Here is a 57671-nt window from a genome sequence, read left to right on the forward strand (position 1 = left end):
TCAGAAAAGTTCGCTGTTTTCATCCAGCATGGAGTCAATTTCCTTGTCGACCTTGACCAGAATCTCATGCTTGATCTTGACGTTGAGATTGATGGTGATCGGCTCGGACGGCGCGGCCACTTGCACGGTAGGGGTGCAGCCGGCTGCGACAAGCAGACCAAGCGCGCAGAGCGTGGCGGGCAGCAGTTGTCGGCTGAGCATAATAGGTTCCTTTTCTTGCTGGGCTGTATGCGGTCTGACACAGAATCGCATCAATGGTTTCCATTGAGCAGCAGCTTAGCTGAAAGCAGCCTTAACGGAAACGGGCTAGCGGCGGAAACGACGGTCGATGGAGTCGGTGACACGGCCTGTGAGCTGAAGCGTGCGTAACAGGTCAAGCAGGTTCTCCTCTATATTCAGGTTAAGATCGACCGGTCGGCCCTGCTGCCAGCCAGGATTGTGTCCCTTAAGCCGGGCTCTCATATCGGCATCACCGTTGGGCTGGTAGTCCAGCTTAAGGTCCAACAGTTCAAAGCGCAGGTCTGTCAGGGCACCCAGTGCCAGTTGAATGCCGGGGTTCTGTTGTCCCATCAGCGCGACTTCAGGGGAGGGTTGATAGCGGATTACGCCACCTTCTGCGCCGCTGAGCAGATGGCCGTTTTGGATGCTGACCTTATTGCCGTTGATACGGATGGGCAGCTCTCCACCCAGCACACCGCTGCCATAAAGGCCCTCCTGGGGGTACAGCTCCAGAATCCGGCTCAGGTCAAAGGCCGAGACGGCCAGGCGAGTGTCCAGATCAGGCTTGAGCGGATCAAACCCCAGCGCCGGTACTGCGATGATGCCATCCAAGGCTGACAGGCTGAAAGGGGTCAACTGCAGCCAGTATTGGCTGTTGCCATAGCCGGTCAGGATGTAGTCGAGGTCAGGGCCATGGACCCTAAGGCCCGTATCGGTATGGTCGATACTGAAGTTGCCGCGTGCGCTGAAACGTCCACTTGGCGCAAGCTCGATCTGGCTATCCAGATTCAGGCTGTGGATATGAGTGTTGTCCAGGCTGAGATTGACTCTGGTCAGTGCTGGCCGCAGCTCCAGTTGCCAATCACCTTTACTCAAACGGAGTTCACCCCCGGCCTGAAGTTGCCCCTGGTGAATATCAGGCCAGGTTGTCTGCTGAGGCAGTAAACGTTGTAATGCCGGTAACAGTGCAGCAAGTTGAACGGGTTGCAGGTTCAGGCTGGCTTGGCCATTGAGGTTGGCATCCAGTGTCAGTTCGGTGTCCAGCTGCAACGGAGGTTCCTGTGTGCGCAGGCCGACCACACCATTTATTTGCATAAGGTGAGGCTGCAGTTGCAGGTCGGCACTCAAATTGATCGGCGGCAATTCTGGAATATCCGGCTGCTGGAGTACCAGCCGGGTTGAGGGTTTCAATTGCAGGCGAATTGAGCCATCAAGAAATTGCAGGTCGGCTTGCAGATTCAGATCGCTGCCGGGCAGGGAGTTCTGGCCTGGCAGTTTGAGCCTGGCGGCAATGTCGTGCCGACTGTCGAGATGCAGCATTGTTTGCGCGTCAGGTGTCAGCTGGACCGGCAATTCCAGCTGACTGTTAAGCTTCAGCACGCCACTGAGTCGGCGCACCTCTTGTGGCAGTGAAATCTGCAATGACTCAAGGGCAGGGAGCAGGTGCTGGATATGAACCGTAGTATCGGCTTCAAAACGCCAGTTTTGTGCGTCAGGGGACAGCTGTAGTTGGCTCTGCAGTAATGGTTGCTGGGTGTTGCTCACACTCAGCTGCAGCTTATAGTCGGGATCAAAGTTGAGATCAAGATAACCAAGCGGTTGCTGATCCAGTTGGATCTGCATTCGGCTCTGCAGCAGCTGTGGCTCCAGATCCACATTGCCAAGCAGGGTCAGGGGTGGTTGCTCCGGCGCCGTGTAGTTCAGCTCTAGTTGGGCAATCACCAGTCGTCTCGAAGGGGCGTAACTGAACAGCTGTTGCGGATGGAAACGGGTCAAATCGATCGGGTCGGGTTGTAGTTGAAGCTGTTCAGCACGGCCTTTGAGCGAATGATCCGCAACGATATCGAGACGAGCCTGTTGCACGCGCAGCTCTGCCAGCTGTCCCTGCAACAGGTTGATCGGGTCGAAATGCAGCTCAACATGATCGGCGCTGAGTGTTACACGCCGGCCATCGCCGGTTTGACTGACACTTAGGTGATCAATATGAAGCTTTTCCCATGAGGGGTGGCGCATATTGAATGCGGGTGCAACGAAGCCCTGTTCAGTCAGCCAGCGCTCGATCAGATACTGGGCGCTCCAGGGCAGGGACAGCCACACCAGGCCTGCCAGCAACAGTGGTAACAGAAACAGCAGGCCCAGCCACTTCTTCATGGCAGCTTGCGGACTACGTTAAGGCCGTCGCGCACGGTCAAAAACACGTTTTCCACCTCGGGATCGGCGGCGATGAAGCGGTTGGTTTCAACCAGAATGTCGTCAATCTCGGATTCGGGCTGTACCACCTTGCCTGACCAAAGCACGTTGTCGAGGATAATCAGCCCACCGGGACGGGTCATCTGTTTAACGCGCTGATAGTAGTTGAGGTAGTTACGCTTGTCGGCATCGATGAAGGTGAAATCCAGCTCCAGATCCAGTGTTTCCAGCGTATCCAGCGCACGGCCGAAAATTACCTCGATCTTTTGACCGTGCTCGCTGCGATCGAAAAAGCCCTTGGCAAATTCGATGGCACGAGGGTTGGTTTCACAGCAGATCAGCTTGCCATCGGCTGGCATGCCTTCTGCGATTGATAGCGCGGAGTAGCCGGTGAACATGCCGATCTCCAGTGCCTGCTTTGGCTGTGCCAGGGCACTGAGCATTTTCAACGTGCGGCCTACCAGGCGGCCCGACAGTTTTTGCGGCCAGCCCATGTTGAGGTTGGTCTGGTCGATCAGCTCCTGCAGCAGTGGCGGCTCTGAGCGAGTGTTAACAAAGGCATAGTCTTCAATGGTTTCATCAACCAGAAAGTCGGGCATGGTGGTGTACCTGAATCACAAACGGCAAAGTGCAATTCTAGCATTACCCCGCAGCACTTTTCCCGGTCAGGGATATTGATACCGAAATGCGGCCTGATCTTTTACAATCTGCGCTGATTTGAAGGAGAGTTCTGATGTACGAAGCTTTGTATCTGTTTCTGGCGACGGGCCTGGTGTCCATGTCGGCGGCACTGAGTGCCGGAGCACTGAACAAGTTGCCGGAGGAGAAGCGCCCGGCGTTCATGCAGACCCGCAACGGTGCGGTGACCGTAGTGATGGCCGGCAACCTGGGAGCGCTGACACTGATCGGAGCGCTGGCTTATGGTATTCGGCACCTTGATTGGTGGATTCCCGTCAGTTGCCTGTTCATCACCTTTCCGGTGGTGCATCTGGTGCTGGTTCAACGCCTGCTGGGTGACCTCAAGGCGTTGTTGCTGATGCTGCCGCTGGTGTTGGCGTCCATTGTGGCCCTTTGGTACTTCTGGTAAGACCATGATTTCCGTTGTGGGGTATGGCTCGCTGCTGTCGGAGCAGTCCGCGCGCGAAACTGTTCCGAATCTAAGCAATTACCGTTTGGTGCGAGTGCCAGGCTATCGCCGCGTGTTTGATAAGGTAGGCATCGTGTTCATCAGTCGGCATGGCATGTCACCGGACAGTTTGGAGCTGGCCTCATGCTCCACCGAAGCGGCAGACGGTGTCGACATCATTGCCGCTCAGTTCGAGTGCAGCGAGTCTGACTTTTTGGAACTGTACGAACGCGAGCATCGTTATCGCTGGATCGAGGTGGAAACGTGTCATCTGGACACTGGTGAGCCTTCTCGAGGACGCATGTGCACAGGCTATTCGGATACGGATTACCGCCTCAACAAGTGTGTCACTGAGGCGGAATATCAGCGCCGGGTCGGGCAGTATTACGCGGGTCCGCTCTGGCGACGCGATATTCTGCCCAACCCGCGCTATCTGGCTTTCTGCCTGCAGTCTGCGGCCACTCAGGGCGAGTCGGTGCTGCAGAATTTTCTTGATACCAGTTTTACTGCTGACGGACGCTCTGTGCGTCAATATCTGGCGGATAACCCCGGCCTGATTCCGGCCGAGGTGGTTGAGTACAGCTACCGCTGATCAGCGCAGCAGCGGTTCCAGCCAGCGTGCGATGCGCAGCAGGTTGTCATCGCTGTGCGGTTGCCCAATCAGTTGAATCCCCAGCGGCAGGTTGTCGGCATCCGTCAGCCCCGGCAGTGTTACCACCGGCAAACCCATCGCTTGCCATGGACGGCTCATGTGGGGTGCGCCGGTGCGTTCGTGTCCTTCGGGCGCCACGCCCGGTGCGGCCGGTGCGAGCATGGCATCTACATCCGGGTAGCGTTGAGCCAGCGTGTCACGGATATCTGCCACTGCTTGCAGGGATGCCAGATAATCGGCGCGCGGGGTCGCCAGGCCCGTTGAAATCAGATCCTGCAGCGCCGGACTCAGAAGGTCAGGCTGGCTTGATTCAAGTGCCAGGTTGCGAGCTGCCTCATACGCCATGATCAGGCTATGATGCTGTACCAGCTCACCCAGCCAGTCACTGTTGTCGGGCTCTATTACGTCAACCCCTTGAGTGCGCAGAGTGGTAGCGGCCCGCTCGATGGCGTCTGCCATGTCCGGCTCGACCTCACCGGCGGCATCGCCCCGACACAGAAGGATGCGTTTGGGCTGCAGGGCGTCGGCTGTGGTCATCGGCTCCGGCTGGCGCAGCAGAATGGCGCGCAGCAGTTCGATATCTTCAACTTGGCGGCTGAACAGGCCGAGCGAGTCCAGTGATTGTCCCAGTGGCTGGATGCCACGCAGCGAAAACTCCCCGCGAGTACCCACATAACCCACCGTACCGCAGTAGGCGGCGGGCCTGATGACGGATGCAGCAGTCTGTGAGCCCAGTGCCGCTGGCACCATTCCATCGGCGACAGCCGCCGCCGAACCACTGGAAGAGCCGCCTGGCGTTCGTTTCAGATCGCGTGGGTTAGCGGTCTTGCCGGGTTTGAAATAGGCGAATTCGGTTGTGACCGTCTTGCCAATAATAATGCCGCCGGCCTGGCGCAGAAGTGCAACACAGCTGGCATCGTCAACCGGCTGGCGACCCTTGTGGATGGGGGACCCCATCTCGGTCGGCATATTGGCGGTGTCGATGATGTCCTTGATACCGATGGGTAGTCCTTTCAGCAGGCTGGTTTCATAAAACGACTGGTTATTGCGGTAATGTTCCAGGCAGGTTTTGGCGTCAAGGCGGTGCTGCCAGGCACCGACCTCAGGCTCGCGGGCCTCGATTTGGGCAAGGCAGGCCTCCAGCAGTTCCAGTGCGGTACAGTGACCTTCCTCGATAAGGGTAAGGGCCTTTCGCAGGCTAATGGGGGTTGCCAACTTGTTACTGTTCATCTGCGCCACTCCACGGGGTCAATACGGCGGGGAAAGAGTCGGGGCATCAGTTTGGCGCCATACGGGGCAGGGGTAAAGCACCATTAATCAATCCGTTACAAATTGTTACAGGTTTTTACACCACATGTATCACGCATGGTTGCCTGTAAAGGTAATCAGCATTACTCTTTTCGTCTGCTGCATGCGACTCCGACCAAAGTAGCAACATAACAATAATGAGTGTGCCCCGATGAGTCTCTACCAGAGTATTGAAAAAACTTTCTTCCACAGCCTGACCCGCAAAATCTGCGGCAATGTGCTTTTCCTTGTGTTCCCCAGCCTGATTCTGATCGGCCTTGGCTACTGGCTGCATTTATCCCTGCGGGATCTGCAGGTGGTGTTGGCCGATACACCCGCGGCAGGAGAACAGGTGGCGCAGCTGGCGCACACCACCGGTATGATCTCGGGTGCCATGTTGGTGTTCACCCTGGTGATAGCCGCTTTCGCGCTGTTTTTCATGCGTCATCTTTTTCTGCGACCGATTCACAGCATGACGCGGGTCCTGAGGGCGGTGAAAGACAAGGATGGTGATATCTCGGCAACTTTGCCGGTACAGACTCAGGATGAGATCGCACGCATGGCGGAAAGCTACAATGATTTCTCGGCCAGCCTGAAGCAGATGATTGCCGATACCCGTCAGCGCAGTGTGCGAGTGTCGCTCAGTGCCAGTCAGCTGCAAAAGGTGGTGCTGGCGGCAAAGGGGTCGGCCGAAGAGCAGGTGTCGAAGGCGCAGGCCGTGTTTCAGGCCAGTCAGGAGTCCACCACGGCGATCGAGGGAATCGCTGCACATACTCAAAGCATTTCGGAGCGCAACAGCCATAACCTGGCTGAGGTGAAGGATTCCAGTGCAGAGCTCATGCGGGTCAGTGAGCAGGTAGCAACCATCGAAACTCAGGTAAAGGAGTTTCAACAGGTGGTGGGGCAGCTGGCGGAAAATTCCGCCAGTATCATCAGTATCCTTTCTCTGGTGCAAGGGTTCTCTGAGCAGACCAACCTGCTGGCACTGAATGCGTCCATTGAAGCGGCGCGTGCCGGTGAAGCTGGGCGGGGGTTTGCCGTGGTCGCGGATGAAGTGCGTACGCTGTCCCAGAAAGTGAACACCGCCACCGGCGAAATCGACAGCAAGATCAACGCAATGGTGTCGCTGGTGGAAAGTACCCGCAGCGGGGCTGAAGTGATTATGCAGAACGTCTCGGATACAGATGGCTTCATCTCTCAGACCAGTCGTCGCTTCAGCACCATGGTGAGTGATTTTGAAGCGCTGAACAGCCAGTTGGGCGAGATCAGTGCCGCCATTGAAGAACTCTCCTACACCAACCGACACAGTCATGAACAGGTGTCCGATATAACCCGGTTGGCTGACAGCATTCGGCAGGAAATGGAAGTATCGAGCCAGCACTCGCAGGAACTGGATGGTGCAACCGAAGAGATGCAGGAGCTGCTGTCGCGCTTCACGATCGGTTATGGCGGTTTTGAGCAGATCATCACCACAACCCGGGAATGGGCGCGTATGGTGGAGGCCGAGCTGGAAAACCTGGCGGCTCAGGGGCTGGACCTGTTCGATACCAATTATGTTCGTACCAACAAGGACCAGTTGCCGGAGAAGTATGATACTCGCTACACGGATGCCTACGAAGCCAGGCTACGGCCACTGTTTGACCGCTGTATTACCGAAAACGACGCCTTCCTGGTGGCTGCTGGGTTTGATTTGAATGGTTACTGCCCGGCGAACAATACGCGCGTATCCAAGCCGCTTACGGGTGATTTTGAAGTGGATAACGCTCAAAGCCGTCACCGCCGCATTTTTGCCGGAACGCGCGCCGAAATCCGCCGTGCTTCCCACGACTCCCCGTTCCTGCTTCAGACCTTCATCCGTGATACCGGCGAAATTCTTAACTCCTTGTCGGTTCCCCTGTTCGTAAATGGGCGTCGCTGGGGCAGCTTCTGCGTTGCCTTCACACCTGATCACCTGCTTAACGCGACCCGCGACTGACGTTCACAGGGTCATCTGAAGGCGGCATACCGACATCGGGTTGCCGCTTTTTTTTCGTCAAAATCCCAAAACTTAAGGCTATAAAAATCAAAATCAAATATTGATTATTTCGCGTTTCGTCAAAATAAAGTTTTGAATAATCATATGTTATTCAAAATTAAATATTGATGATGGTATCATGAAAATAAATTGATTTTATTTTAACCAGCGGCAACTCCATTCACCCTTGGGCAAAGCAGGTTGCTGAAAAATAACGAAAAAACGCTAAACAACGGCAAAAACTTGCCGATATAAAATAACGTGCTGGTTGTTGATTTTTTGACCATGTACCGGCGATACTTACTCGCAGCTTAATTCGGTAGCTGTTTGAAGAACTGGCCCGGATTTTGCGTGTAATATGGCAACAGAGATGAAATCAGGGTTATTCCCTTCCGCCTGTCCAGCTGGGTTCAGAGCACACAATATGGTGACTGCACATAACATGATCGTTGCACTCGATATCGGCACCTCAAAGGTGGTGTGTCTGGTGGGCGAGTTGACCCCTCAGGGCACCATCGAAATTATCGGTGTTGGTGCTCAGCCTTCGCGAGGGTTGAAACGCGGTGTCGTGGTCAACATCGAATCGACGGTCAGTTCGATCCAGCGCGCGGTTGAAGAAGCAGAACTGATGGCTGGCTGTAAGGTTCACGGCGTGACCGTGGGCATTGCCGGCAGCCATATTAATAGCCTGAACTCTCATGGCATCGTTGCCGTGCGTGATCGAGAAGTATCCGACTACGATCTTGAGCGAGTGATTGATGCGGCGCGTGCCGTGGCCATTCCGGCAGACCAGAAAATCATCCATATTCTGCCGCAAGAATACCTGATTGATAACCAGGAAGGGATCAAGGAGCCGCTGGGAATGTCTGGCGTCCGACTTGAGGCCAAGGTTCATCTGATTACCGGCGCAATTAACGCGATTCAGAACGTCGAAAAATGTGTCCGCCGCTGTGGTCTTGAAGTGGATGCGGTGGTGCTGCAGCAGCTGGCATCCAGTTACTCCGTACTGACGGATGACGAAAAGGATCTGGGTGTCTGTATTGTTGATATTGGCGGTGGCACCACTGACATTGCCGTATTTACCGGCGGGGCTATTCGTCATACAGCCGTCATCCCAATCGCCGGCGATCAGGTCACCAGCGATATTGCCATGGCGCTGCGCACCCCGACTCAGCATGCCGAGCAGATCAAGATAAAATACGCCTGTGCACTGGCTCAGCTGGCCAGATCAGATGAGATGATCAAGGTGCCCAGTGTCGGCGACCGCGCACCACGCGACCTGTCACGTCAGGCACTGGCTGAGGTGGTTGAGCCGCGTTATGAAGAGTTGTTCACCCTGGTGCAGTCGGAGTTGCGCCGCAGCGGGTTTGAGGATTTGGTGGCAGCCGGGATCGTGCTGACCGGTGGAACCGCCAAGATGGAAGGCGCCGTAGAGTTGGCGGAAGAGATTTTCCATATGCCGGTACGGCTGGCTAAACCGCAGGGTATCCGCGGTTTGGAAGCTCAATTGAGCAACCCCATTTATGCCACTGTTATCGGCTTGCTGCACTACGCACGCCAGGATCACGGACCGGTCAGCCCGGTGCCGGAAATTGAAGAATATGAAGACAGCCTGCGGCCACAGCGCAGGGCTGAAGGCAGCCTGATCTCGCGTATGAAGAACTGGCTGCAGGGCAATTTTTAAGTTTGGGCAAACAGCGGTACCCGGCGACAGAGCGGGGCCGTATCTGGAGGGGATAAATATGTTTGAGCTGGTGGATAGTGTACCTCAGAGTGCTGTAATCAAGGTGGTCGGTGTTGGTGGCGGCGGTGGTAATGCCGTCAACCACATGGTGACCACCGAGCTGGAAGGTGTGGATTTCATCTGTGCCAATACCGATGCGCAGGCACTGAACAGCATGGCGGCCAAAACGGCACTGCATATCGGTGGCGAACTGACCAAGGGGCTGGGCGCCGGTGCCAACCCTGAGGTGGGCCGTCAGGCTGCACTGGAAGACCGTGAGCGTATCGCGGCAACCCTGTCCGGTGCTGATATGGTCTTCATTACGGCTGGCATGGGTGGCGGTACCGGTACCGGTGCCGCTCCGATTGTGGCAGAAGTGGCTCGTGAAATGGGCATTCTGACCGTGGCGGTCGTGACCAAGCCATTTCCGTTTGAAGGTCGTCGTCGCAAGAAGATAGCCGAAGAGGGGATCCGTGAACTGCAGGAACATGTTGATTCACTGATCATCATCCCGAACGAAAAACTGCTGCCGGTACTGGGCAAGAACTGTACTCTGGTCAGTGCCTTCGGTACGGCCAATGATGTGCTCAAGGGCGCAGTGCAGGGGATCGCGGATCTGATCATCCGCCCTGGCATGATCAACGTGGACTTTGCCGACGTGCGTACCGTTATGTCTGAAATGGGCATGGCGATGATGGGTACCGGTGTCGCCCGCGGTGAAAATCGTGCTCGTGAAGCGGCCGAAGCGGCAATTAACAGCCCGCTGCTGGAAGATATCGACCTGAAAGGCGCCAGCGGTATTCTGGTTAACATTACCGCTGGCCTGGATCTTAGCCTGGGCGAATTCTCCGAGGTCGGTGATCTGGTCGAAGAGTATGCCTCTGAAAATGCCACTATTGTGGTTGGTACCGTCATCGATCCTGAGCTGTCTGACGAGCTCAAGGTGACTGTTGTCGCCACGGGTCTGGAACGTGCTCAGGCTGCTGAGTCTCGTGTCGTGAACGGCGATACCAGCGCTCCGCGTGCTCAGTCTTCCCGTACGGTAAAGACGGCTGACTTTAACCAGCTGGAGCTGCCGACAGTATTGCGCAACCGCCAGAGTGAAGAGAAAGCACGTCCGGTGCAGAATGAGCTGGCTGAAACGCAGATGGATTCAGTGCCGATGAAAAAGACCGGCACTGACGATATGGATTTCCTGGATATCCCGGCGTTTCTGCGCCGTCAGGCTGATTGATTAAGTGATCACCCCCGGGCAGTGCTCGGGTTCCCTCCTGAATTCCCGCCCGGCCTCAAGGCCCGGCGGGTTTTTTGTTAGCTGTCTGGCAGGGATAAAGCTCAGTGCTCTCGCGCAAGACTGCGCCTGAACAGCCCCAGTGTCAGCAGGAAAAACACCAGCCCTATACCGGCGGTAGCCAGGAAAGAGGGCCAGACCACGGCAAGGCCGGCGCCTCGGTAGAGAATCGCCTGGGCAAAGCTGACAAAGTGCGTGGTGGGTGCCAGCAGCATCAACTGCTGGACCGTTTCGGGCATGCTTTCGCGGGGGGTAATGCCGCCACTGAGCAGCTGCAGGGGCAGAATGGTCAGAATCAGCAGCAGGCCGAACTGAGGCATTGAGCGAGCCAAAGTACCAAGGAAAATTCCAATACTGCCAGCGGCAAATAGATGGATGGCGGCTCCGGCCAGGAACAGGGGGATCGAGCCGCTGACCGGGACGCCCAGCGCCCATTGCACCACCAGATACAGCGACAGGCTGGCGGCCAGGAGGACGACGCAGGCGTTAGCGGTCAACTTGGCCAGCATGATCTCGGCGGGGGTAAGCGGCATCACCATCAGGTGCTCGAGGGTGCCGTGTTCACGTTCACGAATCAGAGCTGCTCCGGTCAGGATGATCGACAGCAGCGTAATGTTGTTGATGATCTCCATGACGCTGCCGAACCAGCTGCTTTCAAGATTGGGGTTGAACCAGACACGGGTTTCCAGGCGAATCGGCAGTTCGCTGTTGTCCGGGCGGTCGTTGAGTGTCTGCAGCAGTTCCTGCTGAACGATCTGCTGTATGTAACGGCTGCCGAGAAAAGCCTGGGTCATTCGGGTGGCATCTATGATCAGCTGCAGCTCGGGCTGCTGGCCTGCCCGCAGGTCCGCTTCAAAACGATGGGGAATAAACAGTACGAAGGTGTAGTTGCCCCGGTCCAGCGCGAGATCCACCTGCTGCTCTTCAAGCAGGTCTGGCGCCTTGAACCAGGGAGGGGTAAACAGTGTCTGGAGTCGTGTCGACAGTGGCGATCGATCCTGGTCGACGATGGCAATGGGGGCGTTATGGACCGCCACCGAACTGCTTTTGGCCATCGCGTAAATGCCGCCACTGAAGGCCCAGATAATCAGCAACAGTAACACCCGGTCATGCCAGAGGCTGCGCAGTTCCTTGATGCCCAGCTGGGCGATATTGGATACCTTCATGTCAGCGCTCCTGCTGCCTGAGCAGGATCAGACTCAACAGCGTCAATACCGGGATGAAGGCGGCCAGTATCAGCAGGTGTGGCCAGAGTTCGGCCAGCCCCAGTGATTTGGTGAAAATACCGCGGCTGATGGTCAGGAACCAGGTAGTTGGATAACCGTTGCCGACCAGGGCAGCGACCCCTTCCAATGATGTGACGGGCTGGGTCAGTCCGGAGAAGTTGATCGCCGGCAGCAGCGTTATGATAGCGGTGCCGGCCAGTGCTGCTACCTGTGTTTTGGTGAAGGCTGAAATGCACAGTCCCAGTCCCGTGGTTGCTGTCACATAGAGCAGAGTCGCCAGTGTTAGCAGCAGAAAGCTGCCTTTTAGCGGTACCTGGAACAGGATGACCGAAATCAGTACAAGACCGATAAAACTGATCATGCTAAGCAGGATATAGGGCAATTGCTTGCCAAGCAGGAACTCCAGCCGTGTTACCGGAGAGGCGTAGAGGTTAGTGATCGAGCCCAGCTCTTTCTCGCGCACGATGCCCAGTGCCATCAGGATCGATGGGATGAAGATCAGCAGAATCGGAATCATCGCCGGAACCATGGCGTTGAGGCTGCGAAAGTCCTGGTTGTAGCGGTAGCGGGTTTGGAATCCGGCTGGTTGCAACGCCGAAATGTCCATCCGCATCTGGGAAGCCATTTGTAGCAAGTATTGCAGGTGCATCCCCTGCAGATAGCCGTGAATGGTCTCGCCACGAAAGGGCATGGCGCCGTCGATCCATACACCGGCCTCTGGAGATTGTCCCAGCTTCAGCGCACGGCCATATCCGGCCGGAAGAATCAGTGCGACGGCGAGTTTGCCGCTGCGCATGCGTTGTTCCAGTTCGGCTTCCGAAACGGCATCCGCTTGCCGGTTGAAGTAGCGTGAGCCGGCAATGTTGTCGATGTAGGCCCGGCTTTCCGGGGTACGGTCATGATCCAGCACGGCAAATGTCAGGTCTTCCACATCGAACGATAGCCCGTAGCCGAGCACCAGCATCAGAATTACCGAACCTAGCAGTGCGAAAGCCGTGCGTATGGGGTCGCGAAGGATCTCCAGCGTTTCGCGGCGAGAGTAGGCCAGCAGGCGGCGTGGGCTGAACAGACGGTTGGGTTCTGTGGTTGCCGGTTCGGGCCGGGTATCGGCTTCCGGCTTTGTCTCCGGTGGTGTGTCAGCATGCTGTGTCTCAGCCTGAAGGTAATCGATGAACGCTTCTTCCAGCGTCTCCCGACCCTGTCGTCGGATCAGTGCGTCGGGTGTGTCGCAGGCGAGGACCTGACCGGCATGCATCAACGAGATGCGGTCACAGCGGGCGCCCTCGTTCATAAAGTGGGTTGAGATAAAGATGGTGACCCCTTGCTCGCGAGACAGGCGAACCAGTTCGCGCCAGAAGTCGTCACGCGCCCGTGGATCAACGCCGGAGGTGGGTTCGTCCAGTATCAGGATGTCGGGTTCGTGAATGATCGCCACTGCCAGCGAAAGGCGCTGACGGATACCAAGTGGCAGAGCGGTGGCCAGCTGGTCGCGATACTCGGTCAGGCTGAACTGATCCAGCAGCTGGGCGACGCGGGATTCCCTGTGCGCCGGCGGCAGCTGAAACAGGCGCGCATGCAGCAGCAGGTTCTGGATCACGCTCAGCTCTTCATACAGGGAGAATGCCTGCGACATGAAGCCGACGCGGGCGCGGGTCGCCAGATCGCGAGCATTCAAGGGCTGCCCAAACAGTAGCGCCTCGCCTTCACTGGGTTCGAGCAGGCCGGTCAGCATCTTCATGGTCGTGGTTTTGCCGCAGCCGTTGGAGCCGAGGAAGCCGAAGATCTCGCCGCGCCGGATTTTGAAGCTGACATTGTCGACGGCTGTGAAGCGGCCGAAACGGCGAGTCAGCCCCTTGGCTTCGATGGCGATGCTCTGGTCATCCAGTTCAAGGGGCGGAATCTGCAAGGGCTGGTGGGTCTTCCCTTCGGACTCGGGGAGCAGGCGGACAAAGGCGGTATCCAGTTCCAGAGCGCCCGTGCGGGCAAGCAGCTGCTGCGGGCTGCCGGTCGCCAGCACTTGGCCGGCGTTCATCGCTACCAGCCAGTCGAACCCCATGGCCTCGTCCATATAGGCGGTGGCGACCAGTACACTCATGCCGGGCCGCTGACGGCGGATGCGCTCGATCAGTTGCCAGAACTGGCGGCGGGACAGCGGGTCCACCCCGGTGGTCGGTTCATCCAGAATCAGCAGGTCGGGGTCATGGATCAGTGCACAGCAGAGCCCCAGTTTCTGCTTCATGCCGCCGGACAGCTTGCCTGCCGGTCGATCGCGAAAGGGAGCCAGGCCGGTGCTGTGTAGCAGGTCGTCAATGCGTGCCGCGCGAACGCGCCGGTCCTGATCAAACAGACGGGCAAAAAAGTCGATGTTCTCCGCCACAGTCAGGGTCATGTACAGGTTGCGCCCCAGCCCCTGGGGCATGTAGGCGATACGCGGGCACACCTGGCGGCGAAAGCTCGGCTGCTTAAGGTCGCCCTCGAACAGGCGGATAGTGCCCGTCTGGATCTTGCGCACACCGGCCAGCAGGCTGAGCAGGGTGGACTTGCCGACGCCGTCCGGCCCGATCAGGCCGATCATGCAGCCGGCAGGCAGTGCCAGGGTGGTGGGTTCCAGCGCGGTCACGTCGCCATAGCGGTGGCCGACACTAACCAGGTGGGCCACAGTGTCCGACATGGTCATCTCCTCAAAGTGCGTCGGCAGTGGTCAGGCCAGCAGGCGGTGTCAGCCATTCCGGCCAGTGGACCTGAGGATCCAGGCGCAGATAGCTGATGCCAGGCAGGCCTGTCTTGACCTTGTCGCGGTGCTGTTCCAGTACGGCAGGATCGATACTGACCTTGACGCGAAACATCAGCTTGTCGCGCTCGCTGCGGGTTTCCACCTCTTTAGGGGTGAATTGGGATTGCGGCGAGATGAAGGTGATGCGGGCCGGGATGGCAACCTCCGGCAGGGCATCAACCAGAATACGCGCCTCGTCACCCAGGTTCAGGCGACCGATTTCGGCGGTCGGCAGATAGACCGGCATATAAACCTGACCGATATCAAGCAGGGTTATCACCTTGCCCCCGGCGGCCAGTACTTCGCCCGGTTCATTCAGTCGGTAGAGTACCCGTCCTGCGACCGGCGCGGTTAGCAGGGTGTCATCCAGCAGGCTGCGAATCTGCTCCGCGTTCGCCTCGGCGGCCGTGATTTGGTCCAGTGCCAACTGAGCTTGGCGCTGCGCCGCGAGCAGTGCAGCCGCTGCGCTTTGGCTGGCGTTGAGTGCTTGGTCCATTTTGTCCTGGGAAGCCAGTTTCTTATCGACCATGCTACGCACTCGGGCCAGCTCCTTTTGAACGAGTGTATGACCACTCTCGCGTTGCTGAACAACAGCAAGGGTGTACAGGTGCTGCTGCTCGGCTTGGCGTACTGCGGATTCGGCGGCCGCCAACTGGGCCTCCAGCTGACGGCTATCCAGTCGCGCCAGGGGTTGTCCCTGTTTGACCAGGTCCCCTTCATGCACCATAACTTCAACGATCCGGCCGGCTACCTTGGTTGCAATATCGATCTCCGCTGCTTCGATACGACCGTTGGCGGCGGTTAGTCCCGGCGGCAATGCGTGTTCGTCACTCAGTGGGTTGAACAGGTAGATGCCGGCAGTGGCCAGCAGGGCGAGTATGACAACAGAAGGAAGCAGGTGGCGCACGTTTAACTCCTTGTAGCCGGGTACCTGTTGTGTCCAGTGTACTGCTCTGGTCCGCACGGGGCCAGAGCAGTGGGTCTGATCACATCTCGTGACGCCACTTGAGGTTGTACAGATCGCGCCTGCGATCTTTCAGGTTGGTGACCGAACCTTCGTTGCGGATCACTCGGATCTGGTCCAGATCCAGATCTGAGAACATGATCATCTCGGTGTTGGGGGTGGTTTCGGCCATCACGGCATCATGCGGGAAGGCAAAGTCAGAAGGCGAGAAGACGGATGACTGCGCATATTGCACGTCCAGACTTTCAACCGAAGGCAAGTTGCCCACACTGCCGCAGATGACGGTATAGCACTCGTTCTCGATGGCCCGTGCCTGAGCGCAGTTGCGCACCCTCAGGTAGCCGTTCTTGGTGTCGGTCCAGAAAGGCACAAACAGAATATCCATATCCTGATCCGCCAGCAGGCGGCCCAGTTCGGGAAACTCCACGTCGTAGCAGATCAAGATGCCTACACGCCCGGCATCGGTCTCGAATACACGCAGCTGGTCACCGCCACGAATGACCCAGTCACGTCGCTCATGCGGGGTAATGTGGAGCTTGCGCTGCTCTTCCACCGTACCGTCACGGCGGCAGAGGTAGCTGACGTTGTAGAGGTGGTCACCTTCCAGCAGTGGCATCGAGCCGGTGATGATATTGATGTTGTAGCTGACCGCAAAGTGGGACATCTCATTACGGAACCGCTCGGTGAACCCTGCCAAGAAGCGAATGGCGCTGGTCTGGCTGGTTTGATCGGTCAGGCCCATCAGCGGTGCGTTGAAAAACTCCGGGAACAGCGCAAAGTCACTCTGATATTCAGACAGTGTGTCGACGAAATACTCGACCTGTTTGAGCAGCTCTTCCACCGACTCCACTTCACGCATCTGCCACTGGATGGCGCCGATTCGGACCTGGGTTGGACGGCTGCTGATCACGTTGTCTTCGGGCTCGAACAGAATATTGTTCCATTCCAGCAAGGTGGCATAGCCCTGAGACTTGGTGTCTTCCGGCAGGTAACTGCCCAGCAGGCGTTTGACCTGAAAATTGTTCGACAGCTGGAAGGTCAGGATCGGGTCGTATAGTTCGCGTTGTCGCACCTTGCCAATGTACTCACTGGCGGTCATCTCGCTGGCGTGTTTGTAGTAATTGGGAATGCGTCCCCCTGCCAGGATCGAGCGCAGGTTGTACTGACGACACAGCTCCTTGCGTGCCTCATACAGGCGGCGACCCAGGCGAAAGCCGCGGTACTCCGGGTGGATCAGCACATCCAGACCGTACAGGGCATCACCGTCGGGGTCATTGAGGATGGTCATCCGCTTGCCGATCAGGTCTTCATAGGAGTGAGGGTTGCTGAAGCGGTCATAACGCACTTGTGCTGACAGCGCGATGCCGGCCAGTTCATCACCGTCAAATACACAGATCTGGCCTTCAGGAAATTCCTCGATCAGCTTGTTAATGGTGTGTTCGGGCCAGGACCCGCCAATATCATCATAGACACGGTCCATCAGCACTTTCAGGCGGGGGTAGTCCTCATGTTCCAGGTTGCGGATGACAAGGTGCATGTCTTCGATGCGCATGATCGGTCCTCTTTAGCGGAATTCGCTTGCAGTGTGCGGCAGGGTGGGAATGGGCGCAAGTCAGCCTGACCGGCGAGCGGCGAGCAGGAACTCGCGATTGCCATCACCACCGGTAATCGGGCTTTCGCTCCACCAACAGGGTAAAAGGTTATTGTCGCGGCAGCAGGCTTCAATTTTCTGACGTATCCGTTCATAGATGGCGGAGTCACGTACCAGACCACCCTTGCCGATATGTTCAGGGCCGGCTTCAAACTGTGGCTTGACCAGCGTAATCAGCAGACCCTCGGGTCGCAGTAGAGGGGCGAGTGATGGCAGGATCAGGGTTTGTGAAATGAATGAAACGTCCATGACTGCCAGCTCGAACCCGAGTGCTTCGGGAGTGTGCTCACACAGTGACCGCTCAAGCGCGCGGGCGTTGTAGCCTTCAAGACAAATAACCCGCGGGTCCTGACGCAGGCGCGGGTGCAACTGATCGTGACCAACCTCAATGCCAACAACCCTGGCAGCACCGTGCTGCAGCAGACAGTCGGTAAAACCGCCGGTGGACTGGCCTACATCCAGTGCGGTGATGCCTTCGACACCAGGGTTGAGTGATGCCAGTGCATGCAGCAGCTTGAGAGAGCCGCGTGAAACAAACCGGTCTTCGTCACTACTTTCCACGCGCACGGGAGTGTCAACCGGCAGCTTGAAAGAGGGTTTGTCCAATCGCTGCCACTGCCCCAGCTCAGCCTCGACGCGACCCTCTTTGATCAGGCGCTGGGCACGGGTGCGTGTCTCGGCAATGCCGCGTTCCACCAATAGCAGATCCAGTCGTTGCATGGCGATGATCCTGAGTTAAATTGGGTGATTATACCGAAACCATTTAAATGCGAAGGCCTGTTGTTGCTTTAGTTTTGCAAACGGCCGGCAAAGGATTAACATGATGCCGTTCTAATCATTGATCTGGATAGAGAATTTCGGTGTCAAGCCAAGACCTGTGTACCAGTCGTAAAGCCGCTGAATTGCTGGGAGTAACCCCTCGGACCATACAGCTGTGGGCAGACGCCGGCATTTTGCATGGCTGGAAGACACCAGGCGGACATCGACGCTTCAGTCTCGGTGCGATTGAGCGTTTGGCCGAAAAGATTCGCAGTGGTGAGGCTGTCACAGCCGCAGCGGATGCGGTGCGCCCCGAGCCAACCCGTCCGGTGAGGCTGCAGGTGATTGAGGATGAGCCCGCGCTGCAGCGGCTCTATGCCCTGACTATTCGCAGCTGGGGGCTTCCGGTGGAGTTGCGCCAGTCAGTGGACGGCTACCAGGGGCTGTTGGAGTTGGGGCGCTTTGAGCCCGATTTGCTGATACTGGATCTTAACCTGCCGAATGTTGATGGCTTCAGTGTTATCGAGGCGCTGGTGCGTCAGGAGCTGCTGCAGCAGATGCAGCTGATTGTGGTTACTGCATTGGGGATGAGACAGGTACAGGATCGTATCGACGCGATCAGCAGGGGTATAGAGGTGTTACCCAAACCGATTCCATTTGCGCGCTTGCGCGAAAAGGTTGAACAGATTTTGCTGGGAATGTCTGATCAGATTTGAAATTCACTTTCTTTCGCTTTAGAATCGGAAAAAACGGAAGCCGGAGTCGGTTTTCGCGTTATGGTCTGAAAGGTTGTGTCGGTTAGGTGGGGGCCAATCCGATACAGCTGAATAGGACCACCCCCTTCCTTTTTTACCTTCGTTCTCGTTCTGTCCGGAACTTCATCTTTGAGTCTATGCTCAGCTGACACGTTTGTTGGTGAACTTCAGTGCCTGTGTGCTCGTCTCTGAGTGTAGCTGGCGGTATTCACTGCCTTGTGTGCTTTATGGCAGTTGAAAAATCTTCTTTTGAATTTTTATAAGAGTATTTTTCTATAAATAGATATAAATACGGAAAATAAATACGTCATTTTTGATCCAGAATAGTGACTTCTGTTGCATAACGATGAACATGAAGGTGTTGCTATGCGTGTGATTATTCTTGGCAGTGGCGTTATCGGCGTGACCAGTGCCTGGTATCTGGCCCAAGCCGGCCATGAGGTGGTGGTGATTGATCGCCAGCCGGAGTCGGCACTGGAAACCAGTCATGCCAATGCTGGCCAGATATCACCGGGATATTCGGCCCCTTGGGCGGCCCCCGGAGTGCCGCTGAAGGCGATCAAATGGATGTTGCAGGATCTGGCGCCCCTGCGTGTGGCGCCACGTCTGGATCCTGCCATGTTGCGCTGGCTGGTCAGTATGCTCTCAAACTGTACCCGGTCAGCCTATGCCCGTAACAAGTCGCGCATGCTGCGTATTGCAGAATATAGCCGAGACTGTTTTATCGAGCTGCGCCGGGAAACCGGTATCGAGTATGACAACCGGGCTCAGGGGCTGGTTCAACTGTTTCGAAGCCAAAAGCAGCTTGATGCCTCGCTTGAGGATATCCGTATCCTGGAATCCTGCGGTGTTGCCTATGAATCGCTGAACCGAGAGGGAATACTGCAACATGAGCCAGCCCTAGCACATGTGCGTGACAAGCTGGTTGGCGGTTTGCGTTTGCCCGGTGACGAAACCGGCGACTGCTTTCTGTTCACTCAGGCACTGGCAAAACGCTGTGAAGCGTTGGGGGTAGAGTTCAGGTTTGATACAACCATCGACTCTATTGAGGCCGAGCAGGGGAGAGTCAAAGGCGTTAAGACTTCGGGCGGTGACGTACGGGGTGATCGTTATCTGGTGGCGCTTGGCAGCTACAGTCCCCAATTGCTTAAGCCTTTGGGGATGCGTTTGCCAATCTACCCGGTCAAGGGGTTTTCGCTCACCATCCCGATTACGGATGCATCGAGAGCACCGGAATCAACGGTAATGGATGAGACCTACAAGGTTGCGGTCAGCCGGTTGGGTGATCGCATTCGTGTAGGGGGAACGGCAGAGCTGACAGGTTATGATCTGTCTACGCCCGAGAGCCGGCGCGCCAATGTGGAATTTGTGGTCAACGACCTTTTCGGTGGCAGTGGGGACCCGTCGCAGGCCGAGCTGTGGACAGGGCTGCGACCGATGACGCCCGATGGCACCCCGATTCTGGGCCCAACGGGTTATCCCGAGCTGTTTCTGAATACCGGCCACGGTACGCTGGGGTGGACCATGTCACTTGGCTCTGCCCGCTATATCACCGATATAATCTGTGGTCAGACGCCGGCAATTGAAACGGAGGGGCTGAGCCTTGACCGTTACGCCGGTTGAAACACAGCATTCTCTGGCAGTAGAGGCAATTTGCGTTATAGTCTGCCGATTCCATTTATCATCAAGCACAGGAAAATAACATGTCCAATCGCAGCATCATCAGCACTGAAAACGCTCCAGCCGCCATCGGAACCTACTCTCAGGCGGTTCGTGTCGGCAATACCGTGTATCTTTCAGGTCAGATTCCGCTCGATCCGGCGACCATGGAAATGGTGACCGACTCGTTCGAGGCTCAGGCGGTGCGTGTATTTGAAAACCTGAAAGCCGTTGCAGAAGCCGCTGGTGGTTCACTGGGTGACTTCGCCAAGGTGACGATCCTGTTGTCTGATCTTGAGTATTTTGCACAGGTAAATGAAGTGATGGCGCGTTACTTCAGTGAACCCTATCCGGCCCGTGCAGCCTATGCCGTCAAGGCGCTGCCCAAGGACGCCGATATCGAAGTGGAAGCGATCATGGTGTTAAAGGACTGACAGCCAGCCGGTGGAGGGCAGGGCATGAGCCGTAAAGTGCGCGCGGATATCCATCTGGATGCGATCGTTCACAATTACCGCTTGGCCAAGGCACAGGCGCCAACGGCGATGGCGGCTGCCATCGTCAAGGCGAACGCCTATGGCCACGGTGCAGTGCCGGTGGCGCGTGCATTGGCCAATGATGCTGATGCTTTTGGCGTTGCCTGTGTTGAGGAAGCAATGGAGCTGCGTGAAGCCGGGCTGCGCCAGCCGATCATTCTGCTGGAAGGTTTCTTTGACGCCGATGAGTTGCCATTGATCGCTGAGCACGGTTTCTGGCCTGCATTGCACAGTGAGCATCAGGTACGTTGGCTGGAGCAGTTCAGCAGCCCGGCGCGTTTCCCGGTGTGGCTCAAGCTGGATACCGGCATGCACCGCCTGGGTGTGGCACCTGATCAGGTTGAGTCGCTGGTGGCGCGTCTGCGTCAATGTGAAGTGGTTAGTGAGGTGTTACTGATGACCCACTTTGCCCGCTCAGATGAGCCGTCATTGCCGATGACCCGCGACCAGCTGGGCTGTTTTGATCGGGTTGCGGCGCAACTTGGTTTGGGGGCAAGCCTGTCGAATTCCGCTGCCGTGATGGCATGGCCTGAGGCGCACCGACAGTGGCTGCGCCCCGGCATCATGCTCTATGGAGCAACGCCTTTTGGTGAGTCGAACCCGGTGGCGGATCAGCTGCGGGCCGGTATGACGCTCAGCTCCGAGATCATCGCGGTGCGAGAAGTGCCGGCGGGTGAGACGGTGGGCTATGGTGCGACGTTCAGTTGTGATCGTACGCGCCGTATTGGTACCGTGGCCATGGGCTACGGCGACGGTTACCCACGTCATGCCCGTAACGGTACACCCGTGCTGGTCGAAGGCGTCAGAACATCACTGGCAGGCCGGGTATCGATGGATATGCTGACGGTTGACCTGACCGATATCCCGCAGGCAGATATCGGCAGCCGGGTAGAGCTTTGGGGGCAGCGGTTGCCGGTGTCTGAGGTGGCGCAGTGGTGCGATACCATTCCCTACACGTTGCTGACCTGCCTGACCCCACGTGTACCGCGCGTTTACTCTGACTGATCCAGCAGGCGCACCAGAAGCCGTTTGACTGTTTCGGGTTCAAACGGCTTGTCAGTGAGCGCGTTTACACCCGCATGCTCGACATGACTCAGGTGGGTTTCATTGGCCTCCGAGGTCACCATCAGAATCGGCAGGTGAGAGTGAAGTTCAGAGCTGCGAATGAATTCAGCCAGCTCCAGTCCATTCACTTCCGGCATGTTGTAGTCGGTGACCACAAGGTCGACCGTTTCACGCTGCAGCAGCTCGATCGCTTCGCGCCCGTCCGCCGCTTCCAGCAGGTGTACGATGCCCAGATTGTGCAGCACACGATGGATCAGCTTGCGTGCCATACGGCTGTCGTCCACGATCAGCACCCGCAGGCTTTCCACGTCATAGAACTCCAGCTCCAGCTCATCCTTGCCCAGCAAATCCAAGGTGGCATTCAAGGCGGACCCAAGATGCTGACGGGTAAAAGGCTTGGGCAGTATGGCGACCACGCCAGACTGCTTGAACACTTCCAGCTGTGGCTTGCGGGTCTCGCTCGATACAAGCATGAACGGCAGGTCGGCCAGCTCCGGTAAGCGACGAATGGCACCCAGCAGCTCAACTGCGCTGCCATCGTCATAGTGCAAAGCACTGATCACCAAGTCGGGTTTTACCTTCATGATCTTCTCCAGCGCCTCATGCAGGTTGGCGGCGGTATCGATCGCCATGACCTGCTCATCCTGCAGCTGCTGAATCATGATTTTGCGCTGCATGGCGGAAGGCTCGACCAGCAGTATGTTCAGTTCACTGACACCCAGGGTGCTCATCCGCATTGTCCTGCCATTGGTGGGGATTTTTGGACTGAGCGTATCAGTTGTTGCAGGATGAGGACAGAGGCAAGGCCTGATCGGCGTCAGGCCCGCAGTGATTACCACATCAGATCGTCGGGAATCTGATAATCGGCATAGGGGTCATCCGGCTCAGGGGTGTCGTCCACAGGGCGTGGCAGAACAACATCCTGCAGGCGTGCTTCGATACGCTCAACGACTTCGGCCGGGATTAGGTGGTAGCCATTGTCGAGTACGGCAATACGCAACTGGCCGCGGGCAAGCTGGTCGATCTGTTTCTGCTCAAGATAGAGATGGCGGATGGTGGTGCCGTGTACAAAGTTGTAGCGCAACTCAGCCTTGGGCGACAAAGGCAATCGATGAGTCTCGATCAGCTGGCGGACTTCGGCCTGGGCCGCTTTATGTGCCTGCTCTTGTTGACGTTGACGGTTCAGTTCACGGTCGCGCTCAATCTTTCCCAGCCGTGCCGCCTCAACGGCTTCGCGCCGCTGGTGTTCTTCATCGACGCTGGCCTGTCCGCCCCGTTTCTGTTTCGACTGTTTGCGTTTAAGATCCTTGGCTTGTTTGGCCTGTTTTTTGTTTGCCAGGCCTGCGTTGAGTAGCTGGTCCTGAAGTGAGCCTGCCATGGTGAACCCTCGGATACCTGATTCATGGTGATAACGGCGCAGGACTATAGCATAGTCTGCCTTGGCGGGCATGATCGACAGTGGTCTGAACGGGTCATCAGGGAGTTTTAAGGAGAGAGTAATGTCATTGATGTTGTGGTTTTCGTTGCTGTTGATCTGTGTGCTGGGGGCGATGTCGCCGGGTCCCAGCCTTGCGGTGGTGCTGCGTCAAACCGTCAGTAACGGTAGGGGTCATGGCATAGCTGCCGGGTGTGCCCATGCGCTGGGGGTTGGGCTGTGGGCGATGGCAACGGTGTGGGGGCTCGGGCTGCTTGTAAGCCGTCATGAAACCCTCTATCAGATTCTGACCTGGCTGGGGGCTGCCTATCTGGTTTGGTTGGGGTTCAATGCCCTGCGTCATGCATCTGCATCGGGGCTGCAGGCCGAGCAGGGCGCGCGCGACAGCCTGTGGCAGGCGGCCCGTTCCGGGGCACTAATTTCGCTGCTGAACCCCAAGCTGGCGGTGTTTTTTACTGCGCTGTTCTCTCAGTTCGTTACTGCAGATCAGACGCTTAGTGACCAGTCGCTGATGGTGGCAACGGCAACCGTTGTAGATGGCCTCTGGTATTCGCTGGTGGCTTTGCTGTTTTCCCAGCCGCACCTGCTGGCCTGGCTGCGGCGCCACCTTAAGCGGGTAGAGCAGTTGACCGGTGTGGTGCTGATCGGTCTGGCCGTGCGCGTTGTGGTGCCCTGATCGGGAGCGTTTGCAATCCTGGTCACGGATGCTTATACTGCGCGCCTGTCTTTTGAGACAGGGCATAATGCCGCGTTATGGCGGTTCTGCTGGTCCTCTCGCAACGATACACCGTGAACCTGGTCAGGCCCGGAAGGGAGCAGCCACAGCGGTCGACTCGTGTGCCGGGATGTGGCTGGTGGAGCCGCCCCCATCATCTGTTTTATCTCTTTTCAAACGCTCATCATTTTCGGCCCGTACCGGTCTCCGGCTTGCCGCTTGTCAATCTGTGTACAATGCCTTTGGCAATCTGCTGCAGCATGTTTTTTGGCCGGTCGGGTTCAGGCAGGGGCCGGCAGAGCTTGATGGTCATCAGGCCGGTCCGAGCGGTAAAGAGGCCAGCGCCTATCCCTTGCCCGGCTCGTGCAGAAAGACCCGTGGTCAGAGAACTTCCCAACAGCGCAGAGCCTGCATCCATTGCCACTTCACTGGCGCCGGCAAATGCCAGGTTTTGCAGAACCTGCTTCAGTAATTTGCCTTGGGTCAGTAGCCCCGGCGCGATGCCATACACCGTGGCGATTTCACGAATCATGCGCAGGTTGCGCCAGGCGACCAGCAGCATATCGAAACTGGCCCAGGGGCTCAGTGCGACCATGACACCCGATTCCACACTGTAGCGTTGAACGCAGCGCTGGGCGGTGCGGTCGGCTTGATTCAGGGCGTGTCGGCTCAGGTACTGAATAATCTCCCGGTCGTTGTAGCTGCTGTCGAGCTGTGTGATGGCACCTTGTAACTCGTTCTTCAGCGCCGTGTGGTGGTAGCGCTGCTCCAGTTGATGCAGCAGTGCTGTGCTGTCGCCATGACTGGTCTGTTGCAACAGGGCTTCAGCCTGTTGCTGCAGACCTTGTACCTGTCGCAATTGGCGGCTGCCACTGAGGCCTCGCCTGATTTCGATACCGACCACAAGCATCAGTAGCAGCGTCAGCAGGCTGAAGGCACCGCCCAGCAGGGGGTGAATGGATATGCTCCAGCTGATCAGTCGGTACAACTCGGCACTGATGGCCAAAACGACCAACGTTCCCAACAGGGGCACTAACCAACCTCTACTGCGTACATTGCTCTGAGGCGGCGAGGGAGGTAGCTCCAAAGAGGTGTCATCTTCAACAGTCTGGGTCTTGTCCAGCGGGATATCTCGAGCTGGCTGGTGCGGGGGATGTTCGGCTGGATCAGCTGCCATCGCCTCGGGCGGTAGCTCGATTGGACGTTGCCATTTAGGTGTGTCACGCATCAGAACAGGTCTCCCAACAGGTATTCGATCGCCTGGTCAAGGCGGATATGGTGCTCGGGCCTCAAAGTGCCTGCAGGTAATGGACGTGGTGCAAAGTCGACAAAGCGGAAACGGTCACTGTTCCAGTCTTCGGCGCGAGGCAGCTCAGTGGGCACTTCGCCGGGGAAAAGGGCAATCTCTTCGCCCGTGTCTTTTCGGTGACCGCGCAGACATGAGAGGTGTTGGCCATCCAGTCGTGCCTGCGCAGCTTCAGTGGCACGCAGGGATGACAGGGCAAGGCATCGCGTGTCGACCTGTTCAAATCGGATCTCGCGCTGAGCGGCTTCAATCATCAGGCGCAGGAACTGGTCCAGGTTGTGGTGCTGATTGGCCGTAACATGGTCGGCCTTGGTGGCGGCGAACAGGACGCGGTTGATGCGCGGGCGAAACAGGCGTCGAAACAGGCTGTTGCGGCCATACTGAAAACTGTGCAGCAGGGTGGTTAGGGCCAGCTGCATGTCATTGAAACAGGATTCGCCGCTGTTGAGTGTTTTCAGGCAGTCCACCAGTACGATCTGACGATCAAAGTGTCGAAAGTGGTTCCGGTAGAAAGGACGGACGACCTGTTCACAGTAATCGTTGTAGGCCTGTTGCAGTTGCGTAAACAGGCTGTTTGTATCCGCGTTTTCGGGTGCTTCGGGCCAGTTCTGGATAATCGGAAACAGGTCAAGCAATGGACTGCCTGCCAGTTCAGCCGGCATGAGAAGACGCCCGGGCTGCAGCAGGCTCAGGTTGTATGGGGGCTCACGCAGTTGCTGCAACAGGGATCGGTAGCGTTCAGTCAGTTGCTGCCGCAGGCCCTCCGGAGCGGGAGCCAGCCAGTCGATCCCGCTCTGCTGAGCGATCCAGTCAGCAGCCACTTCTGTGCGTGGGAGAGAGGCAAACAGGGTCTGCTGCTGTTTGCACCACTGCTCGAAACTGAGTGTCAGCATGGGCAGGTCGAGCAGCCATTCGCCGGGGTAATCGATCAGGTCCAGATAGAGTGTGGAGTACTCGCCCAATGCGCGCCCCAGCCCCGGTTTGCGGCGATAGCGCAGTGCCAGCCGGATCTCCGACAGTGCTTCGGTCGAATCCGGCCAATGCGGTGGAGAGGCTTGAAGCCCCGCGAGGCTTTGTTGCAGCGGAAATGGGCTGGGAGATTCCGTGCTCACGTCACGGGTAGCGACAATTCTGCCTTCGGAAGCCGCAGCAAAAAACGGCAGTGAGCGCCCCTGCTCACTTTGCAGCAGGTGGCGAGCCAGGGCGCTTATGAAGACGGTTTTGCCGCTGCGGCTCAATCCCGTGACGGCCAGACGGACACGTTGTTCCATGCCGCGTTCGACGCTCATCTTCAGCTGTTCGGGCCAGTCAGTCAGACCGCTTTGTCGGATCAGGCCACCCAGTTTGTTCGGTATGCTCATGCATGGCTCCGTTTGAGGTATGGGATTATTCTGTCATCCCTCAGCTGAAGTGTGGATGAAAAACTCCATTTACGGTTAGATCCTGACATCATTTCTGCGTGTTGATATAAATCCTGTTGCTGCGGGCTGAAGCTGAACAAAAAAAGGGAGCCACAATGGCTCCCGTTTTTGTTCAGTGCTGGATCAGTTGCGGTTGAAGTACTCTTGCGTCAACTTGAACACCACCGGGCTCAGAAGAGCGAGTGCGACCAGGTTGGGGATCGCCATCATGGCGTTGAGGGTATCGGCAACCAGCCAGACGAAATCCAGGCTCAGCGTTGCGCCCAGTGGAATCGCCAGAATCCAGAGGACGCGGTAGGGAGTGATCGCCTTGATGCCGAACAGAAACTCTACGCAGCGTTCACCGTAGAATGACCAGCCGATAATGGTGGTAAAGGCGAAGATGGCCAACGCAATGGCGACCAGGTAGTTACCCAAGCCGGGCAGGGCAGTTGCAAAGGCCTGGCTGGTCAAGGCTGCACCGGATTCGCCGCCGGTCCAGGCGCCGGAGCTGACGATCACCAGGCCGGTGATGGTGCAGATCACCAGCGTGTCGAGGAAGGTGCCCAACATTGCGATCAGCCCTTGGCGCACCGGGTCGTTGGTCTGGGCAGCTGCGTGCGCGATGGGGGCTGAGCCCAGGCCTGCTTCATTGGAGAACACGCCTCGGGCGACACCAAAGCGGATGGCGGCCCATACGGCTGCCCCGGCAAAACCACCCTGCGCGGCAACAGGGGAAAAGGCGTGGGTGAAGATCAGATCCAGTGCCTGTGGCAGAAGGTGGGCATTGATCGCCAGTACGATCAGTCCGGCGATCAGATAGGAGAGCGCCATGAAAGGTACCAGTGCCCCGGCTACATGGCCGATACGCTTGATACCACCCAATATGACGGCACCCACCAGAATCATCATCACCAGTCCGCTGATCCAGGTGGGAATGCTGAAGTTGGCATGCAGTACATCGGCGACCGAGTTGGACTGCACGGTATTGCCGATACCGAAACCTGCCGCGGCGCCAAAAATGGCAAAGGCTACGCCCATCCATGCCCATTTTTTGCCTAAGCCATTCTTGATGTAATACATGGGGCCGCCGACATGTTGGCCCTTTTCATCGGTTTCACGGTACTTGACCGCCAGAACAGCCTCGGAATACTTGGTTGCCATGCCGATCAGGGCTGTTATCCACATCCAGAACAGTGCACCCGGCCCGCCCAGGAATATTGCCGTTGCAACCCCGGCGATATTACCAGTGCCCACTGTGGCTGACATGGCGGTCATCAGTGCCTGAAAGGGTGGAATTTCGCCTTCTTTTTCGTCACCGGCGCTGGCAGTCCGCCCGCCCCAGAGCAGCCGGAAACCGGTGCCGATCCTGAGGATAGGCATCAGTTTCAAGCCGATTGAAAGAAACAGGCCTACCCCGAGGATAAGCACCAGCATCATGGGGCCCCAGACGACCCCGTTAATTGCCGAAATAAACGATTCGATTGCAGCCATCGTAAGATGTCTCCGTGTTGTAAACCTGAAGTGGTCGGTACCGACTTCAAGGTTTGAGTCCTGAATTCACTGCCGAGCCATATTGCATTGTTTCGGGCCATGAAAGTACCCAAAGCTATAGCAGATCCCATGCCACTTAAAGTGAAGGCTGGGTCAAGTCAGGCATTTTTCGTATTGTTTTGTGAGAAAAACCTGTTTTCTGTTTCTAAATCAGAAATACTTTCTGATTCAAAAGGAGGTTGTCCATTCACATCTCGGCTGCAGCAACAATGTGTGCGCTACAGTTGTACCCAGTGCACCGTAAAGGTTCAGGCGATGACGATATGAATGGTTATTCAGACATGGAGGATGAGGGCCGGCATCAAGCCGATAGAGTCGGGTCATGTTGCGCTCCGATGGTATTGTTATTGTTGGATGCGTTTCATGGAATATATTAGAGCCTTTTTGGGGCTCAACAAGGTTTTTTATTCTGTATTGCCAGCTAATGACGGAATAATTAACTGCCTATGTCAACCGGAAGCTGTGTCTGCTCTTTCACTTCCTCCATCACGATATAGGATTTGGAGTTTTTTACGCCGGGCAGGGTTAACAGCATGTCACCCAACAACTCGCGGTACTGTGACATGTCATGCAGGCGTGCCTTGAGCAGATAATCGGCATCGCCGGATACCAGGTGACACTCCAGGATATAGGGCAATGTACTGACCGCCCGGTTGAAGCGCTCAAATGCATCAGGTGACTGGTAGGAAAGGGCAATCTCGACAAATACCAGCAGGTTGTAGTTAAGCATTTGCGGATTGACGCTGGCGTGGTAACCCGTAATAAAACCGTCCCGCTCGAGCCGTTTGACACGTTCCATGCAGGGCGTTGTGGACAGCCCAACCCGGTCCGCAAGCTCGGTATAGGAAATGCGCCCCTCTTGCTGCAGTATCGTCAGGATATTGCGGTCGATTCGGTCAATCTTCTTGACCTTCTGTTGTTGTGCCATTGTCTGGTGATTCCATCTGTAAATTGATTAATGAGTATAGTTTTAACCTGATTCAGGCATGGTGCAACGTATAAATGGCTGTCATCTACCCCTGCCAAGCTGCTTCGGCAGTGGGGCGTTGAACAGTAAAGCGTGGTAATATCGGCAGCCATACATGAATGAACCGACCGGATGAATGAGGCAGCATGAGCTATCAGGTTCTGGCACGAAAATGGCGCCCCAGACGTTTCAAGGAAATGGTTGGCCAGGAACATGTTCTGAAAGCGCTGGTCAATGCGCTGGATGATGACCGGCTACACCACGCCTACCTGTTTACCGGTACTCGTGGGGTGGGCAAAACCTCCATCGCGCGCCTGTTTGCCAAGTCGCTCAATTGCGAACAGGGCATCTCCTCCGAACCTTGCGGCGTATGCAGTGCTTGTGTCGAGATTGCCGAGGGTCGGTTCGTTGATTTGATTGAGGTGGATGCGGCCTCTCGCACCAAAGTTGAGGATACGCGCGAACTGCTCGAAAACGTGCAGTACTCACCAACACATGGTCGGTTCAAGGTGTACTTGATCGACGAGGTGCACATGCTGTCCAACAGCTCGTTCAATGCGCTGTTGAAAACGCTGGAAGAGCCACCGCCACATGTGAAATTTCTGCTGGCGACTACCGATCCACAAAAGCTGCCGATGACGGTACTGTCGCGTTGTCTCCAGTTCAATCTGAAAAACCTCACCGCCGAGCGTATACAAAACCACCTTGGTTTTGTGTTGGGGGAAGAGGGCATTGAATCTGAAAGTGCGGCACTCTGGCTGTTGGCGCGTTCGGCTGATGGTTCCATGCGTGACGCGCTCAGCCTGACCGATCAGGCAATTGCCTTTGGTGCCGGCAGCGTGCGCGAAGCAGATGTGCGCACCATGCTGGGCACCATTGACCAGCGTCTGGTGTACCGGATGCTTGAGCAGATTGCGCGGCAGCAGCCGGCACAGGTGCTGGAGGCAGTGCGTGAACTGTCAGAATTTTCGCCTGATTACCTGACGGTGCTGGGGGATATGGTCAGCCTGCTGCATCGTATTGCGCTGGCGCAGGTAATGCCGGCCGCGGTGGATAATAGCCTGGGTGATCGTGAGCAGGTACTGGAGCTGGCACGGCTGCTGCGTCCGGAAGAGGTTCAGCTGTATTATCAGGTCGCTCTGATGGGGCGCAAGGATATGCCTTTGGTGCCTGAGCCACGAGAAGGGCTCGAAATGACGCTGCTGCGTATGCTGGCGTTCCGACCGGCCGGCAGCGAGCCGCTTCAGGGGCTGAGCCCGACTGAGGCGAAGGGGACTGATCCTGTGTCGGAATTTGCCGCTGCAGCTGCGCCTGCGCCTGCAGCCACCGAACATGTTGCGCCGAAGGCCGCTGCTGAGCCCAGCCAGCAGCCGAACGCGCAGGCACCCGCTGAGCCGCCGTCTGCACCGATGCCAGAGGACATTCCTCCTTGGGATGACCTGCCGCCGGACCTGGCCGAGAATTCGCCAAAAAAGTCTGACCCGGCTGAGGTGGATGCCCGGCCGGAGCCTGCCTCGATAAGTACCGCACAAGCGGAACCGATGGCTCCGGTACGGACTCCAACTCCAGAGCCACCGACTCCGATGCCTGAGGCCTTGCCCGTACCGGCTGCCTCTGGTCCCGTTGCAGGCAATGGTGACTGGTGTGATCTGCTGCCACAGCTGGGGCTTAGTGGCATGGTGGAAAGCCTGGCGCGTAATCTGTCGCTGGAGTTGGGCGACGCCAGTCGCATGTTGTTCCACTACACGCCTGAGCAGGATGCACTGCTTAACGAGGATCGCCGAGAGCGTATTCGAACCGCGATCAGAGCGGTTCGGGGCGAACAGGTTCAGATTGAGTTTACGCAGGCGGTGCAGACAGTCGAAACCCCGGCCCAGCGTATCGAGCGCCTGCGTGCCGAGCGTCAGGCAGAAGCGGTGCAGGCAATCGAAGCCGACCCGTTGGTACAAACATTGATCGAACAATTTGGCGCGCGGATCGAAACCGAGTCGGTCCGCCCGTTGGACCCAGAACGCTGATATTAAAAGAGGAGTCTGAACATGATGAAAGGTGGCATGGGAAACCTGATGAAACAGGCCCAGAAAATGCAGGAAGACATGCAGAAGGCGCAGGAAGAAATTGCACGCGCTGAGGTTCAGGGTGAGTCCGGTGCCGGTCTGGTCCGCATCACCATGAACGGTCGCCATGATGTGAAGGCGGTCCAGATTGATGAGAGCCTGATGGAAGAAGAGAAAGAGATCCTTGAAGACCTGATCGCCGCGGCCGTTAATGACGCCGTACGCAAGGTTGAACAGAATACTCAGGACAAGATGTCCAAAATCACCAGTGGCATGGGTATGCCACCGGGCTTCAAAATGCCGTTCTGATCATGAGCTTCAGTCCCTTACTGCAAAACCTGATAACGTCACTGCGCGCACTGCCCGGTGTCGGACCAAAATCGGCACAGCGCATGGCACTGCATCTGCTTGAGCGTGATCGGGAGGGTGCGCGAACCTTGTCTGAATCCCTTCTGCAGGCGGCTGAAAAGGTTGGTGAATGTCAACGTTGTCGCAACCTGTCTGAAGAGGCGCTATGCCCTGTCTGCGAGGATGACAGCCGTGACCATCAGCTGATTTGCGTACTGGAGTCACCGGTGGACCTGATCGCTGTAGAGCAGACGGGTGGGTTCAACGGTGTGTATTTTGTCCTTAAGGGGCATCTGTCCCCCATTGACGGGGTTGGCCCGGAAGATCTGGGGCTTGATCAGCTGTTTGAACGGGTAGAAAGCGGAGAGGTGCGTGAGCTGATACTGGCAACCAACCCCACGGTAGAAGGGGAGGCAACGGCTCACTACATTGCTGAACAGCTGCAGGACTTGAATGTGAATATCACCCGCATCGCCCATGGCGTCCCGGTCGGGGGCGAGCTTGAGTTCGTCGACGGCGGTACGCTGGCCCATGCTTTCGCCGGGCGGCGCTCCCTGAAACGGAGTCAGGATGACTGAATTGATGCAGCGTTATGACTGGCATCGGCTGCAACAGGCTGCGGCCAGCCCGATCTGGATCAACGATACCGCAACACTGATGCATTACTGCCAGCAGTGGCTGCAGTTGCCGTTGATCGCGCTTGATACCGAATTCATGCGTACCGAAACCTTTTACCCCATACCGGGCTTGATCCAGATAGCGGATGACCAGGGCTGTTATCTGATTGACCCGCTTCAGGTTGAGGACATGTCACCGCTGGCAGAAGTGCTGCGTGCGCCAGATGTGCTTAAGGTTCTGCATGCCGGTAATGAGGATATGGAACTGTTCCGCCACAGCTACGGCGTACTGCCGCAGCCGCTCTATGATACCCAAGTGGGCGCTGCCTTTGCGGGCTGGGGGTTCAGTATGGGCCTGCAGCGCTTGGTAGCGTATGCGCTTGAGGTTGAACTGGGTAAGGGGGAGACCACCTCCGATTGGCTGCAGCGTCCACTTACGGCTGAACAGGAGCATTATGCGGCACTGGATGTGGCCTATTTGCCAGTTCTGGCTCTGATGCAGCACGAGCAGCTTGGGGCGCGAGGGCGTCTGAGCTGGGTAATGGAAGAGTGCGAAAGCATTGGTGCAAGTGTAATGGCGGCTGATGAAGCAGACCCGCAAGCATACTTTCAGCGCTTCAGTCAGGTATGGCATCTGGATGATGTGCGACGTGCCTTGCTGCGTGATCTCAGTGCATGGCGGGAACAAACCTGCCGTGAGCGCGATATGTCTCGCAATCGTCTGCTGCGTAACGAAATGCTGCTGGAAATCGCTGAACGGATGCCTCAGAACGAGCAGCATCTGGATGCCATTATCAAGCGTGGTCGTATCATGCGTGAGTACGGACAGGCGATTATGGCAATAATCGCGGCCGCTCCTGAATCGGCCCGCCGAAACCCGCCGGCTGAGATCGATCGCCCGTTGCACTATGTCTGGAACAAACGGCTCAAGCAATTACGGTCAATTGGCCGTCAGGCGGCAGACGCGAATGATCTCTTGCCTGAAATACTGTTGCGCAAGCGAGACCTTGATGCGCTCATACGCTCACGTGATGCCGAGGGGCATTATCACCTGCCACCCAGTCTTTCCGGCTGGCGCAAGCCACTGGTGGGCGATGCCCTGTTGAATCGAATCGAACAGTTTGAAACGAGTTGATGATGATAATTTTGAGTATCTTCAAGAGTCCGCGCAAGGATGAGATGTATCTTTACGTTGACAAGCGCGAGCAGCTGGAGCGTGTCCCCGAAGCTTTGCTGGAGATGTTTGGTCAGCCTGTGCACGTCATGGATATGCCGATGACGCCAAACCGCAAGCTGGCGCGGGTCGAAAGTACGGCAAAGCTTCTGGATGATCTGGACAGTCGAGGGTACTACCTGCAGATGCCGCCTCAGAAGGAGGAGTATATGCTGGATCTGTTCAAGAACCGGCCCGAGACTGGAGTGCGCTGAGTATGGCGCAGGAAGTGTTCTGGCGCCGCAAGGGTCTGAAGGAAATGACCTCTCAAGAGTGGGAGTCCCTTTGTGACGGGTGTGCGCTGTGCTGTCTGCATAAAGTGGAAGATGAGGATACTCGGGAAGTCTTTTACACCACCGTTGTATGTCATCTGTTGGATTTGAACGACTGTCATTGCACAGAGTATGAAAAGCGCTGTCAGTTAGTGCCCAGCTGCATCAAGCTCAAGCCCGAGGATGTGGAGAGTTTTGACTGGTTGCCACCCAGTTGCAGTTATCGGCTCATTCACGAAGGGCAGGAGTTGCCGGACTGGCATCCGCTGCTGACGGGTGAGCGCAAAACAGTGATTCATGCCAATGCCTCGGTATTGAGCGTGTATGAAGTGCGTGATAACGAGATCAGTGATGATCAGCTGATCGACTTTGTGCTGGATGAGGATTACTGAGCCTAGGGGCTTGTGGCTCAGGGCAGTGATCAGAGCTGTTTGATCTGAAAGATACAGACAAAAAAAGGGGCGCCATGGGCGCCCCTTAGTGTTGCAACTGAAGAGGAAAATCAGTTGTTCTGGTTGGCCATCTGCTGCTTGATCAGATCACCGATAGTGGTCGGCCCCGGAACTTCAACTTCCTGGTTGCGAACTGCACTGATGGCTGCTTTCTCTTCAGCCTGATCTTTGGCGCGGATCGACAGGTTGATGACGCGGTTGCGACGGTCAACAGCTGTGATCTTGGCTTCAACAGTTTCGCCTACCTTGAGTGCCGTAGTGGCATCGTCGATGCGCTCAGCAGCGATCTCGGATACTTTCAGAGTGCCTTCGATGCCTTCAGCCAGCTCGATAACAGCGGCTTTCGGCTCAACGCTCTTCACGGTACCAGTTACGATGGTGCCCTTGTCGTTAGCGGCCAGGTATTCAGCGAACGGATCGCTTTCCAGCTGCTTGATGCCCAGAGAGATGCGCTCTTTCTCGGCGTCGATAGACAGGATGACCGCTTCAACTTCGTCACCTTTCTTGAACTGACGCAGTGCAGTTTCAGGATCGGCTTCCCAGGAGATGTCGGACATGTGAACCAGACCGTCAAGATCGTTATCCAGACCTACGAAGATACCGAAGTCAGTGATGGTCTTGATGGTACCGCTGACCTTGTCGCCGGCAGCATGCTGCTCGGAGAAGGAGATCCACGGGTTGATGGTGCACTGCTTGATACCCAGGGAGATACGACGACGCTCTTCGTCAACGTCCAGGATCATCACTTCCACTTCGTCGCCGATGTTAACGATCTTGGACGGGTGGATGTTTTTGTTGGTCCAGGACATTTCAGACACGTGTACCAAGCCTTCAACACCATCTTCGATGGAGGCGAAGCAGCCGTAGTCGGTCAGGTTGGTGACGCGTGCAGCAACCTTGGTACCGGCCGGGTAACGATCCTTGATGTCATCCCACGGATCTTCGCTCAGCTGTTTCAGGCCGAGGGAGATACGGTTGGTTTCCTTGTCGAACTTGATGATCTTGACAGAGATCTCATCGCCCGGGTTCAGCATTTCGCTCGGGTGAGAGATGCGCTTCCACGCCATGTCAGTGATGTGCAGCAGGCCGTCAACACCACCCAGATCGATGAACGCACCGTAGTTGGTGAGGTTCTTGACGTAACCCTTGGCGATCTGACCCTCTTCCAGGGTGGCCAGAAGCTCTTCGCGCTGAGCGCTGTTGGCTTCCTGCAGAACGGCACGACGAGAAACAACGATGTTGTTGCGCTTCGGATCCAGCTTGATCAGTTTGAAGTCAAGCTCTTTGCCTTCCAGGTGGTCAACATCACGCACCGGACGAACATCAACCAGGGAGCCCGGCAGGAAGCCCTGAATGTTGTTGATGCTGACAGTGAAGCCGCCCTTGACCTTGCCGGAGATGTAGCCTTTAACAGTCTCTTCTGCGTCGAATTTCTTCTGCAGAACTTCCCAGGCTTCAGCGCGCTTGGCTTTTTCACGGGACAGGCGGGTTTCACCGAAGCCGTCTTCAACCGCTTCCAGTGCAACCTTGACGGAATCACCAACCTGAATTTCCAGCTCGTTGTTGTCGTTCAGGAACTGTGAACGGGGGATAACGGCTTCGGATTTCAGACCAGCGTTGACTGTAACCCAGTCGCTGTCGATGTCGACAACTTCACCCATAACGAGGGTGCCGGGGGTCATGGCAATGTCTTGCAGGGATTCTTCAAACAGATCAGCAAAGCTTTCGCTCATGAAAGTATCCTATATTGTCGCTGCCGGTTAGGTGTGTGGCAGCTTTCCAGCCTGTATGCCAGCTATACAGGGTCGGTTAGCGATAACCATCTCGGCGGACACTGGGCTGGCGATGTGTCCGCGAAATGGGAAAATATAAAGTTGCAAAATTATACAGAGGTTGGCTGGCTTTTGCCAGTGGCTGCCCAGTATTTATCCGGCAATGATCTCGGGAAGTGAAGCTTCAAGCTGTTCGCGCAGAGGCTTTTGGCAGGTGGGAAGCAGTTTGGCCAGGTCTTCGTCCAGGGCTGTTGGCAGTGTGGTGTCGTCGGGTTGGTTGAACCAGTCGATCAGCAGGCGTTCTTCAGCGCGGCTGTTCGCGGCAAGTTCTGTGGCGCTTCCAACGCAGAAGGCAAAAGCGGGCAGGTGCTCGCTGACAATTTTGCCGCGCTGAGGCTGCTCCAGCATCAGGCGGTTGGTGCTGACAAAACGCCGGTACTCCTGCATGCCGGCGGCGGCCATGATCTCAAGACGAACATTGCTGAACTGATCGGCTTCGGGCATCCGCGCCAGAATGGCCTTGAGCTGAGTCTTGGTTCGGGCCAGTTCATCTTCGAAGGTTTCGGGAGCAAAGTGCTGGTTCAGGCGTTTGTATTCCTGCAACTCAGTGATCTGCTGTTTCAGCGCATCAATTTCGCTTTTGAGAGTATCCTGCTCGGCCAGCAGGTTCTCCTTATCCTGCATAAGGCCGCGGATCACGCGCTCTGTGGGGGTGAGTTTTTTCTCGGTAAAGGTGGCCGGAAGCTGCTGGGCGCCCAGAGCGCCTGTGCTTTCAGTGTACGTGTTGCTGGGGACCATTTCGTAGCCAAACTTTTCCAGGTCCGCCAAATTCACTTCATGCTGGGACTGCATTTTCTGGTAGGCAAAGTAGCTTGCGACCGCGGCGATTGCCAGCAACATTGGCACCAGTACCAACAGCAGAATACTCACCTTGCCCAGCTTCATGCGTTTACTCCATCGCCTTTCGGTTCGATATGTGGTCCGGCAGGGCGGCTGTGTGGCTTAGAGTCAGGTCAATCAAGTCGAGCAGAACTTCACCGCTCTCGGCCAGAATCGCTTCTGACTCGGGATTGATTGGGCGTCCCTGCTCATCTTTGGGCAGCGTATCATCAACTTCGGCCAGGGTCTTCACAGGCGGCAGCCCAAGGCCGGCGCGACGTTCGTTCTCAACGCTCAGCAGCCAGTTCTCGTTGGTCTCTCGCTCCTGTTGCAGCGTGTCTTGGTTGAGTGTGATATGGGTGATTTTCTTCTGTTTTTCCAGGTGCTCTACCTGTTTGCGCATGAAGATAAAATCCGGATCGGCTTCGGTACGGGCCTGATGTCTTTCCAACAGTTGCTGCATAAAGGGTGACAGGCTGGGGAAGCGACCATGTCGAACCGGGCGTACCTGGTCCCAGGGCAGCGCCTTGTCCAGTGCGCTTTCTCCAATGTCTTCAACCGTGTACAGAGAAGGGAGGTGAATATCAGGCTCTACTCCGCGGTGCTGGGTACTGTCGCCGGAGATGCGGTAAAACTTGGCGTGGGTCAGTTTTACCTGGCCGTGTTCGATCGGCTGCAGGGTCTGGACGGTACCCTTGCCAAAGGTGCGGTTGCCAATGAGAATGCCTCGGTTGTAATCCTGTATGGCGCCGGCGAAAATTTCGGAGGCAGAAGCACTCAGGCGGTTGACGATAACGGCCATGGGACCATCCCAGGCTACCTTCGGATCGAAGTCACCCAAAATGTCAACGCGACCGGAGGCATCGCGAATCTGAACGGTGGGGCCGCGCTGGATGAAAAGACCTACCAGCTCGTTGGCTTCACGCAGCGAGCCGCCGCCGTTGTTGCGAAGATCGACTATCAGGCCGTCAATCTTTTCTTCACGCAGCTCATGGATAAGCTTTTCCACGTCACGTGTGGTGCTTTTGTAGTCGGGATCACCCTTCTGCAGGGCTTCAAAGTCGATGTAAAATGTCGGTATTTCGATGACGCCGAGCTTGAACTCCTTGCCGTCACGGTTAAGCTCCAGTACTCGCTTGCGGGCAGCCTGCTCTTCGAGTTTTACCTTGTTGCGTTCGATCCTTATGACTTTGCGGGCTTGACGATCGACTGCATCGGCGGGGATCACCTCCAGGCGCACCAATGTGCCCTTGGGACCGCGAATCTTGCTGACAACATCATCCAGGCGCATACCCACCACATCTTCAATGGCACCGTCTTCACCCTGTCCGACACCCACGATGATGTCAGCGGGCTTCAGCTGGCCGGTTTTGTCAGCGGGACCGGCCGGTACCAGTCGTACGACCTTGGTCTGGTCGTTTTCCGACTGCAATACAGCACCGATACCTTCCAGAGAAAGACTCATGTTGATCTGGAAATTCTCGGACCCCTGTGGGGAAAAGTACTGGGTGTGGGGGTCAAATTCATGCGTCAGGGCATTGACGAAACTTTCAAATACATCGTCACTTTTGGCCTGGTCGGTGCGCTGTTTCTGGTTCTGGTAGCGTCGCAGCAGAACTTCCTGTGCTTCTTCGGTGGTTTTATCGGCCAGCTTCAGGCTCAGCAATGAGCTTTTCAACTGCTTGCGCCAGAGCTGCTGCAGTTCTGCATCGGTTTTGATCCACTCTGCCTCTGAGCGATCACCTTCCAGCACGTCGTCACGGTTGAAATCCCAGGTGTTGCTTTCGTCTTCCAGGGTGCTGATCATGTAATTCAACCGCTGCAAACGTCGCTCTTGATAACGGTTGAAAATCTCGAATGCAGCTTCAGTCTCGCCCTGCAGAATTTGATCATCGAGCAGGTGGCGCCACTGCTCAAACTGTTGAATGTCACTGGCCAGGAAGTGACTGCGTTCAGGGTCAAGAGTCGCCAAATACTGATCCAGTACGGCTTCAGACAGCTGGTCGTCAATATCGATCCGGTTGTAGTGCCCCTGCTGCAGTGATGTCACGACATCCAGCATCGTTTGAGTATGGATGGGCTCGGGGGCAAGATTGGCTTGTGCAGGGGCGATGCCCAGCGTGAATGTCAGTGCCGTGACGAGTGTCAGAAAATGAGGCTTGAGCATGAGAGGCGGATCTCCGGATCATGTGGCTGGAGCTGAGCTCCACCGCTGAAAAACACCTGAATCAGGCGGTGGCTCCTTCTGTGACAGGCACTCTGGGCTCCGAGTTCCGTCAGCTACAGCTTTGTGAGTGTAGTCATGGAGCTGGGTAATGTAAAATCATTGCTTTACACCTGTATGTACGGAGAGTGTGAGGATGCAGATCTGGAAATCTCTGGTCGTGACGTTGGCGTTTGCCGGCCTGCTGGCCGGGTGCGGTGAAGACCCGGAAAAAGAACGCTTTCGTCAGGAGCTGATCGACAAGGCGCTGAACGATGAAACCCGCAAGGCCGGTAATGAATTTCTGGCCAGCAATCGTGAGCGCGAAACGGTCAGCGTCACCGATTCTGGGCTGCAGATCGAACATCTGCGCAAGGGTGACGGGGCCAGCCCTACCGCACGTGATACGGTGGTGGTTCACTATGAGGGTACGCGAGTGGATGGGGGGATATTCGACAGCTCCTACGCGCGGGAAAAACCGGCTACCTTCCCACTGAATCAGGTGATCCGAGGCTGGCGTGAAGGCCTTATGCTGATGCAGGAAGGCGGTGAAGCGATGATCTATCTGCCCCCCGAGCTGGCATACGGTGCTACCAGTCCATCCCCAGATATTCCGGCCAACTCTACGCTGATTTTTCGGGTGGAACTGATAGAGGTGATCAAGGCTGAGGACGCGCAATGAAACAGCAAACTGAATTCAATCAGGACCTGATCCGCTTTCTGGATCAGGCAACCACACCCTTTCATGCTGTGGAACAGATGGTGCAGCGCCTGCTCAAGGCCGGTTTTCGTGAAATGAGCGAAGCTGAGCGCTGGCGTCCGGAGCCGGGAGAGGGTTACTTTATCCGTCGCAATGGATCCTCAATTATCGCCTGGCGTCATCCTGAGCAGGAGGCCGCCGTTAATCAGGGGTGGCGTCTTGTTGGGGCGCATACCGACTCCCCCTGTCTGAAGGTCAAGCCGAATCCGGAGCTGCACCGCAAGGGTTACTTCCAGCTTGGCGTTGAAGTCTATGGCGGGGTTTTGCTCAACCCCTGGTTTGACCGCGACCTGTCACTGGCGGGGCGTGTGACCTATCGCAGTAAAGATGGTGATGTCTGCAGCACGCTTCTGGATCTGCGCCGCCCGATCGCGGTGGTGCCGAGCCTTGCCATTCATCTTGATCGAGAAGCCAATTCCAGCCGAACCATCAATGCGCAGACCTTCCTGCCGGTGCTGATGGGGCAAACAGATGAGAAGCCGGATTTTCGTCAGCTGCTGGCTGATTGGTTGATGCGCGAAGGTACGGGGAATCTGGCTCAGGTGCTGGACTATGAGTTGTGCCTCTATGATACCCAGAGCGCTGCGCTGATTGGGCTTGAGCAGGAATTTCTGACCTCTGCGCGATTGGACAATCTGCTCAGTTGTTACATTGGTCTGCAGGCCCTGCTGGATGCCCCGGCTGCAGGTGCGGGGCAGGTGTTGGTCTGCAATGATCATGAAGAGGTTGGCAGTCTTAGTGCATGTGGTGCGCAGGGGCCGATGCTGGCGCAGTGGCTGGAGCGCCTTATGCCTGATGTGGACAACCGCAATCGCGCACTGGCCCGGTCCATGTTGATATCAGCCGATAATGCTCATGGTGTGCATCCCAACTTTGCCGATCGGCACGATGATAACCACGGCCCGCTGCTCAATCGTGGGCCGGTTATCAAGATCAATGCCAACCAGCGCTACGCGACCAACAGCGAAACCAGTTCAATCTTCCGGCACCTGGCGGCTCAGGCAGGGGTGCCGGTTCAGAGCTTTGTGGTGCGCTCCGATATGGCTTGCGGCAGTACCATCGGGCCAATCACGGCCGGAGAGCTGGGCGTGCGTACGCTGGATGTCGGTGTGCCTCAGTTTGCCATGCACTCGATCCGTGAACTGGCGGGAAGTGCCGATGCACACGGGCTATACCGTGTGCTGCAGCGTTTCATGGCAGAGCCGCGGTTGTAATCAAAGCAGAGTGTTGGCTTCACTGAAGCTGTTCAGCTGCTCCAGCAGGTCGGGGAGCTGTTTCATGACGTCGGTCATGGCTTTACTGGCACTTGGCTTGCTCTCGCTGCGGCAGGCAGTTTCGATCTGCTGCAGCTCCGCGGCCAGGAGATTACAGCCGATGGTGCGAGCACTACCCTTAATTCGGTGTGAGGCTGAGCGTGCCGCTTCCAGGTCGTCCGCATCCAGCGCCTGCTGCAGAATCTGCAGCTCGGCACGCAACGTGTTGGCAAACTCACGTACCAGTAAGGCGGCTGACTCTGCATCACCAACCTGCTCAACCAGGTTGTCACTGTCGAACGTCTCAGGCACCTCAGGTTCTGGTCTATTGGCTGTTGCGGTGTCTGTATGGGCCGCCATAGTGCGTGCGATCACCTGTTGCAAGTCTGCAAGGCGAACCGGCTTGGCCAGATAGTCATTCATGCCGGCCGCCAGGCATTTCTCTCGATCACCAGCCAGTGCATCGGCGGTGACCGCAATAATCGGAATGTTCCGCTCCGGGCCGGGCAGGTCTCGGATGCTGCGAGTGGCTTCATAACCATCCATGTTAGGCATGTGCAAATCCATCAGAATTAGGTCGAAATGGGCATCTGACTGCATTGCCTGAATCACCTCAAGCCCATCACTGCACAGCTGCCAGGTCGCACCGGCACGCTGCATCAGAATCTCCATCATTTTCTGGTTGATCGGGTGGTCTTCCGCGATCAGGATCGACAGCCCGTCTGTTATTGGCTCTGCAGTGTGCTCCGGTTCCGCGAAGGCAGTATCGCCTGTGGCTGTTGCTGTTTCCGGCTGAACAATTCGACTCAGAGTATCCACCAGTTGCAGCGGTGACAGCGGTGGTTGCAACTGGGCTGTGACGGGGATAAAGGCCTGGGCCAGGTCGCGTTGTGACAGGCCGATCAATTCACCGTTGCCGCCTCGCTGCTGAATCCAGCCACGCAAGCTCTCGGGAGCCAGTTTGAAGCGGCGGTCATCCACCAGCAACATGGAGTACTGGCCTGTTTGGGGTTCCTCTTCAAGAGGGCGAAAATGGCAGTCGAACTGCTCGAAGTGTGGGCTCAGCAGGCTGTACAGGTATTCAAACAGCTGATGAGAGTTGGTAACACACAGCAGCTGTTGCTGAGACAATGCATTGAGTTCTGCCAGCCGCGTGTGCAATGTGGCAGTGTTGGCTGGCTGCAGCGGCAGCTCCACAATGAAGCGTGAGCCTGTGCCCGGCGAGCTTTTTACATCGATACGTCCCTGCATCGCATTGACGAGATTGCGGGTGATCGCAAGTCCCAGCCCGGTGCCTTGATAATGGCGGGTAATTGAGTGGTCAATCTGACGGAAGGCTTCAAAGATGATTGTCAGGTCGCGGTTGTCGATACCGATGCCGGTATCCTCAATACTGATTAACAGGTGTACTTCGCCGGTTGCTTCGACAGTACGTTGACTGACGGTGAGTATGACATGGCCCGCCTCGGTAAATTTGACTGCGTTGCTGACCAGATTGTTGAGAATCTGGCGCATACGTATTGGATCACCGATGATGCTCAAGGGAACGTCGGGTGCATAGTTCAGGTACAGATCAAGACCTTTTGCCGCAGCGTTGACGGATGTGGCGGTCAACACTGAGTGAATCGATTCGCACAGGTTGAATGGCTCCTGCACCAGGGTAAGCATGCCGGCCTCGATTTTGGAAAAGTCGAGTACATCATTGATCAGTCGCAGCAAGGTGTCGGCGGCAGTGGATGCTGATTGCATATAGCCGGTTTGGCGGTCATCCAGCTCGGTTGCTTCCAGCGAGTCCAGCATGCCGACGACAGCATTGAGCGGAGTGCGAATTTCATGGCTCATGGTAGCGAGAAAATCGCTTTTGAGACGGTTGGCATGCTCCGCTTCATCACGGGCCTGAAGCATGCGTCGCTCTGATTCTCGCTGGGCGCGTTCAATGCGGAAGGCGTACATGATGCCGGTAATGGCATCTGTCAGAGGGCGGAGCCATTCCACCAGCTCCTGATCGTAGGCGTCTGCCCGGTTTGCCAGGCCATACATGCCCAGCACTTCACCGCGAAACTTGAGCGGAATGCCCACAAAAGAGTCCAGGTCCGGGTGTCCGGCCGGGCAGGAGCCTGCGCGATGGACCGGATCGTGGTGGTTGGAAATGACCACTTCGCCGGTTAACAAGGTACGCCCAAACAGGTTGTCGAGGTTGTGAAAATCGATGCCCTTCTCGATATTATCTACATACAGGTTATGGGAGGACTGGTCCCAGGCTAGGTTAGTGATGGCGTAACAGCGCATGAATGGCTTTCCATCCTGCTCCATACGCTCGCTGATAAAGCCCATGGGGGAGCCGGTCAGCTCCTTGAGTGTTTCCAGTAGCTCGCCAAAGCGTCGTTTGGGGTCTTTGTACAGCAGGAAATTGTTGTTAACCCGTGAGACTGCTGCCAGAACCAGGTGGTTGCGTGCTTCCTGTGCCTGTTGTTGCAAACGGTCGGATACGTCACGAAAAATGAGTACCCCTGTCGGCGAGTGTTGCTTGTGGCGGCGCTCGGTTCGAATGGGTGACAGGGTGCCTTCAAGCAAAATCAGGCGACCGTTACCGTGGCGGCATTTGAGTTCGTTGAATTGATGGTTCTGATGGCCTTGCAGTGCCTCAATGGAGACCGAATCAGCTGCTTCAAGCAACTCGGTGAGGGATTTGCCGGCCAATGTCTCGCTGTCTTGGCCCAGCAGTGTTGCTCCGCTTTGATTGATGCGCAGTATTTGGCCATGACGCAGGAGAACAATGCCCTCTGCCGTATTATCAAAAACCAGCCCCATGTGTTCGCTGTGGATGTCACGCTCGCGCCGCAATACTTGATAAAGCCGAAACAGCAGCGCCGAGGACAGCATGAACATCAGTGCTGCCAGGCTGGCGATCAGCAACATCAGTTGCCCGTCTTGCCCGTGGTCTGTCATCCGAGTGTTCCTTGTGTTGTCAGATAGCGAGCATACTGCTGGTCCTTGCCAGCAATGTGGCGGTACCAGGCTTGCAGCAATTGCTGGTGCGCCAACAGGGCCTTGGGTTTCTTGTTCTGGCGAATCTTGTTGGCCAGCATCTGCGTGCGCTGCAGGATCATGCCATGTTCGGCCTGGTGTGCTGAGAGATGGCTGAAGTGATGCTCGCGCTGATGTTGATACTCTTGTCCGAACATCTCAGCACTGATCTGTTCCAGGCTATTGGTCATCTGTGCCGCTGTATCGTCGCTGCCGAAACTGATTTCGCGGCGTATGGCATCCAACTGGTGCAGGATGTCAGTCAACTGCTGCTGTTTCTGCTGCAGAAAGGGGTCTTTGCTGTTGCTCGGTACCAGTTCCGTGAGGGCCTGTCTGAACCTGTCGGCATCATTTTCTTCTGGTGGCATCTGTGTCTGTGAAGGGCCTGGGCTTGGAGTGGTCGATACTGTTGGTTCGGGTGTAGAAGGTTCGTGTGCAGGCGTATGAGTGGAGCCAGCGGATTGCCGCGGATACAGGCTACCATCGGCAGGCTTGTTGACGCCGACTGCCGTATTCACGCTGGTGGGGATTGAGCGGTATACGGCGGTATCAGCAAGGGTGATTTTCCGGCGCCGGGCGGCATCAATCTTGTCACTGAGCAGCGCTACGCTGAGTGGTTTGCTGACGAAACCGTTACAGTCCAGCCCTACCGCGTTCATCACGTTGTTGCGATAGTTGTAATCGGTAAACATCAACACGCAGAGGTCGCGCGGCACTTTGGGAATACCGCCGCAACGAATTGTCTGCAACAGCTCAAGGCCATTCCCGGGTTGCATGTCGATATCCGTGAGAACCATATCAATGCGGGGTTCACGGGTTAGAATCTCGATCGCTTCGCGACCGCTCAGGGCTGAGTAAACCTGCTCACAACCCAAGTGCTCAAGCACCTTGCGGCAGAATTCGTCGATGATGGGCTGGTCGTCAACGACCAGCACCTTTAGCGCAGAGAGAGCCTTCATGTCTGTCTCTTGAGCAAATTACCCTCGTGCTCAGAGCATTACACAGATCTCTCGGGTTGTATATCACAGCAGTGCCAGGCTCATCTGGTGGTACAGCGGGATACCGATAATCACGTTGAACGGAAAGGTGAAGCCCAGTGATGCCAGCATGGCCAGGCCGATATTGGCTTCCGGGATAGCGGCTCGGATAGCAGCCGGCGCCGCTATATAGGAAGCGCTTGCCGTCAAGCTGGCCAGAATCAGGGCGCTGCCGCTCGGCAGCTCAAGCGCCATGGCTGCGCCCAGACCAAACAGTGACAGCAGTAACGGTGCACAGCAGGCAAAGGCCAGCAGGCGCCAGTGTTTAAGCGGGATTGGGCGCAGTGTTTCGGCAGCCGTCAAGCCCATTTCCAGCAGGAACAGGGCCAGTACTGCCTTGAAAGCATTGGTGAACAGATCAGTTACTGAGGCACCTTCCATCGGGCCATAGAGGTAACCGATGATCACGCCACCGGCCAGCAGAATAACGCCTCGGTTGGTGAGGGTCTCATGCAGCAGGCTGATGCGTGAGCCGGTATTGCTGCCGGCAGCAAATTTGCGATACAGCGCCAGGCCCACCATGATCGCGGGCAGTTCCAGCAGCACCAGGTAAAGCGTGACTTCCGGGCCGATTGTGAGCTGGTGGGTTTCAGCAAATGCCAGCGCGACGGCAAAGGTACCGGCGCTTACCGAGCCGTAATGTGCACTGATGCTGGCACTGTCCGCCAGCGACAGGCGTATCAGCTTGCGCAGCAGCGGAAACAGTAATAGTGGAATCAGTGCACCGATTACCATGACCAGCAGCATCTCCGGCACCAGTTGCCAACTGAGGTTGCCGTGCAGTCCCATGCCGCCCTTGAGACCGATAGTCAGCATCAAGAGCAGGCTGAGAGTGTCGTAGGCGGCTTTGGGAATGGTCAGGTCGGATTTGACCAGCCCGGCAACAACGCCGAGCAGAAAAAACATCACAACAATATCAGGCATGATTGACTCCGTCTCTGAATCTTGCGCGAATTGTGCCGTTGAAAGGGTATTGAATCTAATTAATTCTTGGTGAACTATGTATAGAAAATTATCTATACATAGGTGTGTCCGTGCGACTCAGGCATTTGACGTTTCGACTGCTGGAGGTATACGTGGCTGTTGTGCGCACCGGCTCGGTGACGGCGGCAGCTCATCAGCTTCACCTTAGTCAGCCGACAGTGTCCCAGCAACTTAAAAGGTTGACCGAAACGGTGGGCGAGCCCTTGTTGAGGACGGGTAACAAGGGGTTGGAGCTGACCGATGTGGGGCGAGAGCTGTATCGCTCGGCACTGGATGTCACTGGTCGATTTGAAGATTTTGCCGACTATTTGTCAGAGCTTAGAGGTGGTCACCGCGGACGCTTCAGTATTGCACTGGTGAACACAGCGCAGTACGTGCTGCCACGATTGCTCGGTCCTTACAGTCAGGCGTTTCCAGAGGTGGATCTGACTCTTGAGATCGGTAACCGTCAGCAGTTGCTGCAGCGTTTTGAGCAACAGTTGGATGATGTTTATGTGTTCAGTCATCCGCCAGCACTGGAACAGGCCGTTGCAGCACGGTTTTTGCGCAATCCACTGGTTATGATTGCCCCTCAGCAGCACCCTTTGGTGCAGAAAGCACAGTTATCCATTCACGATCTCAAGCATGAGCGGTTCCTGTTGCGTGAACCCGGCTCGGCCACTCGTATGCTGTTCGAGAGCTGGCTGCATGCGCAGGGCGTGCAGTTATCCGATACGCTGCAGATGGCCAGTAATGAAGCGATTCGCGTGGGTGTTTCTTCAGGCATGGGACTGGCAGTGGTGTCGCGTCATGTGCTGCCGCTGCAGCACCCGGGCATTGAAGTGTTGCCGTTGCAGCAGTTTCCGCTCGACAGTCACTGGCACTTCATTATTCGACGTGACCGGCGTCTGCCACATGCTGCGAGGGGGTTTCTCGATTATGCTGCCGGCTCACTGGAGCAGTGGTTGCCGGCAGAGTACGTCTGTAACGAGATCGAGCGGCTGTTCAGTCAAACTCGGGAAGAGTGGGCGTAACAACGGGTTTGTCAGCGGCCTGCCAAGCCTCAATGCCACCGGTGATGGAGGTAACGTGCAGGTATCCCATCTCAGCCAGACTTTTGGCGCTGAGGGCTGCGCGACCGCTGTTCTTGCAATAGATGACGATATTGAGATCGCGAGCGTTGAGCGACTCGTCGTTGCTGAACTTGAATTCCAGCAGGCCGCGTGGAATGTTGATGGCACCTGAAAGATGGCCGCTCTGGTATTCATCCGGCTCGCGCACATCAACCAGAAGATCGGCGGCTCTAATGGCTTCGTCAGCATGTTCGACGCTGACTTCGGTGATATTTTCCTTGGCGGCCATTACCAAATCATGGGCTGTTTTCATTTGTAGCTCCTGTAAAGTTGTGCATCAGTTTTGCATTTATATTAGATTTTATTAATACATAATGCCATCAACAATGCCAGAGCCGGTACCAGCCATTTTGTTCGCTGATTTCCAGCGGCGTTTGGTACAGCGCTGAAAGGTTGGCGCCAGTCAGTACTTCCTCTTTGGGGCCGTCCGCAACCACTGTACCTTGTGACAGCAATACCACGCGCTCAATTTCAGGAATAATCTCGTCCACATGGTGGGTTGCGATCAGCATGGAGCCATTTTGCTGACAAAATTGTCGCATCTGCTTCAACATCAGCGCTGCGGCGCCCATGTCGAGGCCGTTCGCGGGCTCGTCCAGAATCAGAGCTTCGGGTTGATGAATCAGTGCTCTGGCCAGCAGCAACCGACGTTTCTGGCCTGTGGAAAGGCGTTGAAACATCTGCTGTTCTTGGTCAATCAGTCCGATTTGCTGCAACAGGTCGATGGCTCTTTGACGCTGCTCTTCAGAAGCCTGCAGGTGATCATGCCGCCCGATCGCGCCGAATAACCCGGACAGGATGACATCCAGTGCGCGGGTATAGGGTGTGTAATCCTCTTGCAATTCATGCGAGACGAAACCAATACGGCTGCGCAGCTCCCACAGGTTGACACTTTCGCTGCCGTAGAGCCGCACATGGCTGCCGTCGCGCACCACGGGGTATAGTTCGCGGCTGATCAGTTTCAGCAGTGTGCTCTTGCCTGCTCCGTTCGGGCCGAGAATGGCGACGCGCTCACCGCGTTCTACCCGCAGGGAGAAGTGCTGCAGTACCGGTGTCTGTTGCTGGTAAACGGTTACATCCTGTATATCAATCATGTGGGCTCACTTGCGCTGTTTGGCTTCGATCCACTGTGCCATATATTGAGTGCTTTTCAGAGTATGGTGACGCAGCATGGCGCCGGTAAAGTTATTCAGTCGGTGCTGCTCAAGGTTGGCTCTGAGTAGGTTAAGGCGTGATATCAGCGCATCGGCATGGCGCTGGAACTGAAAGTGGCGGTCGTGTAGCTCAAAGCCTTGCTGCTGGCATGCTCTCCATTGTGGCGCATCCCGGTATAATGCAACGGCGGCAGTCGAAAATTCTTCGGCATCATCTGCTACAGGTGCCGGCCAGGCATCAGTCTCAGCCATTCCTTCGGCACCTACAGATGTAGTCACAGAGGGTGTGCCACAGGCCAGGGCATCTACCAGTTTGCCCTTCAGGCCTGCGCCAAAGCGCAGTGGTGCCAGGTTAATCCGCGCCTTGCGCATCACTTCATGGGCGTCTTCTGCCCAGCCCTTTACCAGAAAGCCCTGTTTCGGATTGTGCAGTGCCGTTGCCTTTGGGGGAGGGTAGGCGCCATATATATGCAGCTCGGCCTGCGGCAACTGTTGACGAACAAGTGGCCAGATGGATTGCTTCAGCCACAGGACGGCATCCCAGTTAGGGGCGTGACGGAAGTTGCCGATGGCCAGAAAGTGTTCTCGCTGCTCGAAGGTCGGCAGCTGCTCCGTTTCTTTTCTGTTCAGAGGTGGCAGCATGAAAGGGCTGTAGTGAAGCAGGGCAGGGTCGACCTTGAATGTTGACGTCAGCAGCTCGATTTCGGCCCGGGAAATCATAAGCGTCAGATCACTGCGCAAAATGGCGGCAACCTCGCGTTTGGCATGATCCGAGAACAGCAGGTCAGGGCCGACCGTCAGGCTGACTTCACCGCTGTGTTTACAGGCCTGGTGACGTGCATGGCGCAGGCAGGAAAGGTCTTCGGTATCCAGCAGACGAATGGCCTCGGGGCAGTGTTTTTCCACCCGCCAGCCGAACTGCTCCTCCATCATGAAACGATCAAACATCACCAGGTCGGGCTGCAGGACACGGATGAAATCATCAAAGCTGGAGCAGTTCAGTGCGATGTTGACTTCGTTGATACCGCGAGCGGGCAGGTTGGCGCGGTGGATGCTTTTTTCAGCAGGACTGGCAAAAGTCACTGTCCAGCCTTGATCCCGGAAGGCATCGAGCAGGGCCAGCATGCGGTAGCCTGCGGCACTGGAAGCAGGCTCGGGCCAAACATAACCAACAACAAGAACATTCATGAACAATAAAAACCTGTGCAGCAATCGGGCTGGATGTGAGTGTTCATATTACCACTGCATAAAACCATTACCCCATCAGCGCCAGAATGAGGGTCAGGGTAATAAAGGAAAGTGCGGTGGTGACCAGCAACATAGCTGCGCACTGACGACCATACCCGTAGTTGCCGCCTATGATCGGGAATACGCTCAGCATCGGCATCGCTGCGGCGAGTATGACAGCCTTTTCAAGCTGCGGATCAAAGTCGCGCCAGAGCATAACCAGCAACAGCATCAGCAATGGGTGTAGCAGAAGCTTGCCTGCAGCGACCAGGCTGATACTGCCAAGGCTGTCATTGACGCGCGTGCCGACCAGAGAGCCGCCGATTACAAACAGCGCTGTGCCCACTGAAGCCATGGCCAGCATCTCCAGGCTGCGGTCCAGCGCGGACAGTATCGACAGCTGCAGGCTGGCACAGATCAGGCCGGCCAGAATGGCAATGATCAAGGGGCTGCGCAAAATGCGCATGAAAATGCGGCGCCAAACCTGTAACAAAGGCTCGCCAGTACCGGTATCGCGCTTGCCATACTCGATCAGAATAAGGGCCAGCGGCAAAATCAGGATGTTTTCCACCAGCAGTGCCATGGTGAAAGGCTGGGTGGGGGCTGAACCAAATACCTGCAGTAAAACGGGGTAGCCAATAAAGGCGCTGTTGGATGCTGACATTCCCATGCCGCGAACACTGGCCTCGGCCAGATCGGTATTGAAAATAAGCCGGTTAAGGGCTATACCGCCCAGCAGTGCGCCAAGGGAGCCAATGGCATAAATGGTCAGGAAGTCAAACTGGATAACTTCGCTTACCTGCATCTGCGACAGAGTGCCGAAAATCAGGGCGGGCAAAGTGAAATAGAGTACAAATCGCCCCAACAAGGGCATCGCTTCCCGTGGCATCAGGCCGGATTTGACCGCCAGATAACCAAAGCCAATGATGATGAAAATCGGTGCGGTAATGGATAAAACGTCCGTCATGGTATCGGCTCCTCCTTAAGAGGCGGCCAGTATACAGATTTATGACGAAGGTAATATGCGGGAAAACCGGGATAATATAAGGATGGTCGGAGTGGAGGGATTCGAACCCCCGACCCTCTGGTCCCAAACCAGATGCGCTACCAAACTGCGCTACACTCCGACTTCGGTGGCTCCTCGAGCTGGACTCGAACCAGCGACCAATAGATTAACAGTCTACTGCTCTACCAACTGAGCTATCGAGGAAAACCGATTTACAGATCATATATTTGGCTCCTCGAGCTGGACTCGAACCAGCGACCAATAGATTAACAGTCTACTGCTCTACCAACTGAGCTATCGAGGAACACCTGAACTGTGGGGGCGTATATTAGTGATGAGACCCTGTACCGTCAAGCCCTTTGGCTAAATTATTATTCCTTTCTGTATCAAGGGGATAATTCATGGTGTTTGGCAGAAGACGTGTGTAAGTAGAGGACGGGTTTTGGAGTACGGACAGAGCGCTGTAATTCCCCTTATCTCCCTGCCAGTTTTTCGCTAACATAGCCTGCTATCGGAATCGGCGTATAACTGGACGGATCAGTGCTTTTCAACAAGCTTCCTGAAGACATATTTCTCCCGCTCTCGGGGCAGAACCGGCAGGTGTATCAGTCGGTGCTGCTGGAGCTGGCAGATCTCTTTTTTGACGAGGATCTGATCGATCCCTTTATTCCGCGGGACCTGGTGCGTTCCAGCATCGAGAATGCCGTGGTGAGGCTGGGTGTGCGTCGCTGGGAGGCAGAGCCCGGCGAAGATGCAGGCGCTGAGCCGCCTCGTTCCAGTGCCGAGTACACCAACCGCATCTATCGGCGTTTGGTCCAGACCGGCTGGCTGGAAGAGGAACAGAAGGTTTACCGTACCTATGTACTGCTTTCACCTTCAGTCAGCTACCTGCTGCGCTCGCTGGTCAGCATCGCCCGGCTGGAAAAACGCAGCTACGGCGGTGCCGTACTGAACGTGCTCAGTTCGCTGGAATCGGCCATCAGTGACCCTCTGGGGCGAGGTATCACGCTGTCTGAAGCGGCCCAGACGGCGGCGGATTTCAGTGCCCACTTGACTGACATGATGTTGGGCCTGCGTGAGCTGAAGATGAACCTGTCGGCCAGCAATAACCCGCAGGAGATCGTGCGCGGTTTCTTTGACCGTTTTGTTGAGCAGATACTGGTTTCCGACTACAAGACGCTGAAAACCCGTAACAACCCGTTCCGCTTTCGCCGTCAGATTCTCTCCATGCTGCGTGACCTGCAGTTCGATCCGCTCAAACTGCAGCAGCTTGCAGAGCATTATCAGATGCAGCTGGATATGTCATACGACGTTGCCGAAGCGCAGGTGCACCAGCATATCAACCGCATTATCCGGATCTTTGACTCAGTGGATCAGCGTCTGGCCGCCATTGACGATTTCCGCTACCAGCTGGAGAAGCGGGTAGCGGATACCGTTCGCTACATGGACAAGACCACACCGGGCATGGCAGCACGCTTGTCGCGCCTGATTGCGGCGGTGGGCAACCTGCCGGAAAAGGTCATTCCGCCGCTCACTACACTGGATGAGGTGGGCTTTATTTCACCTGCCAGTGTGCGTGCACCGGTACGCCGCAGGGTAGAGGCTCAGCCGCGCATTATCACCCAGAAAGAGATCGACCCCTCCGTGCTGGAGTTGCGGCGTCTGTTCAAGGAGTGGAAAGAGCGGCGCGAAGTCAATGTGGACCGGATCGAGACCTACCTGGAGAGCCAGCTTGCCGGCCGCGACCAGCTGAGGGCCACCGATTTTCGGATCGGTACGGTGGAAGACTACATCTGCTTCAGTTACGTTCGCCACTTCAACTCGCTGGGCAAGAAGGCACAGCGGATGCGGCAGCGCTATCGAATTCAATTTGAAGACAACTACGTTAACGTCTCCGGAATGGTGGAGTGTCGTGGTTTTGTTATCCACAGGAACAGCTAATGCTTGGTGATCTGCAGAAAATCGTCTCCCGCAATGAACAGCATGGTGCCGATGACTTCATCCGTGCCGCCAACCAGCTGCTGAGCAATCAGTTTCTCTATGCGGACCGGCCGGTACACCGTGACAGCTATTTTCTCATTGCCGGCAATACGGAGTATTTTCGTAACCTGTTTGCGGCCATTGGCTGGAGTCTGGTGTATCAGCCAGATGAAGCCTATCTGGGTATTCTGCCGCAGGGTGAAGAGCGTGTGCTGCGTCTGAAGCTGGACGAGTCGCTGCTGATGCTCTGTCTGCGTCAGCAGTACGAGCAGAAACTGGAAAGCTTTGAAGTGGAAGGCGGCAAGGCCTACACCAGTACAGACGAGCTGCTGCGCCTGTTCAGCAACCTGACCGGCAAGGAGATTCCCAACGAGACGCGTCTCAAGGAGATCATCTCCCTGTTTACCCGCCATGGCCTGATTGAGCGTGGCAAGCAGGATGAAACTGATCCGAAAAACATCCCACTGAAGATCAATCCGACCATCCGTCAGGTGGTGGTGGAAGACTATATTGGCCAGCTGGAAGCACTGTGCGACACCGACATTCGTGATCAGCAGGAGCCTGAAGATATCGAACCGGTCGACCTTCCTGACACGCCAACCCCCGAGACTGAGGAGAAGCCCGCATGAAGCAGCTAAACCGGATTGTGCTGGTCAACTGGTATGTGCTGGGCGCAGTCGAGATTCCGATCAAGGGTAATGTGGCGATTGTGGGCCCCAACGGCTCTGGCAAGTCATCCCTGCTGGACGCAATCCAGACGATACTCATGGGCGGCCACAAGCGCCACCTGAGCTTCAACGCCTCGGCCGGTGAGAAGAGCGAGCGCTCTCTGCGTACCTACTGTCTGGGCTTCATGGATGATAACGGCAAGAAAGCGACCGCCCGCGAAGACTCGCTGACCTATATGGCGCTGAGTTTCTTCGATACCGAAACCGCGAAAGAAAGCTGCATTGGCATTGCCATCAGTGCATCAACCGCCAGTGCGGAAGAAGATGTGCTGGGACGGTTTATTCTGCCGGAGTTTTCCGTGTCGCTGGATGATTTCTCGGTCAAGGAAGGCAATGGCCGTATGCCGCGCCCCTGGAACGAGGTGCGTGAGAGTCTGCTCAAGCAGTGTCCGGAGATGATTCTGGAGAAGCGGGCCAACCGCTTTATCCGCGATATGGTGACTCACCTGAGCCATGATGCACAAATGCCGAATGATGACGATAAGTTCGTCAAAAACTTCAAAAACGCGCTGAAATTTGTGCCGATCGACAGCCCGACGCGATTCATTCGCGAGTTCGTGCTGGACGAAAACATCGTACATGTCGGCGCCTTCCGCAAGTCGCTGGATGAATACCGGGCGATGGAGCAGAAGACACTTGAGGTCTCCAACCGCATTGCCGAGTTGGAGAAGGCGCAGGAGCTGTGCAACGGCATCAGCCGCAACGTGAAAAATGCAGTTGAATATGAGTGGGTCGTTCACGAAGGCCGTTTTGAACAAGCGGATCTGCGCAAGGAAGATGCGGCCGAGCGGCTGGAAGCCTACAGTGAGCAGGAAGAAAAGCTGCAGCAGGAATTGGAAGAAAACAGTGCGCGCCTGAATCAGGCGATGCAGGATCTGGCCGATGCGCGTGCAGAGCTGAACAGCAGCGACTCGGCCCACAAGATCAATGCACTGGAATCCACTGTCAAGGCACGTCAGCACGAGCAGAACGTGGTCAAGGACAAGATCCAGCAGGCCTACAATCTGCTGCGTACCACTGTGAGTTTTGCCAACTATAACGATCTGCTGCCGGATGATTTCAAGCCGCTGGTGGAGCGTTCAGTTGAGCTTTGGCGCTCTGGTGAAAACATGCTGGCTGATGCCTGGCCGTCTGAGCCTGTCAGTGTGGATAAGGTGATCAGTGAGCTCAAGGAGCAGGTCGATAGCGTGCGCAAAGCGATCTCGCGCCGCTATGAAGAGTCGGTAATCCGTATTAACGATCTGCGCAGCCTGATCCAGAACCAGAAAAGTGCGGTGGAACAGCTGCAGCAGGGGCGTGCGCCCATCCGTCACAATACCCGTGAGCTGATGGAGCTGCTGAGCGAATATGGTATCGATTCCACGCCGATATGCGAGCTGGCCGACATCAATGATGACAAGTGGCGTATCGCCATCGAGTCCTTCCTGGGTGCACGCCGTGAAGCACTGGTGGTGGCACCGGACAGGGTCAAGGAGGCGATCACCCTGTACCGCCGCAAGGGGCGTCATCTCAAGGGCTGTCGAATTATCAATACCACCAAGTCAGGTGACTGGCTGCACCGCAGCAAACCGGGCTCACTGGCGCAGTTTATTGAAACCGACAACGAACATGCCCAGGCTTACCTTAACCGTGCCCTGGGTGGCGTAATGGCGGTGGAAACCGAGCAGGAACTGCTGCGTCAGGAGCGGGCCCTGACCTACGACTGCATGCTGCAGACCGAAGGCTCGACCACTTCCATCAACGAACTGAGCCCGATTATGGGTATCCGTCGCCGTCAGGATCAGCTCGAAGTGCAGGGGCGTCAGGTGGATGAACTGATCGCGGAATTCACCACCCTGGGCAAGCGTCACGAATCGCTGGAAAAGCTGCGTGATGCCTTGATCAGCATGACGTCGGGGCTGACGCAGGTCACCGAAAGTGTGTTCGATCTGGTCAATCAGCGTGAGCAGCTCAGCAGCGAAATACAGGGTTACGAGCAGGCGGTTGTGGATCTGCGCAACCATGATGACAGCGGTATCCAGCAGCGCATTGCCGAGCTGGCCGACGGCCAGAAGCAGGTGGAAGCCCGTCAGAAAACCCTGATGGACAAGCTGCAGAAGGTACGTACCGGCATGATCAAGGACAATGCAGCCCTTGAAGTGCTGGAGCAGGAGCTGGTGGAACACGCTCAGGCCCGTACGCTGTGCGAGGAAAAACCCCACTTTGATGCCCAGTCGGCGCAGGAAAAGCGCGACTATTTGGATGAAAGCTGTGGCGGGGAGCTGGAGCGCATCATTTTTGAGGCAGCCAAGAAAGCACAGTCAGAACTGCAGCTGCACGAGAAAAAGAAAAACGCCGTGCGTGATGCCGTGGCCCAGTACAAGGCGCGCTATCACGGCGGTGGCATGAGCCATCAGGAGTTGGATAATATCAGTGCCGACTCCACTCATGAAGATCTGGAGTTCTACGTCAACAAAACCGTGCAGGCGCTGCGTGACTCCGAGCTGGCTGAGTATACCAAGAAGGCCGAACGTGCCCGTTTGGAGGCCGAGACCGCCTTCCGCTCAGACTTTGTGGCGCACCTGAATGACCAGATCAACAAGATCAAGGACCTGATCCGTGAGCTTAACAGTCACCTGAAGAACCGTCCGTTCCATCAAGAGATGTACAGCTTCGAGATGATGCCCAACCCGGAGCTGAAGGACATTCTGGAGCTGGTCGAAGCCTATACCCGTCTGGATCAGGCCAACGTGGGCACCCTGTTCGATATTCAGCATCAGGGTGATAACACCCACCGCGAGGCGTTGAACAAGATCCACGATGTGCTGCGCGATGAAGGCGAAAGCAGTCTGCTGCAGGACTACCGCAACTTCTACAACTTCGAGCTGGTGGTAAAAGACCTGCAAGGCAATCGCAAGACGACCCTGACGCAGCGTATCAAGACCGGCTCCGGTGGTGAGCATCAGGTACCGTTCTATGTGGCCATGGCGGCTGCATTGGGTGCAACTTACCGCCTCAAGGAAGGTGGTGATGGCCGTCCGGTGGGCGGCATGAGTCTGTCCGTCTTCGATGAGGCGTTCAACAAACTTGACTCCGAGAACACGGTGACGTCATTGGGCTTCATGTCGGATTTGGGCCTGCAGACTATCATCGCCGCGCCGGATGAGAAGTACTCGTTGTTGTCGTCCTGCATGGATACGATCATCAACGTTTGCCGCGATGGCCGTATTGTTGATCTGGATGTGGAGTTCCCGACAGAGCAAGGCAAGGAGCTGCTGGCGTCCGATCACCCCTACAAGATCATGGCGGCTGAAGCCGCTGAAATGGAAGAGGCGTCTTTGACGCCTTGAATCGATCAGCGGGGCGGGGCTGCCAGCAGTCCTCGCCGCATTGGTTCCGAAGGCTGCCTGTCCAGTGCAGGAATCAGGCTGGTCAGTACCTGATTGCGATAGAACAACTGCAGGCGTGGACCGAATGGGCGACCGCTCCACTGTTCGGGTTGGTCCAGCATATCCAGCAAAATACCTGCCGCACTCAGGCTGGCTTCCTCCTGCTCGTCGCGCCAGTCTCGAAACTGCTCGTTGGCCAGCAGGCAGCTCAGCGTGTGGCTGTTCCACTGTTGTGGCAGTTGCTTCAAGGGAGGGAGCAGGCGGCTGCTGGCGGGGCTGTGCAGGTGTCGATCCCGGGGGAATGAGCGACGTGCGCTAAGGTCGCCACCGAGGCCCAGCAGGCCGTTGTCACGTACGTTGCTGCCAAAATCCAGTGAGGCCAGCCCTTCGATCAGCCGGGTCAGGCTCCAGTTGCAGCCCTTGATCAGTTGCCAAGCGGGTTCCATCGTGCGGCGTGAGCCCAGTGTGTAGCGTACTTCAGGCACGGTTTCGAACAGGGTCAACTGCAGAAAGTGGGTCTGAAAGTCGACCAGGCAGCTTGGCTGGTCGATCAGACAATAGGGTGTCTCGCGGCGACAAAACGCCAGCCATTCCTCTCGACTTTCCAGCTGGGGCAATACGCGAATAATCATGGTCACCTGTACTCACATCAGGTCGCAAGTATAAAGCAAACCGACCACAATTGACGATGCGAGCCACTGGCCTGTGGCGGCAGAATTCTTTAATGTTAGATTTTTGGCATATAAAGACAGGCCCATGAATATCCACCCACTGCGTTCGCTGTTGTACGATGAGCTGCATTCACGGCCGTTTCAGGTCATTCCCAGTCCGGCGCGCGTCACCCATATGGCACTGCTGTGCAATGAAGCTGATCGTCAGGCGCAGCATGAGCACTTGCAGCAGTTGTATGCCTTGTTTGGTTGCCCGGTCGAGCAGGGGGATCGCAACTGCTATGAAT

General features: G+C 56.4%; 49 protein-coding genes, 3 tRNA genes and 1 other RNA gene (1 of these 53 only partly in view). 24 read left to right on the forward strand and 29 right to left on the reverse strand.

The window, feature by feature from the left end:
* From ABIE61_RS04265 to ABIE61_RS04275, 3 genes are all read right to left on the reverse strand, one after another.
* Window positions 1-201: a YnbE family lipoprotein gene (locus ABIE61_RS04265; RefSeq protein ID WP_206835261.1), complete on the reverse strand. Its 201-nt coding sequence runs from the start codon at window positions 199-201 to the stop codon at window positions 1-3.
* 105 nt (window positions 202-306) lie between these two features.
* Window positions 307-2370, reverse strand: a complete 2064-nt coding sequence (locus ABIE61_RS04270; RefSeq protein WP_354407032.1) for an intermembrane phospholipid transport protein YdbH family protein — start codon at window positions 2368-2370, stop codon at window positions 307-309.
* Window positions 2367-3008: an O-methyltransferase gene (locus ABIE61_RS04275; protein ID WP_206835255.1), complete on the reverse strand. Its 642-nt coding sequence runs from the start codon at window positions 3006-3008 to the stop codon at window positions 2367-2369. The genes ABIE61_RS04270 and ABIE61_RS04275 overlap by 4 nt, the downstream gene beginning before the upstream one ends.
* A 134-nt stretch (window positions 3009-3142) precedes the next feature.
* On the opposite strand from ABIE61_RS04275, the gene ABIE61_RS04280 reads away from it, so the two are divergent.
* Complete coding sequence (locus ABIE61_RS04280; protein WP_091824882.1) at window positions 3143-3496, forward strand: hypothetical protein; 354 nt, start codon at window positions 3143-3145, stop codon at window positions 3494-3496.
* Between the two features lie 4 nt (window positions 3497-3500).
* Window positions 3501-4127, forward strand: a complete 627-nt coding sequence (locus tag ABIE61_RS04285; protein WP_354407036.1) for a gamma-glutamylcyclotransferase — start codon at window positions 3501-3503, stop codon at window positions 4125-4127.
* Here ABIE61_RS04285 and ABIE61_RS04290 read toward each other — a convergent pair whose 3' ends face one another.
* Window positions 4128-5417 carry an amidase gene (locus tag ABIE61_RS04290; protein ID WP_354407038.1) on the reverse strand — a complete coding sequence of 430 codons (1290 nt, stop codon included), beginning with the start codon at window positions 5415-5417 and terminating at the stop codon, window positions 4128-4130.
* Window positions 5418-5646: 229 nt separating this feature from the next.
* Between ABIE61_RS04290 and ABIE61_RS04295 the strand changes: the two genes are divergently transcribed.
* The 3 genes from ABIE61_RS04295 (at window position 5647) to ftsZ (ending at window position 10445) form a co-directional block, all read left to right on the forward strand.
* Entirely contained in the window at window positions 5647-7449 is a 1803-nt protein-coding gene (locus ABIE61_RS04295) for a methyl-accepting chemotaxis protein (RefSeq protein WP_354407041.1), read from the forward strand.
* A 463-nt stretch (window positions 7450-7912) separates the two neighbouring features.
* Entirely contained in the window at window positions 7913-9172 is a 1260-nt protein-coding gene (ftsA, locus tag ABIE61_RS04300; protein ID WP_354407044.1) for a cell division protein FtsA, read from the forward strand.
* A gap of 58 nt (window positions 9173-9230) precedes the next feature.
* Window positions 9231-10445, forward strand: coding sequence for a cell division protein FtsZ (ftsZ, locus tag ABIE61_RS04305; RefSeq protein WP_354407047.1), 1215 nt, complete (start codon window positions 9231-9233; stop codon window positions 10443-10445).
* A gap of 101 nt (window positions 10446-10546) precedes the next feature.
* Here the strand turns inward: ftsZ and ABIE61_RS04310 are convergent, their stop codons facing one another.
* From ABIE61_RS04310 to ABIE61_RS04330, 5 genes are all read right to left on the reverse strand, one after another.
* Window positions 10547-11668, reverse strand: coding sequence for an ABC transporter permease (locus ABIE61_RS04310; RefSeq protein ID WP_091824899.1), 1122 nt, complete (start codon window positions 11666-11668; stop codon window positions 10547-10549).
* A 1-nt stretch (window position 11669) separates the two neighbouring features.
* Complete coding sequence (gene rbbA / locus ABIE61_RS04315; protein WP_354407050.1) at window positions 11670-14399, reverse strand: ribosome-associated ATPase/putative transporter RbbA; 2730 nt, start codon at window positions 14397-14399, stop codon at window positions 11670-11672.
* 10 nt (window positions 14400-14409) lie between these two features.
* Window positions 14410-15408, reverse strand: a complete 999-nt coding sequence (locus ABIE61_RS04320; protein ID WP_354407053.1) for an HlyD family secretion protein — start codon at window positions 15406-15408, stop codon at window positions 14410-14412.
* Window positions 15409-15487: 79 nt separating this feature from the next.
* The gene (locus ABIE61_RS04325; RefSeq protein WP_091824908.1) at window positions 15488-17017 is read right to left on the reverse strand and encodes a bifunctional GNAT family N-acetyltransferase/carbon-nitrogen hydrolase family protein; all 1530 of its coding nucleotides are present in this window, start codon (window positions 17015-17017) and stop codon (window positions 15488-15490) included.
* 60 nt (window positions 17018-17077) lie between these two features.
* Window positions 17078-17836 carry a TlyA family RNA methyltransferase gene (locus tag ABIE61_RS04330; RefSeq protein WP_354407056.1) on the reverse strand — a complete coding sequence of 253 codons (759 nt, stop codon included), beginning with the start codon at window positions 17834-17836 and terminating at the stop codon, window positions 17078-17080.
* Between the two features lie 140 nt (window positions 17837-17976).
* On the opposite strand from ABIE61_RS04330, the gene ABIE61_RS04335 reads away from it, so the two are divergent.
* The 4 genes from ABIE61_RS04335 (at window position 17977) to alr (ending at window position 21827) form a co-directional block, all read left to right on the forward strand.
* Window positions 17977-18591, forward strand: coding sequence for a response regulator (locus tag ABIE61_RS04335; protein WP_354407059.1), 615 nt, complete (start codon window positions 17977-17979; stop codon window positions 18589-18591).
* A gap of 405 nt (window positions 18592-18996) precedes the next feature.
* Window positions 18997-20253, forward strand: a complete 1257-nt coding sequence (locus ABIE61_RS04340; RefSeq protein ID WP_354407062.1) for a D-amino acid dehydrogenase — start codon at window positions 18997-18999, stop codon at window positions 20251-20253.
* Window positions 20254-20333: 80 nt separating this feature from the next.
* Complete coding sequence (gene ridA / locus ABIE61_RS04345; RefSeq protein ID WP_091824937.1) at window positions 20334-20723, forward strand: deaminase RidA; 390 nt, start codon at window positions 20334-20336, stop codon at window positions 20721-20723.
* 24 nt (window positions 20724-20747) lie between these two features.
* Window positions 20748-21827, forward strand: coding sequence for an alanine racemase (gene alr, locus ABIE61_RS04350; protein WP_354407066.1), 1080 nt, complete (start codon window positions 20748-20750; stop codon window positions 21825-21827).
* Here alr and ABIE61_RS04355 read toward each other — a convergent pair.
* Together ABIE61_RS04355 and ABIE61_RS04360 are read right to left on the reverse strand one after the other, a co-directional pair.
* On the reverse strand, window positions 21815-22618 hold the full coding sequence (locus tag ABIE61_RS04355; protein ID WP_091824943.1) for a response regulator: 804 nt from the start codon (window positions 22616-22618) through the stop codon (window positions 21815-21817). The genes alr and ABIE61_RS04355 overlap by 13 nt on opposite strands.
* 101 nt (window positions 22619-22719) lie before the next feature.
* Complete coding sequence (locus ABIE61_RS04360) at window positions 22720-23265, reverse strand: DUF2058 domain-containing protein (protein ID WP_354407069.1); 546 nt, start codon at window positions 23263-23265, stop codon at window positions 22720-22722.
* 121 nt (window positions 23266-23386) lie between these two features.
* Here ABIE61_RS04360 and ABIE61_RS04365 point away from each other — a divergent pair, with 121 nt between their 5' ends.
* Window positions 23387-23998, forward strand: coding sequence for a LysE family translocator (locus ABIE61_RS04365; protein WP_354407072.1), 612 nt, complete (start codon window positions 23387-23389; stop codon window positions 23996-23998).
* A gap of 87 nt (window positions 23999-24085) precedes the next feature.
* An RNA gene (gene ffs / locus ABIE61_RS04370) (signal recognition particle sRNA small type) lies at window positions 24086-24182 on the forward strand.
* A 39-nt stretch (window positions 24183-24221) separates the two neighbouring features.
* On the opposite strand, the gene ABIE61_RS04375 is transcribed toward ffs, so the two are convergent.
* From ABIE61_RS04375 to ABIE61_RS04390, 4 genes are all read right to left on the reverse strand, one after another.
* Window positions 24222-25265, reverse strand: coding sequence for a TIGR01620 family protein (locus tag ABIE61_RS04375; RefSeq protein WP_354407074.1), 1044 nt, complete (start codon window positions 25263-25265; stop codon window positions 24222-24224).
* Entirely contained in the window at window positions 25265-26704 is a 1440-nt protein-coding gene (locus ABIE61_RS04380) for a YcjX family GTP-binding protein (RefSeq protein WP_354407077.1), read from the reverse strand. Before ABIE61_RS04380 ends, ABIE61_RS04375 begins: the two co-directional genes overlap by 1 nt.
* A 183-nt stretch (window positions 26705-26887) precedes the next feature.
* On the reverse strand, window positions 26888-28237 hold the full coding sequence (locus ABIE61_RS04385) for an alanine/glycine:cation symporter family protein (RefSeq protein ID WP_354407080.1): 1350 nt from the start codon (window positions 28235-28237) through the stop codon (window positions 26888-26890).
* 496 nt (window positions 28238-28733) lie between these two features.
* Complete coding sequence (locus tag ABIE61_RS04390; RefSeq protein WP_091824973.1) at window positions 28734-29225, reverse strand: Lrp/AsnC ligand binding domain-containing protein; 492 nt, start codon at window positions 29223-29225, stop codon at window positions 28734-28736.
* Window positions 29226-29410: 185 nt separating this feature from the next.
* On the opposite strand from ABIE61_RS04390, the gene dnaX reads away from it, so the two are divergent.
* The 6 genes from dnaX to ABIE61_RS04420 are packed head-to-tail and all read left to right on the forward strand — an operon-like array spanning window position 29411 to window position 34163.
* A complete protein-coding gene (dnaX, locus tag ABIE61_RS04395) occupies window positions 29411-31282 on the forward strand; it encodes a DNA polymerase III subunit gamma/tau (RefSeq protein WP_354407084.1) in 1872 nt (623 codons plus the stop codon).
* Between the two features lie 21 nt (window positions 31283-31303).
* Complete coding sequence (locus ABIE61_RS04400) at window positions 31304-31630, forward strand: YbaB/EbfC family nucleoid-associated protein (RefSeq protein ID WP_091824979.1); 327 nt, start codon at window positions 31304-31306, stop codon at window positions 31628-31630.
* A 2-nt stretch (window positions 31631-31632) separates the two neighbouring features.
* A complete protein-coding gene (recR, locus tag ABIE61_RS04405) occupies window positions 31633-32247 on the forward strand; it encodes a recombination mediator RecR (RefSeq protein ID WP_354407087.1) in 615 nt (204 codons plus the stop codon).
* Entirely contained in the window at window positions 32240-33421 is a 1182-nt protein-coding gene (gene rnd, locus ABIE61_RS04410) for a ribonuclease D (protein ID WP_354407090.1), read from the forward strand. Before recR ends, rnd begins: the two co-directional genes overlap by 8 nt.
* A gap of 2 nt (window positions 33422-33423) precedes the next feature.
* On the forward strand, window positions 33424-33714 hold the full coding sequence (locus ABIE61_RS04415) for a YcgL domain-containing protein (RefSeq protein WP_091824987.1): 291 nt from the start codon (window positions 33424-33426) through the stop codon (window positions 33712-33714).
* A 2-nt stretch (window positions 33715-33716) separates the two neighbouring features.
* Entirely contained in the window at window positions 33717-34163 is a 447-nt protein-coding gene (locus tag ABIE61_RS04420) for a YcgN family cysteine cluster protein (protein WP_354407093.1), read from the forward strand.
* A 110-nt stretch (window positions 34164-34273) separates the two neighbouring features.
* Here ABIE61_RS04420 and rpsA read toward each other — a convergent pair whose 3' ends face one another.
* From rpsA to ABIE61_RS04435, 3 genes are all read right to left on the reverse strand, one after another.
* Window positions 34274-35956 (reverse strand): 30S ribosomal protein S1, encoded by a 1683-nt coding sequence (rpsA, locus tag ABIE61_RS04425; protein ID WP_206835201.1) that lies wholly within the window; start codon window positions 35954-35956, stop codon window positions 34274-34276.
* A 192-nt stretch (window positions 35957-36148) separates the two neighbouring features.
* Window positions 36149-36940: a hypothetical protein gene (locus tag ABIE61_RS04430; RefSeq protein WP_206835199.1), complete on the reverse strand. Its 792-nt coding sequence runs from the start codon at window positions 36938-36940 to the stop codon at window positions 36149-36151.
* Between the two features lie 4 nt (window positions 36941-36944).
* Window positions 36945-39041, reverse strand: coding sequence for a carboxy terminal-processing peptidase (locus ABIE61_RS04435; protein WP_354407098.1), 2097 nt, complete (start codon window positions 39039-39041; stop codon window positions 36945-36947).
* Between the two features lie 193 nt (window positions 39042-39234).
* Here ABIE61_RS04435 and ABIE61_RS04440 point away from each other — a divergent pair, with 193 nt between their 5' ends.
* Window positions 39235-39759 carry an FKBP-type peptidyl-prolyl cis-trans isomerase gene (locus ABIE61_RS04440; protein WP_354407100.1) on the forward strand — a complete coding sequence of 175 codons (525 nt, stop codon included), beginning with the start codon at window positions 39235-39237 and terminating at the stop codon, window positions 39757-39759.
* On the forward strand, window positions 39756-41051 hold the full coding sequence (locus tag ABIE61_RS04445; protein ID WP_354407102.1) for a M18 family aminopeptidase: 1296 nt from the start codon (window positions 39756-39758) through the stop codon (window positions 41049-41051). Before ABIE61_RS04440 ends, ABIE61_RS04445 begins: the two co-directional genes overlap by 4 nt.
* Here the strand turns inward: ABIE61_RS04445 and ABIE61_RS04450 are convergent, their stop codons facing one another.
* The 3 genes from ABIE61_RS04450 to ABIE61_RS04460 all read right to left on the reverse strand — a co-directional run bounded on the left by ABIE61_RS04450 (window position 41052) and on the right by ABIE61_RS04460 (window position 46078).
* A complete protein-coding gene (locus ABIE61_RS04450; RefSeq protein ID WP_354407105.1) occupies window positions 41052-44039 on the reverse strand; it encodes an ATP-binding protein in 2988 nt (995 codons plus the stop codon).
* The gene (locus tag ABIE61_RS04455; RefSeq protein ID WP_354407108.1) at window positions 44036-45076 is read right to left on the reverse strand and encodes a response regulator; all 1041 of its coding nucleotides are present in this window, start codon (window positions 45074-45076) and stop codon (window positions 44036-44038) included. The genes ABIE61_RS04450 and ABIE61_RS04455 overlap by 4 nt, the downstream gene beginning before the upstream one ends.
* A 63-nt stretch (window positions 45077-45139) precedes the next feature.
* Window positions 45140-46078, reverse strand: a complete 939-nt coding sequence (locus ABIE61_RS04460) for a sodium-dependent bicarbonate transport family permease (RefSeq protein ID WP_354407111.1) — start codon at window positions 46076-46078, stop codon at window positions 45140-45142.
* A 110-nt stretch (window positions 46079-46188) separates the two neighbouring features.
* On the opposite strand from ABIE61_RS04460, the gene ABIE61_RS04465 reads away from it, so the two are divergent.
* A complete protein-coding gene (locus ABIE61_RS04465) occupies window positions 46189-47151 on the forward strand; it encodes a LysR family transcriptional regulator (protein ID WP_354407113.1) in 963 nt (320 codons plus the stop codon).
* On the opposite strand, the gene ABIE61_RS04470 is transcribed toward ABIE61_RS04465, so the two are convergent.
* The 7 genes from ABIE61_RS04470 to ABIE61_RS04500 all read right to left on the reverse strand — a co-directional run bounded on the left by ABIE61_RS04470 (window position 47123) and on the right by ABIE61_RS04500 (window position 50941).
* Window positions 47123-47503 (reverse strand): rhodanese-like domain-containing protein, encoded by a 381-nt coding sequence (locus tag ABIE61_RS04470; RefSeq protein WP_206835178.1) that lies wholly within the window; start codon window positions 47501-47503, stop codon window positions 47123-47125. The genes ABIE61_RS04465 and ABIE61_RS04470 overlap by 29 nt on opposite strands.
* Before the next feature lie 67 nt (window positions 47504-47570).
* Window positions 47571-48344 carry an ABC transporter ATP-binding protein gene (locus ABIE61_RS04475; RefSeq protein WP_354407116.1) on the reverse strand — a complete coding sequence of 258 codons (774 nt, stop codon included), beginning with the start codon at window positions 48342-48344 and terminating at the stop codon, window positions 47571-47573.
* Between the two features lie 6 nt (window positions 48345-48350).
* A complete protein-coding gene (locus ABIE61_RS04480; protein ID WP_354407119.1) occupies window positions 48351-49592 on the reverse strand; it encodes a glycosyltransferase in 1242 nt (413 codons plus the stop codon).
* 67 nt (window positions 49593-49659) lie between these two features.
* Complete coding sequence (locus ABIE61_RS04485) at window positions 49660-50598, reverse strand: AEC family transporter (protein WP_354407122.1); 939 nt, start codon at window positions 50596-50598, stop codon at window positions 49660-49662.
* A gap of 83 nt (window positions 50599-50681) precedes the next feature.
* Window positions 50682-50758 (reverse strand) — tRNA-Pro (locus tag ABIE61_RS04490).
* Window positions 50759-50765: 7 nt separating this feature from the next.
* Window positions 50766-50841 (reverse strand) — tRNA-Asn (locus ABIE61_RS04495).
* 24 nt (window positions 50842-50865) lie between these two features.
* Window positions 50866-50941, reverse strand: a tRNA-Asn gene (locus ABIE61_RS04500).
* Window positions 50942-51177: 236 nt separating this feature from the next.
* Here ABIE61_RS04500 and ABIE61_RS04505 point away from each other — a divergent pair.
* From ABIE61_RS04505 to ABIE61_RS04515, 3 genes are read left to right on the forward strand one after another with little or no spacing between them, the layout of a single operon-like run.
* A complete protein-coding gene (locus ABIE61_RS04505) occupies window positions 51178-52578 on the forward strand; it encodes a Wadjet anti-phage system protein JetA family protein (RefSeq protein ID WP_091825029.1) in 1401 nt (466 codons plus the stop codon).
* Window positions 52578-53246, forward strand: a complete 669-nt coding sequence (locus ABIE61_RS04510; RefSeq protein WP_354407125.1) for a DUF4194 domain-containing protein — start codon at window positions 52578-52580, stop codon at window positions 53244-53246. The genes ABIE61_RS04505 and ABIE61_RS04510 overlap by 1 nt, the downstream gene beginning before the upstream one ends.
* Window positions 53243-56674, forward strand: coding sequence for an SbcC/MukB-like Walker B domain-containing protein (locus ABIE61_RS04515; RefSeq protein ID WP_354407128.1), 3432 nt, complete (start codon window positions 53243-53245; stop codon window positions 56672-56674). The genes ABIE61_RS04510 and ABIE61_RS04515 overlap by 4 nt, the downstream gene beginning before the upstream one ends.
* A gap of 5 nt (window positions 56675-56679) precedes the next feature.
* Here the strand turns inward: ABIE61_RS04515 and ABIE61_RS04520 are convergent, their stop codons facing one another.
* Complete coding sequence (locus tag ABIE61_RS04520; RefSeq protein WP_354407130.1) at window positions 56680-57351, reverse strand: hypothetical protein; 672 nt, start codon at window positions 57349-57351, stop codon at window positions 56680-56682.
* A 118-nt stretch (window positions 57352-57469) separates the two neighbouring features.
* Between ABIE61_RS04520 and ABIE61_RS04525 the strand changes: the two genes are divergently transcribed.
* Window positions 57470-57671 carry the start of a DUF3422 family protein gene (locus ABIE61_RS04525; RefSeq protein ID WP_354407133.1) on the forward strand. 1103 nt of this gene lie beyond the right edge of the window, so only the first 202 of its 1305 coding nucleotides appear in the window; it begins with the start codon at window positions 57470-57472; the stop codon falls past the right edge of the window.

Origin of the sequence: Marinobacterium sp. MBR-111 (assembly GCF_040547585.1) — a bacterium.
In the GTDB taxonomy this organism is placed as follows: Bacteria; Pseudomonadota; Gammaproteobacteria; order Pseudomonadales; family Balneatricaceae; genus Marinobacterium; species Marinobacterium iners.

What these genes read in the sequence shown, in the direction of transcription:
- ABIE61_RS04265 (WP_206835261.1), bottom strand. Translation starts at nt 201, where the DNA reads ATGCTCAGCCGACAACTGCTGCCCGCCACGCTCTGCGCGCTTGGTCTG.
- ABIE61_RS04270 (WP_354407032.1), bottom strand. Translation starts at nt 2,370, where the DNA reads ATGAAGAAGTGGCTGGGCCTGCTGTTTCTGTTACCACTGTTGCTGGCA.
- ABIE61_RS04275 (WP_206835255.1), bottom strand. Translation starts at nt 3,008, where the DNA reads ATGCCCGACTTTCTGGTTGATGAAACCATTGAAGACTATGCCTTTGTT.
- ABIE61_RS04280 (WP_091824882.1), top strand. Translation starts at nt 3,143, where the DNA reads ATGTACGAAGCTTTGTATCTGTTTCTGGCGACGGGCCTGGTGTCCATG.
- ABIE61_RS04285 (WP_354407036.1), top strand. Translation starts at nt 3,501, where the DNA reads ATGATTTCCGTTGTGGGGTATGGCTCGCTGCTGTCGGAGCAGTCCGCG.
- ABIE61_RS04290 (WP_354407038.1), bottom strand. Translation starts at nt 5,417, where the DNA reads ATGAACAGTAACAAGTTGGCAACCCCCATTAGCCTGCGAAAGGCCCTT.
- ABIE61_RS04295 (WP_354407041.1), top strand. Translation starts at nt 5,647, where the DNA reads ATGAGTCTCTACCAGAGTATTGAAAAAACTTTCTTCCACAGCCTGACC.
- ftsA (WP_354407044.1), top strand. Translation starts at nt 7,913, where the DNA reads ATGGTGACTGCACATAACATGATCGTTGCACTCGATATCGGCACCTCA.
- ftsZ (WP_354407047.1), top strand. Translation starts at nt 9,231, where the DNA reads ATGTTTGAGCTGGTGGATAGTGTACCTCAGAGTGCTGTAATCAAGGTG.
- ABIE61_RS04310 (WP_091824899.1), bottom strand. Translation starts at nt 11,668, where the DNA reads ATGAAGGTATCCAATATCGCCCAGCTGGGCATCAAGGAACTGCGCAGC.
- rbbA (WP_354407050.1), bottom strand. Translation starts at nt 14,399, where the DNA reads ATGTCGGACACTGTGGCCCACCTGGTTAGTGTCGGCCACCGCTATGGC.
- ABIE61_RS04325 (WP_091824908.1), bottom strand. Translation starts at nt 17,017, where the DNA reads ATGCGCATCGAAGACATGCACCTTGTCATCCGCAACCTGGAACATGAG.
- ABIE61_RS04330 (WP_354407056.1), bottom strand. Translation starts at nt 17,836, where the DNA reads ATGCAACGACTGGATCTGCTATTGGTGGAACGCGGCATTGCCGAGACA.
- ABIE61_RS04340 (WP_354407062.1), top strand. Translation starts at nt 18,997, where the DNA reads ATGCGTGTGATTATTCTTGGCAGTGGCGTTATCGGCGTGACCAGTGCC.
- ridA (WP_091824937.1), top strand. Translation starts at nt 20,334, where the DNA reads ATGTCCAATCGCAGCATCATCAGCACTGAAAACGCTCCAGCCGCCATC.
- alr (WP_354407066.1), top strand. Translation starts at nt 20,748, where the DNA reads ATGAGCCGTAAAGTGCGCGCGGATATCCATCTGGATGCGATCGTTCAC.
- ABIE61_RS04355 (WP_091824943.1), bottom strand. Translation starts at nt 22,618, where the DNA reads ATGAGCACCCTGGGTGTCAGTGAACTGAACATACTGCTGGTCGAGCCT.
- ABIE61_RS04360 (WP_354407069.1), bottom strand. Translation starts at nt 23,265, where the DNA reads ATGGCAGGCTCACTTCAGGACCAGCTACTCAACGCAGGCCTGGCAAAC.
- ABIE61_RS04365 (WP_354407072.1), top strand. Translation starts at nt 23,387, where the DNA reads ATGTCATTGATGTTGTGGTTTTCGTTGCTGTTGATCTGTGTGCTGGGG.
- ABIE61_RS04375 (WP_354407074.1), bottom strand. Translation starts at nt 25,265, where the DNA reads ATGCGTGACACACCTAAATGGCAACGTCCAATCGAGCTACCGCCCGAG.
- ABIE61_RS04380 (WP_354407077.1), bottom strand. Translation starts at nt 26,704, where the DNA reads ATGAGCATACCGAACAAACTGGGTGGCCTGATCCGACAAAGCGGTCTG.
- ABIE61_RS04385 (WP_354407080.1), bottom strand. Translation starts at nt 28,237, where the DNA reads ATGGCTGCAATCGAATCGTTTATTTCGGCAATTAACGGGGTCGTCTGG.
- ABIE61_RS04390 (WP_091824973.1), bottom strand. Translation starts at nt 29,225, where the DNA reads ATGGCACAACAACAGAAGGTCAAGAAGATTGACCGAATCGACCGCAAT.
- dnaX (WP_354407084.1), top strand. Translation starts at nt 29,411, where the DNA reads ATGAGCTATCAGGTTCTGGCACGAAAATGGCGCCCCAGACGTTTCAAG.
- ABIE61_RS04400 (WP_091824979.1), top strand. Translation starts at nt 31,304, where the DNA reads ATGATGAAAGGTGGCATGGGAAACCTGATGAAACAGGCCCAGAAAATG.
- recR (WP_354407087.1), top strand. Translation starts at nt 31,633, where the DNA reads ATGAGCTTCAGTCCCTTACTGCAAAACCTGATAACGTCACTGCGCGCA.
- rnd (WP_354407090.1), top strand. Translation starts at nt 32,240, where the DNA reads ATGACTGAATTGATGCAGCGTTATGACTGGCATCGGCTGCAACAGGCT.
- ABIE61_RS04415 (WP_091824987.1), top strand. Translation starts at nt 33,424, where the DNA reads ATGATAATTTTGAGTATCTTCAAGAGTCCGCGCAAGGATGAGATGTAT.
- ABIE61_RS04420 (WP_354407093.1), top strand. Translation starts at nt 33,717, where the DNA reads ATGGCGCAGGAAGTGTTCTGGCGCCGCAAGGGTCTGAAGGAAATGACC.
- rpsA (WP_206835201.1), bottom strand. Translation starts at nt 35,956, where the DNA reads ATGAGCGAAAGCTTTGCTGATCTGTTTGAAGAATCCCTGCAAGACATT.
- ABIE61_RS04430 (WP_206835199.1), bottom strand. Translation starts at nt 36,940, where the DNA reads ATGAAGCTGGGCAAGGTGAGTATTCTGCTGTTGGTACTGGTGCCAATG.
- ABIE61_RS04435 (WP_354407098.1), bottom strand. Translation starts at nt 39,041, where the DNA reads ATGCTCAAGCCTCATTTTCTGACACTCGTCACGGCACTGACATTCACG.
- ABIE61_RS04440 (WP_354407100.1), top strand. Translation starts at nt 39,235, where the DNA reads ATGCAGATCTGGAAATCTCTGGTCGTGACGTTGGCGTTTGCCGGCCTG.
- ABIE61_RS04445 (WP_354407102.1), top strand. Translation starts at nt 39,756, where the DNA reads ATGAAACAGCAAACTGAATTCAATCAGGACCTGATCCGCTTTCTGGAT.
- ABIE61_RS04450 (WP_354407105.1), bottom strand. Translation starts at nt 44,039, where the DNA reads ATGACAGACCACGGGCAAGACGGGCAACTGATGTTGCTGATCGCCAGC.
- ABIE61_RS04455 (WP_354407108.1), bottom strand. Translation starts at nt 45,076, where the DNA reads ATGAAGGCTCTCTCTGCGCTAAAGGTGCTGGTCGTTGACGACCAGCCC.
- ABIE61_RS04460 (WP_354407111.1), bottom strand. Translation starts at nt 46,078, where the DNA reads ATGCCTGATATTGTTGTGATGTTTTTTCTGCTCGGCGTTGTTGCCGGG.
- ABIE61_RS04470 (WP_206835178.1), bottom strand. Translation starts at nt 47,503, where the DNA reads ATGAAAACAGCCCATGATTTGGTAATGGCCGCCAAGGAAAATATCACC.
- ABIE61_RS04475 (WP_354407116.1), bottom strand. Translation starts at nt 48,344, where the DNA reads ATGATTGATATACAGGATGTAACCGTTTACCAGCAACAGACACCGGTA.
- ABIE61_RS04480 (WP_354407119.1), bottom strand. Translation starts at nt 49,592, where the DNA reads ATGAATGTTCTTGTTGTTGGTTATGTTTGGCCCGAGCCTGCTTCCAGT.
- ABIE61_RS04485 (WP_354407122.1), bottom strand. Translation starts at nt 50,598, where the DNA reads ATGACGGACGTTTTATCCATTACCGCACCGATTTTCATCATCATTGGC.
- ABIE61_RS04510 (WP_354407125.1), top strand. Translation starts at nt 52,578, where the DNA reads ATGCTTGGTGATCTGCAGAAAATCGTCTCCCGCAATGAACAGCATGGT.
- ABIE61_RS04515 (WP_354407128.1), top strand. Translation starts at nt 53,243, where the DNA reads ATGAAGCAGCTAAACCGGATTGTGCTGGTCAACTGGTATGTGCTGGGC.